At 64.0% G+C, this 41,441-nt stretch carries 33 protein-coding genes and 8 pseudogenes; 22 read left to right on the forward strand and 19 right to left on the reverse strand.

The features are described from left to right. The coding region (locus AC629_RS47720) for a hypothetical protein (RefSeq protein WP_210419053.1) at nucleotides 1-200 on the forward strand (200 nt) is incomplete at its 5' end. Between the two features lie 23 nt (nucleotides 201-223). Here AC629_RS47720 and AC629_RS15610 read toward each other — a convergent pair. Then, nucleotides 224-2,708: pseudogene (locus AC629_RS15610) on the reverse strand (arylsulfatase). A gap of 81 nt (nucleotides 2,709-2,789) precedes the next feature. Continuing rightward, complete coding sequence (locus AC629_RS49860; RefSeq protein ID WP_283846721.1) at nucleotides 2,790-2,924, reverse strand: hypothetical protein; 135 nt, start codon at nucleotides 2,922-2,924, stop codon at nucleotides 2,790-2,792. Nucleotides 2,925-3,492: 568 nt separating this feature from the next. On the opposite strand from AC629_RS49860, the gene AC629_RS46835 reads away from it, so the two are divergent. Then, nucleotides 3,493-3,762 carry a hypothetical protein gene (locus AC629_RS46835; RefSeq protein WP_084805639.1) on the forward strand — a complete coding sequence of 90 codons (270 nt, stop codon included), beginning with the start codon at nucleotides 3,493-3,495 and terminating at the stop codon, nucleotides 3,760-3,762. Between the two features lie 111 nt (nucleotides 3,763-3,873). On the opposite strand, the gene AC629_RS15625 is transcribed toward AC629_RS46835, so the two are convergent. Beyond that, the gene (locus AC629_RS15625) at nucleotides 3,874-4,113 is read right to left on the reverse strand and encodes a hypothetical protein (RefSeq protein ID WP_074120584.1); all 240 of its coding nucleotides are present in this window, start codon (nucleotides 4,111-4,113) and stop codon (nucleotides 3,874-3,876) included. Nucleotides 4,114-4,631: 518 nt separating this feature from the next. Here AC629_RS15625 and AC629_RS15630 point away from each other — a divergent pair. Continuing rightward, the gene (locus AC629_RS15630) at nucleotides 4,632-5,603 is read left to right on the forward strand and encodes an SDR family NAD(P)-dependent oxidoreductase (RefSeq protein WP_084805683.1); all 972 of its coding nucleotides are present in this window, start codon (nucleotides 4,632-4,634) and stop codon (nucleotides 5,601-5,603) included. A 251-nt stretch (nucleotides 5,604-5,854) separates the two neighbouring features. Further along, nucleotides 5,855-6,969 (forward strand): annotated as a pseudogene (locus AC629_RS15635) (alpha/beta hydrolase family protein). A 15-nt stretch (nucleotides 6,970-6,984) separates the two neighbouring features. Here the strand turns inward: AC629_RS15635 and AC629_RS15640 are convergent. After that, nucleotides 6,985-7,491 carry a MarR family winged helix-turn-helix transcriptional regulator gene (locus tag AC629_RS15640; RefSeq protein WP_084805641.1) on the reverse strand — a complete coding sequence of 169 codons (507 nt, stop codon included), beginning with the start codon at nucleotides 7,489-7,491 and terminating at the stop codon, nucleotides 6,985-6,987. 409 nt (nucleotides 7,492-7,900) lie between these two features. Here AC629_RS15640 and AC629_RS15645 point away from each other — a divergent pair. Then, nucleotides 7,901-9,431: pseudogene (locus AC629_RS15645) on the forward strand (porin). 270 nt (nucleotides 9,432-9,701) lie between these two features. Here the strand turns inward: AC629_RS15645 and AC629_RS15650 are convergent. The 3 genes from AC629_RS15650 to AC629_RS15660 form a co-directional block, all read right to left on the reverse strand. Next, entirely contained in the window at nucleotides 9,702-10,178 is a 477-nt protein-coding gene (locus tag AC629_RS15650; protein WP_084805643.1) for a GcrA family cell cycle regulator, read from the reverse strand. Nucleotides 10,179-10,249: 71 nt separating this feature from the next. Beyond that, nucleotides 10,250-10,447 (reverse strand): hypothetical protein, encoded by a 198-nt coding sequence (locus AC629_RS15655; RefSeq protein WP_084805644.1) that lies wholly within the window; start codon nucleotides 10,445-10,447, stop codon nucleotides 10,250-10,252. A gap of 201 nt (nucleotides 10,448-10,648) precedes the next feature. Next, nucleotides 10,649-11,590, reverse strand: coding sequence for an acetamidase/formamidase family protein (locus AC629_RS15660; protein ID WP_084805645.1), 942 nt, complete (start codon nucleotides 11,588-11,590; stop codon nucleotides 10,649-10,651). 198 nt (nucleotides 11,591-11,788) lie between these two features. Between AC629_RS15660 and AC629_RS15665 the strand changes: the two genes are divergently transcribed. From AC629_RS15665 to AC629_RS15680, 4 genes and pseudogenes are all read left to right on the forward strand, one after another. Beyond that, complete coding sequence (locus tag AC629_RS15665; RefSeq protein ID WP_084805647.1) at nucleotides 11,789-12,556, forward strand: YdcF family protein; 768 nt, start codon at nucleotides 11,789-11,791, stop codon at nucleotides 12,554-12,556. A 60-nt stretch (nucleotides 12,557-12,616) separates the two neighbouring features. Beyond that, nucleotides 12,617-13,399: a DUF169 domain-containing protein gene (locus tag AC629_RS15670; protein WP_084805649.1), complete on the forward strand. Its 783-nt coding sequence runs from the start codon at nucleotides 12,617-12,619 to the stop codon at nucleotides 13,397-13,399. Between the two features lie 9 nt (nucleotides 13,400-13,408). Then, the gene (locus AC629_RS15675) at nucleotides 13,409-14,587 is read left to right on the forward strand and encodes a saccharopine dehydrogenase family protein (RefSeq protein ID WP_084805651.1); all 1,179 of its coding nucleotides are present in this window, start codon (nucleotides 13,409-13,411) and stop codon (nucleotides 14,585-14,587) included. A gap of 29 nt (nucleotides 14,588-14,616) precedes the next feature. Then, nucleotides 14,617-15,785, forward strand: a pseudogene (locus AC629_RS15680) (saccharopine dehydrogenase family protein). A 114-nt stretch (nucleotides 15,786-15,899) separates the two neighbouring features. Here AC629_RS15680 and AC629_RS15685 read toward each other — a convergent pair. Continuing rightward, complete coding sequence (locus tag AC629_RS15685; RefSeq protein ID WP_084805653.1) at nucleotides 15,900-17,096, reverse strand: FAD-dependent monooxygenase; 1,197 nt, start codon at nucleotides 17,094-17,096, stop codon at nucleotides 15,900-15,902. 147 nt (nucleotides 17,097-17,243) lie between these two features. Between AC629_RS15685 and AC629_RS15690 the strand changes: the two genes are divergently transcribed. Continuing rightward, nucleotides 17,244-17,717: a MarR family transcriptional regulator gene (locus tag AC629_RS15690; protein WP_084805655.1), complete on the forward strand. Its 474-nt coding sequence runs from the start codon at nucleotides 17,244-17,246 to the stop codon at nucleotides 17,715-17,717. Here AC629_RS15690 and AC629_RS15695 read toward each other — a convergent pair. The 3 genes and pseudogenes from AC629_RS15695 to AC629_RS15705 all read right to left on the reverse strand — a co-directional run bounded on the left by AC629_RS15695 (nucleotide 17,689) and on the right by AC629_RS15705 (nucleotide 21,903). Continuing rightward, entirely contained in the window at nucleotides 17,689-18,942 is a 1,254-nt protein-coding gene (locus AC629_RS15695; protein ID WP_084805657.1) for an O-antigen ligase family protein, read from the reverse strand. The genes AC629_RS15690 and AC629_RS15695 overlap by 29 nt on opposite strands. A 162-nt stretch (nucleotides 18,943-19,104) precedes the next feature. After that, entirely contained in the window at nucleotides 19,105-20,652 is a 1,548-nt protein-coding gene (locus AC629_RS15700; protein ID WP_084805659.1) for an undecaprenyl-phosphate glucose phosphotransferase, read from the reverse strand. 116 nt (nucleotides 20,653-20,768) lie between these two features. Further along, nucleotides 20,769-21,903, reverse strand: a pseudogene (locus AC629_RS15705) (glycosyltransferase family 4 protein). 203 nt (nucleotides 21,904-22,106) lie between these two features. Between AC629_RS15705 and AC629_RS15710 the strand changes: the two are divergent. Further along, nucleotides 22,107-24,380 (forward strand): GumC family protein, encoded by a 2,274-nt coding sequence (locus tag AC629_RS15710; RefSeq protein WP_084805661.1) that lies wholly within the window; start codon nucleotides 22,107-22,109, stop codon nucleotides 24,378-24,380. A 76-nt stretch (nucleotides 24,381-24,456) separates the two neighbouring features. On the opposite strand, the pseudogene AC629_RS15715 reads toward AC629_RS15710, so the two are convergent. Then, nucleotides 24,457-25,639: pseudogene (locus AC629_RS15715) on the reverse strand (GNAT family N-acetyltransferase). 126 nt (nucleotides 25,640-25,765) lie between these two features. Between AC629_RS15715 and AC629_RS15720 the strand changes: the two are divergent. Further along, nucleotides 25,766-26,809, forward strand: a complete 1,044-nt coding sequence (locus AC629_RS15720) for a polysaccharide deacetylase family protein (protein ID WP_084805685.1) — start codon at nucleotides 25,766-25,768, stop codon at nucleotides 26,807-26,809. Here AC629_RS15720 and AC629_RS15725 read toward each other — a convergent pair. Continuing rightward, nucleotides 26,799-27,020, reverse strand: a complete 222-nt coding sequence (locus tag AC629_RS15725) for a DUF2842 domain-containing protein (RefSeq protein WP_027529931.1) — start codon at nucleotides 27,018-27,020, stop codon at nucleotides 26,799-26,801. The two genes, AC629_RS15720 and AC629_RS15725, sit on opposite strands and share 11 nt — an antisense overlap. A 124-nt stretch (nucleotides 27,021-27,144) precedes the next feature. On the opposite strand from AC629_RS15725, the gene AC629_RS15730 reads away from it, so the two are divergent. Beyond that, nucleotides 27,145-28,227, forward strand: coding sequence for a COX15/CtaA family protein (locus AC629_RS15730; RefSeq protein WP_084805663.1), 1,083 nt, complete (start codon nucleotides 27,145-27,147; stop codon nucleotides 28,225-28,227). Nucleotides 28,228-28,573: 346 nt separating this feature from the next. Here AC629_RS15730 and AC629_RS46840 read toward each other — a convergent pair whose 3' ends face one another. Then, complete coding sequence (locus AC629_RS46840) at nucleotides 28,574-28,807, reverse strand: hypothetical protein (RefSeq protein ID WP_168195497.1); 234 nt, start codon at nucleotides 28,805-28,807, stop codon at nucleotides 28,574-28,576. On the opposite strand from AC629_RS46840, the gene AC629_RS15735 reads away from it, so the two are divergent. After that, complete coding sequence (locus AC629_RS15735) at nucleotides 28,722-30,866, forward strand: DUF7933 domain-containing protein (protein WP_502693016.1); 2,145 nt, start codon at nucleotides 28,722-28,724, stop codon at nucleotides 30,864-30,866. The two genes, AC629_RS46840 and AC629_RS15735, sit on opposite strands and share 86 nt — an antisense overlap. Continuing rightward, nucleotides 30,863-31,060, forward strand: a pseudogene (locus AC629_RS50580) (IS5/IS1182 family transposase); the annotation flags it as partial. The gene AC629_RS15735 and the pseudogene AC629_RS50580, both read left to right, overlap by 4 nt. A 28-nt stretch (nucleotides 31,061-31,088) precedes the next feature. Here the strand turns inward: AC629_RS50580 and AC629_RS48705 are convergent. From AC629_RS48705 to AC629_RS15760, 4 genes and pseudogenes are all read right to left on the reverse strand, one after another. Then, nucleotides 31,089-31,429, reverse strand: a pseudogene (locus tag AC629_RS48705) (hypothetical protein). Between the two features lie 124 nt (nucleotides 31,430-31,553). Then, nucleotides 31,554-32,834: an O-acetylhomoserine aminocarboxypropyltransferase gene (locus AC629_RS15750; RefSeq protein ID WP_074120602.1), complete on the reverse strand. Its 1,281-nt coding sequence runs from the start codon at nucleotides 32,832-32,834 to the stop codon at nucleotides 31,554-31,556. Between the two features lie 137 nt (nucleotides 32,835-32,971). Then, nucleotides 32,972-33,556: a CoA-binding protein gene (locus AC629_RS15755; protein WP_084805667.1), complete on the reverse strand. Its 585-nt coding sequence runs from the start codon at nucleotides 33,554-33,556 to the stop codon at nucleotides 32,972-32,974. 126 nt (nucleotides 33,557-33,682) lie between these two features. Next, nucleotides 33,683-34,507 (reverse strand): enoyl-CoA hydratase, encoded by an 825-nt coding sequence (locus AC629_RS15760; RefSeq protein ID WP_084805669.1) that lies wholly within the window; start codon nucleotides 34,505-34,507, stop codon nucleotides 33,683-33,685. An 86-nt stretch (nucleotides 34,508-34,593) separates the two neighbouring features. On the opposite strand from AC629_RS15760, the gene AC629_RS15765 reads away from it, so the two are divergent. The 6 genes from AC629_RS15765 to AC629_RS15790 all read left to right on the forward strand — a co-directional run bounded on the left by AC629_RS15765 (nucleotide 34,594) and on the right by AC629_RS15790 (nucleotide 38,268). Further along, nucleotides 34,594-35,022: a PaaI family thioesterase gene (locus tag AC629_RS15765; RefSeq protein ID WP_074120605.1), complete on the forward strand. Its 429-nt coding sequence runs from the start codon at nucleotides 34,594-34,596 to the stop codon at nucleotides 35,020-35,022. A 156-nt stretch (nucleotides 35,023-35,178) separates the two neighbouring features. Further along, nucleotides 35,179-35,643, forward strand: a complete 465-nt coding sequence (gene rplM / locus AC629_RS15770; protein WP_057756282.1) for a 50S ribosomal protein L13 — start codon at nucleotides 35,179-35,181, stop codon at nucleotides 35,641-35,643. A 1-nt stretch (nucleotide 35,644) separates the two neighbouring features. Further along, nucleotides 35,645-36,124 (forward strand): 30S ribosomal protein S9, encoded by a 480-nt coding sequence (gene rpsI, locus AC629_RS15775; RefSeq protein ID WP_018320095.1) that lies wholly within the window; start codon nucleotides 35,645-35,647, stop codon nucleotides 36,122-36,124. A gap of 229 nt (nucleotides 36,125-36,353) precedes the next feature. Then, nucleotides 36,354-37,574 carry a GGDEF domain-containing protein gene (locus AC629_RS15780; RefSeq protein ID WP_084805671.1) on the forward strand — a complete coding sequence of 407 codons (1,221 nt, stop codon included), beginning with the start codon at nucleotides 36,354-36,356 and terminating at the stop codon, nucleotides 37,572-37,574. A gap of 59 nt (nucleotides 37,575-37,633) precedes the next feature. Next, on the forward strand, nucleotides 37,634-37,870 hold the full coding sequence (locus AC629_RS15785) for a hypothetical protein (RefSeq protein ID WP_084805673.1): 237 nt from the start codon (nucleotides 37,634-37,636) through the stop codon (nucleotides 37,868-37,870). A 101-nt stretch (nucleotides 37,871-37,971) separates the two neighbouring features. Continuing rightward, nucleotides 37,972-38,268 (forward strand): antibiotic biosynthesis monooxygenase family protein, encoded by a 297-nt coding sequence (locus AC629_RS15790; protein WP_035673823.1) that lies wholly within the window; start codon nucleotides 37,972-37,974, stop codon nucleotides 38,266-38,268. A gap of 5 nt (nucleotides 38,269-38,273) precedes the next feature. Here AC629_RS15790 and AC629_RS15795 read toward each other — a convergent pair whose 3' ends face one another. Then, nucleotides 38,274-39,419, reverse strand: coding sequence for an AI-2E family transporter (locus AC629_RS15795; protein WP_084805675.1), 1,146 nt, complete (start codon nucleotides 39,417-39,419; stop codon nucleotides 38,274-38,276). Between the two features lie 259 nt (nucleotides 39,420-39,678). Between AC629_RS15795 and AC629_RS15800 the strand changes: the two genes are divergently transcribed. Beyond that, on the forward strand, nucleotides 39,679-40,452 hold the full coding sequence (locus tag AC629_RS15800; protein ID WP_084805677.1) for a gamma-glutamyl-gamma-aminobutyrate hydrolase family protein: 774 nt from the start codon (nucleotides 39,679-39,681) through the stop codon (nucleotides 40,450-40,452). Nucleotides 40,453-41,441: the final 989 nt, after the last annotated feature.

Raw genomic sequence — 41,441 nt, forward strand, 5'->3', positions numbered from 1 at the left:
CTTTCCACGGCATCCACACCTCCCGCAGAACAAAAGCGGAAAGTGTAACCCATGTGTCCGGTACGTTCTGTCACCTATGTCTCGGGCCGCTCACAATACGATCCAATCTATTTTTGGGCGGTCAGTTGCCACGGACCGCCCAGCATCGCCGGGTGCATCCGGTTCTCGACCTTGATCCAGCCTTTCGACTGGCCGGCTGACCCGCATGTTTGGCGCCACGAAATCAATCCGCCTTCGCCTTCTCTCGCATGGCCGCCTGTAGGGTCTTGATGTCTGCGGGAGAGAGTTGCGGGCGGTCGACCTTGATCGTCAGCTTGTTGAGCTTGGCCGTCAGCGGGAAGGGCGGCCTATAGTCGGCATCGTTCACGCCGGTGAGAGTGTCAGAGCCGACATCGAAGCTCTCGTCCCATTGGAGAATCATCGGAAGTGTCTTCTCCATCCGCTTTGTGGCGACCTCCTTGCCATCTACCTTCAGCGTGCCGGTGCCAGGCTGTGCCAGACCGCTGAAGTTGTTGTAGGCGAGCGTGCCGGCGCCGATGCCGTCGTACTTGAAATCAAACTCGACCGTATGCCGGCCCGGCGACAGTGCATCCGCGCCTTCCCACTTGATGCGCTCGAGGTCGACCATGTTCCGCAGGAACACCGGTTTGCCCTGCAGCAGATAGAAGCCGTAGCCGGCAAAGCGCCCGCCCGAGGTCAGGATCATGCCCTCGGCGCCGCCCTGCGGCACGTCGATGTCGGCGGTGATGGTGTAGGACGTATTGAGCAGATGCGGTGAGTCTCCCTGCGGCAATCCCGTCATGGGCCGCGTATAGACGAACTCCGTGCGGCCGGCAGTGATGTTTGGGCGAGGCGCGACGACGCGCGCGGCGACCGACGCGTCGAGCGGGAAGACCTGGTACTTCCTGGCCTCTGCGATGAACATCTCCTTCATCTCGCCGACCTTCTGCGGGTTCGTGGCCGCGACGTCTTCGGATTGGCTGAAGTCCGTGCTCAGGTTGTAGAGCTGCAGGGTCTGGTTGTTCAGCGGATCAGGGTTGGCTGGGCCGAACGCCTCCCACGGCGCGCGATTGACCTTTGTGCTTAACATCCAGCCGTCGTTGTAGAGTGCCCACTGGCCCATCATCTCGAAATACTGCGTCTGATGCCGTGACGGTACCTTGGCGTTGGCTGCATCGAACGTGTAGGCGAAGCTCGTCCCCTCGATCGGCGCCTGCTTGATGCCGTCAACGTAATCCGGGGCTGGAAGGCCGGCGGCCTCGAGAATCGTCGGCAGGACGTCGATCACGTGGACGAACTGTTCGCGCAAGGCGCCCTTGTCCTTGATGCGGGCCGGCCACGACACGGCCATGTTCTGGTTGATGCCGCCGAGCCGCGAGGCGTTCTGCTTGAACCAGTCGAACGGTGTGTCGAACGCCCACGACCAGCCCGCCGACATATGGTTGTACGTCTGCTCGGTGCCCCAGACATCGTAGAATTTCATCTGCACGTCGACGGGCAGCGCGTTCAAGCCGTTGAAGAACGCGACTTCGTTCGGCGTGCCCAGCGGCCCACCTTCGGCGCTGGTGCCGTTGTCGCCATTGATGTAGATGACGAGCGTGTTGTCCAGCCTTCCGAGGTCTTCGAACTGCTTGATCACGCGACCGATCTCATGGTCGTTGTAGGCGGCGTAGGCCGCGAACACCTCGACCTGACGGATGAAGAGTTTCTTCTCATCGGCCGTGAGTTGGTCCCACGGCTTCAGCATATCGTTGGGCCAAGGCGCGAGCTTTGTGGAGTTCGGGATCACGCCAAGCCGTTTCTGGTTCTCGAATATGCGCTGGCGAATCTTTTCATAGCCATCGTCGAACAGGTGCATTGCGCTGATCCTGTCCACCCACTCCTTGCTAGGATGGTGCGGTGCGTACGTGGCCCCGGGCGCATACTTGATGAAGAGCGGCTTGGACGGGTCTGTCTGATGCATACGCGTCATCCAGTCGATGGCGTCGTCGGCCATAGCGGTGACGAGATTCCAGGTGCCTGGCTGCTTGCCCAGAAACGGGTAAATCTGCGTCGTGTTGCGGAAGAGGTTCGGCTCCCACTGGTTCGCGTCGCCGCCGACGAAGCCGTAGAAATACTCGAATCCCATGCCCATCGGCCACTGGTTGAAGGGGCCGGCCTGGCTCGCGGCGAAGGCGGGCGTGTTGTGATCCTTGCCGAACCAGGAGGTCGCGTAGCCGTTGTCGAGCAGAATCCGCCCGATCGTCGCTTTGTCCTTGCCGATGATGCTGTTGTAGCCCGGGAAGCCGGTCGACTGTTCGGAGATCACACCGAAGCCCGCCGAATGGTGATTGCGCCCGGTGATCAGCGCCGCGCGGGTCGGCGAGCATAGTGCGGTGGAGAAGACGCGGTTGTAACGCAGGCCCCCGTTGGCGATGCGGTCCATCGTCGGCGTCGGAATAACGCCGCCGAAGGTGCTCGGCACACCGAAGCCAGCGTCGTCCGTGATGATCAGCAGAACGTTCGGCGCCCCGTCCGGCGGGACGATGCGCGGCGCAGGCATCGTTCTTGATTATGCCGCCGAATGCCGGATCCGGAGACGGTAGCTGCTTGCCGTCGATCGTGGTCGTGGCGCCGGGCGAACCCGCCTCGCCAGTGGTTTGCTGCGCCATCACGGGCATGATCGTGAGCACGGTCAACGTAGCAGCGGCGAACAAGAGTGCAGACATTTTCATGACCAATCCTCCCTACTGGGTTGGCATGGGCCAAATAGCGGCACGCTACGTGCAAAGTACGTGCATAGAAAGAAATTAGCCGCTGTGCTTGGTGTTGACGTAGATGTAGATCAAGGGTGCCGCGAGCCTCGCTTTCTCGATCTCGTGCGCGTCGAGCTTGGCGAAGGCGGTGTCCGCGTTCTTGCCGGGCCGCGCGATGTAGGTGTCCACGATCTCTTGGCCGCCGCTGAGATGGCGCTCTCGGTCCTGGCCTACAATCTGACACAGGTCATGAACATCGCGGGGATCAAGCCGTTCATCGCCGCGATCGCGGCCTGAGAGCCTCCCCGCTTTTGGCTCTCAGAACCGAGCTCCTCGCGTATCGGTAAGCGATCTCCTGTTTTCGGAAATGAGTCGGCGCCAGCGGCGGGCGGTCAGCACGTGCTCTGTGAGCACTGCTGCACCGGAAGATTCTTGCCACGGGCCCAGGCCCGAACGGCGAAGGCAAGTTGATGGTGCCCCATCGCGTGCGCGATGGAGACCTCCGCGCGCTCCAGGCGTTTGGTGAACCCGCTCGCGCTTAGGTCCACGGCCGCGTCGACCGCCAAGAGGGATATTGAGAGGAACGCAACCGCCGCAGCGACGGTTATTCCTTTCCATTCGGGTGAAAGCATCGACTAACTTTCTCAGGCATTCCGCTGCTGCCCGGATAAATGGGGCTCTTGCGTCTGGTTCAATCCCTCCAACAGGCTCACGCACGCGTTCTTGATGTGCGACAAATCTGTAACGAGAAAGCTCCGTGGATGGCCGCAAATTCCCGACCACCATCCGCGTCGTTTCAGCCGTCAGCATCCTCACCATCTTCTCCGGCAGCATCTCGGCCCGGTTCAGCACCGTGTTGTGCGCGACGGCCTCGATCGCGCTGACGCAGATGAAGGTCGCTATATCAAGATCGATTGCGCATGTCCTTGCGGCGGCTTTCGAGATAGGCGCGCACGAGAACGTGAACGTTGAAGGCGTCGAGTCGGAAGGGCGCAAGGCGCGTGCGATGATCTTGCGGAAGGCGTGATTGCTGCCACAGAACGCGCCACCTCGATGGGGTCTGGCGCTGGTTGGGCCCACACGGAGGGAAAAGGCGGCCTCCGGGGCGTTTCCTCGGGTAACGTAGTTTTGTGGGGCCTTAGGCGCGGCCCTTGATCTCGTAGTGACCCGGCACGCATTTGTAGCGCTCGAGGCGCCAGTTGGCGTGATAGATCGGGTGCTCGCCCATCCATTTCGCAAGCGGTGCCTGTGCGCCGACCGCGCACTGCATCATCGAAATTTCGGGCGTCATGTTGCTGTCGGTCACGATTTCCTCGACGCAGCTGCCCGAAGCAGCGGCACCGAGCCGGCAGAGCACGGCTACGACGGTTACGAACATTCCTGTCACCTCATCGGTAGTTTCTGGCCACGAGCAGGATGCAAGCGGAGTGCCACAGCCTGTGTCGGAAACGACACGCCGGCCGCGGCGACCCGACCCACGGTCCAGCTCCACTTGGCGATTCGGCTTGTAAAAAAATTCTCCCTAAACCGAAGCCGGACAAATACGGGGAATCCTGCCGAATTGATCGCGGGAATGATCGATTGTGAGGGCAGCGCCGCGTCGCCAGCACTTCACAAGCTGCGGGCCGGTAGGCTTGCTAACGCGGATACTCGCCAAATGAGCGGGATCGCCACAAGGCTTATGGTCCGCGACCCGCAAGGCGCTGGAGGCGTTCGGTGCGTTGAACGGGCAACAGGAAGCGGCCGTATAGTCCGCCCTCCGAAATAACTGATGTCGTAGATGGCCGCGCCGATCGGCTTTTACCTGCTGGTGCGGCGCTGCTACATTTTGCATGCGCCACCGTGAGCGGCGCTGCGACGAAGAAACATACCGACAAGGGAGGGGCCGAAAGTCCCATGAAAGATTTTGCAGGAAAGATCGCCGTCATCACCGGCGGCGGCACCGGGATGGGGCGCGAGCTCGCGCGGCAGCTCGTTGCCGAGGGCTGTAATGTGGCGATGTGCGACGTCTCGGAAGCCGCGATGGCCGAGACCAAGCGGCTTTGCGAGGTCGAGAAGCTGCCGCAGGGCCTGCGCGTCACGACGCATGTCGCCGATGTCTCGATCGAGGATCATCTGAAGCGTTTTCGCGACGAGCTCGCCGAGCAGCAGAAGACCGACAGGATCCATCTTCTGTTCAACAATGCCGGCATCGGCGGCGGCGGTAGCCTGTTCACTAACACGCGCGAGCAGTGGGAGCGCACCTTCAACATCTGCTGGGGCGGCGTCTATCTCGGCGTGCGCACCTTCCTGCCGATGCTGGTGGCGGCGGACGAGGCCCACATCGTCAACACCGCGAGCGTCAACGGCTTCTGGGCCTCGATCGGCATGAACCAGGCGCACACCGCCTACAGCTCGGCCAAGTTCGCGGTGAAGGGATTTACCGAAGCGCTGATCAACGACCTCCGCCTGCACGCGCCGCATGTCAAATGCTCGGTGGTGATGCCCGGCCACATCGGCACCTCGATCGTCTCCAACTCGCGCAAGGTGCAGAGCAGTGACGGATCAGACCGACTCAACGCCGACGAGGTGGCGCTGACCCGCAAGCGCATGGTTGGGGCCGGCGTGCCAGATGCTGACAAGATGTCGGACGAGGACATCCAGGCGGTGTTCGCCGAGCGCGCCCGCAGCTTCCTCGAGGATGCGCCGACGACGGCTGCGCAAGCCGCGAAGATCATCCTCGACGGGGTGAAAGCAGAGCGCTGGCGCATTCTTGTGGGCGAGGACGCAAAACGTCTTGACGAGCGCGTACGCGCTGCACCCGAGCAGGCCTATGACAGGGCCTTCTACGAAAGCTTCGCCCAGGAGGTTGGCTGGCGGCTCGGCTGACACTGTCAACGAACGCGCGCGGATATAGGTATGATGATTGTCATGACAAGAGTTGCGTTGGTGATATTCACGTACCTCTTTCGCGCGCGGTCGACCTCTCATGACAAAACGGAATGTCACGCATGCGACATGATCCATGCGTTCAAGCGATGGTGATCTCGAACGGGTCTCATTCAGTGCGCGGCAGCTTGGTCAGGGAACTGAAATAGTTTATTCAGTGACGGGTAAGTCGATCTAGAACGTAGTTTCCGATGATACCCGCATGCCTCTCCGACCACTGGACCCTTTGCCCGGAGAGAGAGGATATCTCCGCTGAATTCACGCGGTTGCTTGCCGCGGCCCAGGAGGGCGGCGCCACGATCGCGGAATGCCTGATGATCGCGCGGCGGCTCGAGCGGGATGACGAGCAATCCTGGCATCGCGAATGGAAGAAGCTCGCGCAAGCCAACCGGCAGCGTGCAGAGGCTGCATTCGCGGAGAGCCATCTGGCCACCGCGCAGCGCAACTGGCTGCGTGCGATGAATTACTACGGCGCGGCTGCGATGCCGCTCGATCAGGCCGACGAGCGCCGCTGGGTTGCGGTGCTCGCGATGCAGGAATGCGCCCGCCGCTTCGTTGCGGCGCGTAGGCCGGCGGGCGAGGTCGTGACCATACCGTGGGTCGAAGGCCATTCGTTGCAGGGTTACTTCCTGCCTGCGTCGTCGGCGAACGGACGGGCGCCGACTGTGATCTGCATCGGCGAGCCGGGCATCGCAAGGAAGAGTTCTTGTTCAAGCTCGCGCCGCATGCGCGCGAACGCGGTTTCTCAATGCTTGCGCTGGACCTACTTGGCGACCAGCGCGATGATTACACCGACATGCTCTTGCAGCGCCGTGACCTCGAGAGCTCGATTGCAAGTGTCATGGACTATCTGGAGGCGCGCAGCGACGTCGATTTCGATCGCGTCGCGATCGTGGCGGACGGGTGGGGCTCCTCTTTCGTGGCGCGCGCGGTGTTGCAGGAGCCGCGGCTCGCTGCAGCCGTCTGCGACGGCGGCTTGTGGGATCTGCACGAACGGTCCTTCTTCGCCAGCCGGTTTGCGATGAGCGACCTCAGCATCGTCCCGGTGCCGCATTCGCCGCTGATGGCCAGCAGCGTCGACTGTCCGGTATTGATCACGCTCGGCGAGGACGGCTGGCTCAAGGCCGACCGGGCGCGCCAGATCGTGCAGAAGTCCCGGCTCGGCGGCTCGGACATCGTGCTGAAGGTGTTCGCCGCGGCGGAGACCGGCGCGGCGCAGGCCCATGCGGACAATCCGAGCCTTGCCAACGAGTTCATTTTCGACTGGCTTGAATCGCGGCTCGGCGCTGCAGGCCGGCGGATCTGAGCGCGGGCTCTCGCCTCAGAAGTCGAGGGATATCCTGACGCAGGCCTTTTCGAGCCGGGTCTTCAGCGTCGCGAGCTTGGCGGTGAATTCGGTGAGCTCGTTCTCGTCGAACTCCTGGAAGACGAATTCGCGGATCGTCTTGTACTGCTCGTTGAGGCTCGCGATGTGCTTCTGGGTCTTTTCGACCAGCGAAAGCCGGACCACCCGGGCATCGGTCGGCGAGGGGCGCCGGCGGAGCAGGCCCTTCTTCTCAAGAAGCTTGGACTGGGTGGTGACGAACGAGGGATCGACGTGGAGCAGCTTGGAGACCACGTTGATGGGGACGCCGTCCTCCTTGTCGAGGTCGGAGATCGCCATCAGGATCAGCCATTGCGGGCCGCTGATGCCCAGCGTCCTCGCCCAGAACTGACGCAGCTCCTCCAGATACATGTTGATCGACGATATCTCCCAGGTAAAACGCCTGATGATATCCAGATTGCCGACGGAGCGGAGGCGCGCTCCTTCTTTCCTCGTCGCGGTCACAGCGTCACTCCCCGTGATCTGATTATTCTAGGCCGGTACCGTGGAAGGCCATAGTCCATGCAAGTCTGCTCTGATGCAAGTGCAGAGCAGGGTAATTGTGTCACTAAAACTACAAATATGATCAAGTCAGCCGACTGACTCAGGTGAAGTGTTGCGCTCCGGGCACAGGTTTAGCGAAACCAGTAAGCTGAGCCAATAAACTATTTTGATTAACAGAACGGCGCAGGCATATTGATCCGTGACGGTGGGGGGTACTCGATCGTCCCGCTGCAGGTGGTTCGCTCACGTCCCTCGCGTCTCAGGCGGGTGTGTCCGAAAGCGCGAAGCGGCTGAGCGGAATTTGAAGAGACGGGGATCTGGGGGGCCTCACGGTCCGTTCTCCGTAAAATGAGCAACTTGGAGGTTTTAAATGAAAGTGGTGAAGAGCCTTTTGCTCGGCACTGCGGCGGGTCTGATCGCCGTGGGTGGAGCCCAGGCGGCCGATCTTCCGGTCAAGGCCAAGGCGGTCGAGTACGTGAAGATCTGCACGCTCTACGGTGCGGGTTTCTACTACATCCCGGGCACTGACACCTGCATCAAGCTGGGCGGCTATCTGCGTGCTGAAGTCGCGCTCAATGCCGGCGGCAACTACAGCGGCGCGTACAACGGTGTTGCCGGTGCGAACAACCGCCTGGCGAACTACTATTCGACGCGGGCTCGCGAGGACCTCAACATCGATACCCGTACCGCGACCGAGTACGGCGTGGTTCGTACTTACTTTGACGCCGTGTTCACCTGGACGACCGATTTCTATACGGGAACCGGCTCGGGGACCGGCGCGACCGTTTACTCCCAACTCGGAAGCACGGGGGGTGTCTGCGCCGAACAACGCAAACGCGGGTTCGATCTCGGGCGGTACGCTCGGCGTCTACTACGCCTTCATCCAGTTCGCTGGCTTCACCATGGGTAAGGCCGTGTCGCAGTTCGACGCGCCCTGGATCAACTATCCCGGCAACAACTTCGACCAGCTGGTCGGCGGTAGCGGCACCACCAACGGCGTCAACCAGTTCACCTACACGGCCGATTTCGGTCAGGGCGTGTCGGCGACCATCTCGGCGCAGGACCAGTCGCTGGCCTTCCAGACCAACATCTGGAACACCGCTGGCATGTCCACCACCGGCGTCCTCGGCGGTGCCTATGGCTCGAACAGTTTCGGCGGCACCCGGGCGCCCGACATCGTCGGCGCGGTCCGCGTCGACCAGGCCTGGGGCCTGTTCCAGGCATCGGTCGCGGCGCACGACAACCAGGTTGCCTACTACGGGGCGACCGAGGCGACGGGGCATCCGGAAAACAAGTGGGGCTGGGCCGTTCAGCTCGCTCTGCAGATCAAGAACATCCCGACCGGTGCCGGCGACGTGATCAACGTGTCGGGCGTCTACACCGAGGGCGCTAGCCGCTATAACTTCCAGGAGCTGGCCGCGACCAGCTACTCGATGTTTGGCAGCTCGAACGCCGCCTATCAGAGCATCGGCTTTGCCGGCGTGTCTGATGCGGTGTTTGGCCCCGGCGGCCAGCTCGAGCTGACCAAGACCTACGGCTTCCGTGGTGCCTACACCCACAACTGGAACCCGTACTGGAACACGGCGCTGTACGGCGCGTGGGCTGCGGTCAACTACAGCGGCACTGCGAAGAGCCTGATCTGCAGCAGCGCCGCATTCGCTACCCTGACCGGCACCTGCAACCCGGACTTCAACATCGGCCAGGTGGGTGTCATCACCCGCTGGACGCCGGTGAAGAACCTGACCTTCTCGGCTGACTTCACCTACAGCCACCTCGACCAGAAGTATTCGGGCGTGATCTCGTCCGGAGCGCTGAACAGCGTCGCCAAGCCGGCGGCCACCTACGAGCTGAAGGACCAGGACACCTACAGCCTCCTGCTGCGCGCCCAGCGCAACTGGTAAGCTCACGGTCTTCGGATCTGATGAAGCCCCGGCGGAACACCGCCGGGGTTTTTTTCAACAGCGGCTTTCGGAAAATCCGGCGACCTTCCACGCGGGCGACGAAGACGAGCTATGCGATTCGACCGCCCTCAAACTTATTTACTTACCTGAGTTACTAAGCTATACAGATCTCAGCCGATTACGAAAGTCACGGCTCTTAGCTTCATGCTAAGCCTCCAGAAACCTCCGGTGATGCCCCGCCGGAGGTTTTTCATTTTGGGGGGCGCTGTTTCAGCCGCGCATCACACGGGCGCGCGAGTTCGGCCGGTAGGCGAGGCGGCTGTGGCCGGCGCAATAGGAATGGCCCTCGGGCGCGGTGTTGCCGCAAAAGCAGAAATCCTCCGCACCCGGCGTCGAGATCGGCCAGCGGCAGCGGTTTTCGCCAAGCTCCAGCAGCGAGCAGCGGTTGGCATCGTCGATCGGCGCCGTGACCGCAGGCCCTTCGGTCTCGCCATAGATCGTGGCAAGCATCTCATATTGCAGCCGCGGCACGGCTCTCCGCGCGCGCGCCGGCGCGAAGCTCCGCTCCAGCTTGCGCTCGTCGCTCGACCCGCCGCGTGTGAGATTCAGTCGGGACAGCTTGCCGATCACGGCGTTGCGGCTCACGCCGATGTCGGCGGCAATCTCGCGGCAGGAGAGGCCGGCCTCGAAGTGCCGCTTCAGTAGTTCAATTCGATCGTTGGTCCAGGTCGGTGAGAGAACAGGCATTGTAGCGGTCCCAGGTTGCAGATGTCGGCCATCCGCCTGCGAGATCCGTCCGCTTCACGTTCGGCACGCGCTCACGTCCTGCCATTGTCGCGAATCGACAAAAGCCCGTCCTTGATGGCGAGACGGATGCCTTCCTCGATCAATGTCCGCGCGACGCCGGGAACGCTCGTGCCGTGGGTGCCCTGTCTCACCAGTTTTTCCATATAGGTGATGGTCGAGAGCGCCAAGGTTACGGGAATGCGGTCAGTCTCGGCTTTTTCGGTGGCCATGGCCCGAACGCTAGCCTCTTACTCGGGTACATAAAAGTAACGATTAAGACTCTATTTAGGTTTGGTGCCGGGAGTCAAATCCCGCCTGAAGCCGCGGTTCAGCCTATTGGAATCGCTTGGAAAATTGGGCGCGAGGCAGCGCGCCGCGCGGGATACCGGGCGGCGGCGTCACGTTGACAGGTCAGGGGAGGCCGGGTCGGCTCAGCCGTGAACGATCGCCTTTTCGATCATGCAATGGATGCCCTTGGAGCCGTTGACGGTCTGCGTCACCCGCAAATCGGCCGCCAGGCTGCACAGCGTGTAGGCGTCTTCGCGCGACAAGTTTCGCGTCTCGCCGAGCAGCACGATCATGTCGCGCAGTGCGCGCACCGCGCACTGGTCGAGGTCGGGGTCCATCGCCATGGTCATGTAGTGCGTCGCCGTCTCGGCGCGGGGATAGTCGAACCGCAGGTCCTTGCGCAGCGTCAGGCGGAAGCGGCCCCGGAGCGCTGTCTCGATCGCGGTGACGCAGACCTCGCCGTCGCCCTGCACGCCGTGGCCGTCGCCGCAGGAGAACAGCGCGCCCGGAACGAACACCGGCAGATACAGTGTCGCACCTGCACCGAGCTCCTTGTTGTCGAGATTGCCGCCCATGGCGCGCGGGATCAGCGAGGAGATGCGGCCCCAGGCCGGCGGCGGCGACACGCCCATGACGCCGAAGAACGGCTTGAGGGGCAGGTCGAGGCCCCATGGCATGCGGCCGACCATCCGCGTCTGGTCCAGCGGGATGTTGAGCATTCGCGTCTCGTGGAAATCGTCGGGCAGGGTGCCGGACAGCGGCTTGATCATGTTCCAGCCCCAGTCCTGGCGGAGCTGGACATCGAGGATCTCGACCGCGAGCACGTCGCCGGGTTCGGCACCCTCGACCGCGATCGGTCCGGTGAGGATGTGACCCGGCAGCATGCGCTCATTTTTGGCATGAACCTCGAATATCTCCGGCGGAATGTGAAACTTGTTGCGGTCGGGCAGCATGTCCGGTCCGCCGCTGATGGTGTCGACCGTCACCTCATCGCCGCTCGCGATGGTGAGGACCGGCTTGAGCGCGGCTTCGAAGAAGCCCCAATGGCAGGTTTCGGGACTTGAATGCAGGTGGTGATGGGTCATTTGCCGCGTCCAATCGGTTTCATCAGAACTCGTCATGAGATCTTGTCTTGCCCGGGCTTGACCGGGCGATCGATCCTCTTTCAAGAAGATTTCTGAAGATGGACGGGCCGGTCAAGCCCGTGCGTGCCAAGATGATTTAAAGATCATTCCAGCGAGGCTCCCCTGTATTTCGTTCTTTCCAAGACCCTTGGCGCCGCGCTGCTCCCGATCAATCTCCTGGTCGAGGTCGGAATCCTGTCAGTGGTGCTGATGGCGACGCGCTTTGCCGCGTTCGGCCGCAAACTTGCCGTGACCACGCTGGTCCTGCTGGCGCTCGCCGCGTTCTCGCCGCTCGGCAATCTTCTGCTTTATCCCTTGGAATCGCGCTTTCCGCCGTGGGATCCGTCGCGCGGGGCGCCCGACGGCATCATTGTGCTCGGCGGCTCCGTCGACACCGATCTGTCGGCGGCGCATCGCACGCCGGTGGTTGCGCACGCGGCCGATCGCCTGCTGGCGCCAGCCGAGCTCGCGCGCCGCTATCCCAATGCGCGCATCGTCTTCACCGGCGGCACTGCGAACCTGGTCTCGACCGAGGCCAGGGAAGCGGACTACTCCGCACCGATCCTGGAGAGCCTCAGCATACCAAAGGAGCGCCTGATCCTCGAGCGCGACTCCCGCAACACCTGGGAGAATGCGATCTTCACGAAGCAGCTGGTCGCGCCGAAACCGGGCGAACGGTGGCTCCTGGTCACGTCGGCCTTCCACATGCCGCGCTCGATGGGGATATTTCGCAAGGTCGGCTTCGACGTCGAGGCCTATCCCGTAGACTGGCGGATGGGCGGGCGTGACGATCTTCTCTCCTTCACCAACAATGGTGCAGACGGGCTCGGCAGGACCGACGTGGCCGTGCGCGAATGGATCGGTCTTTTGACCTACCGTGTCATGGGACGGATCGGCGAGTTGCTTCCGGGACCGGCCAAGGACTAGAACGAGAGCCGCAAAACAAGAACGCAGCACCGGCGCACGATCGCCGGTCCGGAGGACGCCATGCGACAGCAGACTGCCGAGAGGATCGATCTTGCCGGCCTCGTTGCCGATCTCAACAGCCTGTTGCGGCTGAAGACGACGGTGATCGGCATGAAGCTGTTCGCGCGCGCTGCGGACATGGAGGCGATCCCGAAGATCCGGCGGCCGAATGCGATCCACACCACCGACCAGATCGTCAGCATGGCCTCGCGGCTCGGCTGGACCGTCGGCATCACCGGCGAGGATCTCGTGGGCGCGCAGTGCCGCGCGGTGATCGGCCTCGCGCCGCAGGATGAAAAGTGGCTCGCCGGCGAAAACTATGTCGGGGTCTGGCATGGCACCGCGGAGGACGCGCGCAAGCGTCAGGAGGCGCTCGACGTGGTTCCGTTCGGGCAGTATCAGGCGCTCGCGGTCAGCCCGCTTGCGAGCGGCCGGCTCGATCCGCCCGACATCTGCCTCGTCTACGCCACGCCGGGACAGATGATCATCCTGATCAACGGGCTGCAATATACCGGCTACAAGAAGTTCGAATGGGGCGTGGTCGGCGAGACTGCCTGCGCGGATTCCTGGGGGCGGGCGCTCAAGACCGGCGAGCCGAGCCTGTCCTTGCCATGCTATGCCGAACGGCGCTATGGCGGCGTGCCGGACGAGGAGATGCTGATGGCGCTGAAGCCGGAACATCTCGCCAAGGCGATTGAGGGCATGAAGGCGCTGGCAAAGAACGGCCTGCGCTATCCGATCCCGCCCTATGGTATTCAAAGCGATGTCCGCGCCGGCATGGGCGTGAGTTACGCAAAGAAATAAAGGCCGACCATGAGCTCTGCGAAATTCGACATCGTCGTCTACGGTGCGACCGGTTTCACCGGCCAGCTCGTCGCCGAATATCTGGCGGCGCACTACAAAGGCGACAAGACGCTGAAATGGGCGATGGCGGGTCGCAGCCTCGACAAGCTGAAGTCCGTGCGCGATGCGATCGGCGCGCCGGCGGACACGCCGCTGATCGCGGCCGACGCGTCCGATGCGGCCTCGCTGAAGGAAATGGTTGCTCAGACGAAGTCGTTGATCACGACGGTCGGTCCGTATCAGCTTTACGGCGAGCAATTGCTCGCGGCCTGCGTCGCCACCGGCACGGATTATTTCGACCTCTGCGGCGAGCCGATCTGGATGCGGCAGATGATCGACAAGTACGAGGCGGCGGCCAAGGAGAGCGGCGCGCGCATCGTGTTCTCCTGCGGCTTCGATTCCGTGCCATTCGAGCTCGGTGCGTTTTTCGTACAGGAAGAAGCCAAGCGTGTGTTCGGCGCGCCGGCTGCGCGCGTGAAGGGCCGCGTGCGCGACATGCGCGGCACGCTCTCGGGCGGCACCGCGGCGAGCGCGAAGGCGACCTTCGATGCGGTCGCCAAGGACATCAGCCTCATTGCGATCCTGAACGATCCGTTCGCGCTGACGCCTGGGTTCACCGGTCCGAAGCAGCCGAAGGGCAACAGGTCGCTGCTCGAGGAGGATCTGCAATCCTGGGCCGCGCCGTTCATGATGGCGCTCATCAACACGCGCAACGTCCATCGCTCCAACATGCTGATGGGCTTTCCCTATGGCCGCGAGTTCGTCTACGACGAGATGGTCCTGACCGGTCCTGGCGAGAAGGGCGAGGCCAACGCGAAGCGCGTGATGGCCGCCAATTCCGAAAAGACCGGCCCGAACGCGCCAAAGCCGGGCGAGGGGCCGTCGAAGGAGGAGCGGGAGAACGGCCGCTTCGACCTGCTCTATGTCGCGATCGCGCCCGACGGCCGCATGGTCCGCGCCGGTGTCACCGGCGACCGCGATCCCGGCTACGGCTCGACCTCGAAGATGATCTCCGAATGCGCGATCTGTATGCTGCGCGATGCGACGGACGTCGCCGCCGGCTTCTGGACGCCGGGCGCAGCGATGCAGCACAAGCTGATCAAGCGGCTGCAGGACCACGCGGGGCTAACGTTCGGGGTGGAGTCGTAAAGTCCACGGTCGTGCAGGAAGTGTGATCCGTGTCCGCGAAGTTCGACATCGTTGTCTATGGCGCGACCGGATACACCGGCCAGCTCGTCGCCGAGTATCTCGCCGCGCATTACGTCGGTGACGGCGCGCCGACATGGGCGATGGCCGGGCGCAGCAAAGACAAGCTCGCCTCCGTTCGCGATGCGATTGGCGTCCCCGCGGACACGCCGCTTATCGTTGCGGACGCCGCCGATCCTGTGTCGTTGCGCGCAATGGTCGATCAGGCGAATCTGATCATCACCACTGTCGGTCCGTACCAGCTTTATGGGGCTGATCTGCTTGCCGCCTGCGTCGCGTCGGGCACCGATTATATGGATCTCTGCGGCGAGCCGATCTGGCTGAAGCAGATGATCGACAGGCATGAGGCGGCCGCCAAGGCGAGCGGCGCGCGCATCATGTTCTCCTGCGGCTTCGATTCAATCCCGTTCGAGCTCGGCGCGTTCTTCGTGCAGGAAGAAGCCAGGCGCGTGTTCGGCGCGCCGGCACCGCGCGTCAAGGGGCGCGTCCGCGACATTAGCTGGAAGTTTTCCGGCGGCACCTCGGCGAGTGCAAGGATCACCTTCGAAGCGGTTGCGCAGGATCTCAACCTGGTGTCGATCCTCAAGGACCCATTTGCGTTCACACCCGGCTTTGAAGGGCCCAAACAGCCGCGCGGCAATAAACCGGTTTTCGAGGAGGACCTGCAATCCTGGTCGGCCCCGTTCGCGATGGCGACGCTGAACACGCGAAATGTCCACCGCTCCAATATGCTGATGGGATTCCCGTATGGCAGGGATTTCGTCTACGACGAGATGGTGCTGACAGGGGCAGGGGAGGAAGGGCAGGCCAACGCGAAGCGCGTCATGGCCGCCAATAGCGAAAAGACCGGCCCTGATGCGCTCAAGCCTGGCGAGGGGCCGTCGGAGGAGGAGCGCGACAACGGTCATTACGACCTGCTTTATGTTGCGATCGCGCCCGATGGCCGCCAGGTGCGCGCGGCGGTGAAGGGCGATCTCGATCCCGGCCAACGGCCAAGATGGTCTCTGAATGCGCGATCTGCCTGTTGCGCGATACGCCTGATGTCGCGGCCGGTATCTGGACGCCGGGCGCAGCGATGCAGCACAAACTGATCAAGCGGCTGGTCGATCACGCCGGGTTGACGTTCGGGGTGGAAGGCTAGCTCGGTATCGTAGGGTGGGCAAAGCGAAGCGTGCCCACCACTTACGAAGCGAAAATGCAGAGAGATGGTGGGCACGGCGCATTGCGCCTTTGCCCACCCTACGGCGGCGTGCGCCTACGCTGCCCGCGCGTCATACGCGTACATGAACTCCATGCTCTTCGAGCCGAGCGGCAGCATCCACTTCAGCATCTGATTGCGCATCCAGGCGCCGGTGGCGCTGAATTCGCGCTTGCTGTTGCCGTTGCGGCGCGCCATCGCCACGATCTTCTCCGTGCGCGGACGTCGCTCGGCCTCAAATGCCTGGAAAGTCGCGCTGAGCTCCTGGCCCTGCTGCATCAGGCGGGCGAGCCGCATCGCGTCTTCCAGCGCGAGCGAGGCGCCCTGGCCGGCATGGGGGCTGGTCGCATGCGCGGCATCGCCAATCAGCAGCGAGCGCTTGCGCGACCAGGTCGGCAAGGTCGCGACGTCGAGTGTGTCGGTGACCACGATGTTCTCGGCTGCCTCGATGATGTCAGGGATCGGATCGTGCCAGCCGCGGTGGAAGCCGCGCAGATGCTGCTTCAGCGTCGTCTGATCGAGCGTGCGGAACATCGCCGCGTCCATGCCGTGTGCGGGCTGCGTGCTCCACCACATCGCGCCGTCGTTCGGATCGGGGCTGCAATAGCCGTAGCCGAAGAAGCCGCTCTGGCCGAATGTGGTCTCGACGTGCCGGCCGATCGGCCTGCCGTTGAGCACGGCGTGCGGCACGAAGCCGCCGAAGCCGATCAGGCCGGTGTTGAACGGTTGCGGTCCGTCCGGCACCACCTGGCGGCGCACCACCGAGTGCACACCGTCCGCGCCGATCAGGAAGTCGCCCTCAGCCGTGGTGCCGTCGGCGAAATAGGCGATGATCGGCTGGTCGCCGCGGTCCTCGATCTTGATCAGGCGCTTCTCGAAATAGAGCGAGACGCAAGCGCACCAGGCCTTGTCGATGAGGATTTCGTTCAGCGTGGCGCGGCAGACATTGACTGCGGGCTGGCCGAACCGCCGTTCCATGTCGCGGTTGATAGAGCCGAGCCGCTGTCCGCTCTGCGAATAGAAATCGAAGGACTCCGCGACCGAGCCGCGATTGATCAACTCGCCGGCAAGCCCTATCTCGTCCATGACATGCATGCCGTTCGGCGCGATCTGGAGGCCGCCGCCGATGCCTTTCGAGTAGGGCCAGGCCTCGTATATCTCGGATTCGATGCCGGCGCGGCGCAGCAGGATCGCGGTGACGGGCCCGGCGATGCCGGCGCCGATGATCAAGGCCTTGCGGGGACGGTTAGACATGGCTTGCTCCCGACGTTTCCGTGGTGCTAGGAGAAATTACGGTCACTAATTCTCTTAGTGTCTAAGATATATATCGACTAAGATATGAGGTGGGCCTTGTCAAGGACGAAGGCGCGCGCGGCGTTGTTGAGGGAACTGGAAGAGGCGATGCGGCGATCGTCCGCGCAGGGCGTTCTCTACGGCCAAACCGTTGCGAACGTGGCGGGAATTGCCAATTCCGACCTCGAATGCATGGACCTTCTGTATCTCGAAGGCCGCGTCACCGCGGGCCGGCTCGCCGAGGTTACGGGGCTGACGACCGGCGCAATCACAGGTGTGGTCGACCGGCTCGAGAAGGCCGGGCTGGTGCGCCGCGAGCGGGATGAGAAAGACCGCCGCAAGGTCTTCATCGCTGTCGTGCCGGAGGCGGCCATGAAGATCGGCCGGCTCTACGTGCCGATGCAGCAAGCGATGGAGAAGGTTTTTGGCGGCTATTCCGACGAGGAACTGCGTCTGCTGCTGCGCTTCGCGACCGAGGGCTACAAGGGCGTGCTTGCGGCGACTGAAGCGCTGAAGGGCCTGCTCGACACGCCGCCGGAAAAGCGCCCCGACCTCAAGCTGAAGCTTCGTCGCCGGTCTTGATCTTGTAGACCTGCGCGGCCGCGATCATGCCCCACATCGCGCCTAGCATCATCCAGAAGTGCCGCCAGTGGTCGGTGTCGATCACAAAACTCTCGCCGACCGTGCCGACGAAGGCGGAGAAAATCGCGAGATAAGCGCGCTGCCAGGGCACACGGACGAAGATGTGCCTGAAACCCATGATCACCGTGGTGAAGACCAGAGCCGGATAGCAGACACCGGAGAGCCAGCCGCCGGACATGAACGCGTTCAGATAGGAGTTGTGGGTGTCCTCGGGAAAGTAGCGGTGGAATTGCAGGGGGCCGATGCCGAAGGGCAGGTCGAGCGCCATCTCCGCACCCAGGATGTGCCGGCCGAACCGACCGAAGCGGCCCTCGTCGTAGCTCTGGTCGAAGCTGGCGCGCTGCTTGAACATCTCGGCGACGGAATCGAACGACAGCAGCACCGCGATCAGCGCCAGCCCCAGCACCGCGGCGACGATCGCCATGACGATGATGCGCGAGCGCTGCGCGTTGGTGCGGCTGGTCAGCACCATCAGCGCCAGCATGAAGGCGGAGGTCAGCACCAGTCCGCCCCAGGCCGCGCGGGAGAAGGCGAGCAGGATTGCGAGTGACATGATACCGAAGGCGATGACGTTGCGAAACGCCTTGGCGAGCTTGTCCGAGACCACGCTCTGGAGTGCGAACAGCGCTGGCAGGATCAGGAAGGCGCCGAGCACGTTCGGGTCCTTGAAGGTGCCGCGCGCGCGTCCGTAGAGCGTGAGGAGGTCGTCTCCTCCGGGAACCAGGTGAAAGTAGCCGGCGACCGCCAACAGCGAGGCGATCATCGCGCCGACCACGAGCCCGCGGTGCAGCATGTCGAGCCGGGCCGCGGTGTCCTCCGACGTGACCATGGCGAAGAACACCACGGTCACCGCCATGTACCAGGAAGTCGCGATCCAGCTCACCACCTCGGACTGCTCGAACAGCGGGATCGCGCTGATCGTATAGCCGACATTGAGCAGGACCAGCATCAGCACCAGCGGCATCAGCACAAGCCGCAAGCGCAGGCCGGTGGCGAAGAAGGCGACGGTGGCCAGCAGCGTTACGATCTCGTAGGGGCTCGGCTCGATGAAGACGATCGCGCCCGAGGCGCCGACCAGCCACACCAGCGCACGCTGGAGCGCCAGCACGCCGGGCGCAGCGCGAACCGCTGCATTCAATTCCCCGGCTGTCGCCGCATACGCCATCACACGCTCACGCTACTCGTACGCCACAAACACCGCTGTCATCGCCCGGCTTGACCGGGCGATCCAGTACTCCGCGACAGCGAGATTCAGCCTCTGCGCTGCGGCGTACCGGATGCCCCACCCCAGTGCGCTCGTGCGCACGAGGCGGGGCGTGACGGAAACTCAATACGCGTTCTCGTTCTTGGTCAGTAGCGAGACCGGTGTCTTCAGGAGAATGACGAGATCGAACAGCACCGACCAGTTCTCGATGTAGTAGAGGTCGAACTCGACGCGCTTCTGGATCTTTTCTTCATTGTCGATCTCGCCGCGCCAACCGTTGATCTGGGCCCAACCGGTGATGCCGGGCTTGACGCGGTGGCGGGCGAAATAGCCGTCGACGGCTTCGTCGAACAGGCGGCTCTGCAGCTTGCCCTGCACCGCATGCGGACGCGGACCGACAAGGGAGAGGTTACCGGAGACGACCACGTTGAAGAGCTGCGGCAGCTCGTCGAGGCTGGTCTTGCGGATGAAGCGGCCGACGCGGGTGACGCGCGGATCGTTCTTGGTCACGACCTTCGAGGCCGTCGGATCGGCCTGGTGGTGGTACATCGAGCGAAACTTGTAGACGTCGATACGCTCATTGTTGAAGCCGAAGCGCTTCTGGCGGAACAGCACGGGGCCGGGGCTGTCGAGCTTCACCGCCAGCGCCACCAGTCCCATCACCGGCAGGGCTGCGAGCAGCGCGAGGCTGCCGACGACGCGATCGAACAACCATTTCATCACCAGATCCCAGTCGGTGATCGGCGCCTCGAACACGTCCAGCGTCGGCACTTCGCCTATATAGGAATAGGAGCGGGGACGGAAGCGTAGCTTGTTGGTGTGGGCGGAGAGACGGATGTCGACCGGCAGCACCCAGAGCTTCTTCAGCATCCCCAGGATGCGCGTCTCGGCCGAGATCGGCAGCGCGAACAGCACGAGGTCGACACGGGTGCGACGGGCGAACTCGACGATGTCGTCGACCTTGCCGAGCTTGCGTGCGCCGGCGCAGGTGTCGAGCGCGCGGCTGTCGTTGCGGTCGTCGAACACGCCGAGCACGTGGATGTCGGAATCCTCCTGCTCCTTCAGCGCCTCGACCAGTTGCTCGCCGTTGCTGTCGGAGCCGACGATGACGGTGCGGCGGTCGAGCCGGCCCTGGCGCGCCCAGGCGCGCACCAGCGAGCGCAGAACCAGACGCCCGGAGATGAGCGCGGCGAGTCCGAGGAAGTAGAAGGCGGCAAGCCACAGCCGCGACAATTCGGTGCCAAACTTGGCGAAGAAGGTGGCGCCGATGAACAGCAGGAAGACGAACGACCAGGACGAGATCATCCGCGTCATCTGCCGCAGCTGCCCGCGGAACAGTTGCACCTGATAGATGTCGGCGGCCTGGAAGCAGACCACGGCGGCGACCGCGACGGCGATGATCTGCGCAGGATAGACCCAGCTGAAGCCGGAAAGCGGCATGACATAACCGGCAAAGAGCGCGATGCCGACGAAGCTCAGCAGCACGAAATCGGCTGCGCGCACGATACCGGCGATCACGATCGGGGAATAAGCGCGGGCGACCTTCTGGTTGACGACTTCGAGCGCAGCGGGCGAGAGTCGGCGGCGGCGTTCCACAAAGGGTTGGTCAGCCGGCCCGGCCGCGGCGCTGGTCGCGACATCGAGCATCGAGCGTGCGTTGAGCGGTTCCACGGGCGTCCACGTCCATTCCAAAAACCCGCGGCGCGGCCTTGCGCCCGGGCGAGCATCCCCTGGCACTTCGACTATCGAACAAATCGGAAGATTTTCTAAAGCGGCCTTAAGGGCGGTTAATGATTGGTGAATGCATCGCGGTATCCCGCGAGCACGCCGTCGACCATCGCCTGCTGCGAGAAATGCGCGGAGATGCGCTCGCGTAAGGAAGCCACGCGCTGCGCGGTCGCTTGCGGATCGTCGAGCGCGGTCGCAATCGCCTCGGCCATCGCTTCGGCGTTGCTGGCCGCGAACAGGGCCGGGCTCTCCGCGCCAAAAATTTCGGGGATGCCGCCGACGCGGGCCGCGATCATGGGAATACCGGCCGCCCCCCGCCTCGATCACGACATAGGGCATGGAATCGCCGCGCGAGGGCACGACCAGGAGCCGCCCCTTGGAGAAGCCGTAGCGCGCCTTGATGTGACCGATGAAGCGGATCGCGCTGGAAAGGCCGAGCTTCTCGACTTGCGCCTTCAGCGCCGCCGTTTCCTCGCCGTCGCCACCGAGCGTGAGCGTGACCTTCTTGCCGCCCTCGTGCAGTCGCGCCACCGCGTCGACCAGGAGATCAGCGCCCTTGATGCGCCTGAACTCGCCGACATAGGCGAGGTCGGTGGCGTCATCGGCGATGACGACCGGCTCGAACTCTTGCGGCGTCACGCCGTTGAAGACGCAATGCACCACGCCCTTGGGCGTGCCGACGATGCGCTGATAGGTGTTACGGGCAAACGCGCTCTCGAACAGGAACAGGTCCGTCGAATCCATCAGCGTGCGTTCGAGCCGCGCGTAAAACTCGCCCTTGAGGGTGTTGAGGGGATAGTGCAGCGAGCCGCCATGCGGCGTGTAGATGCGGATGGTGTCGCCGGACCGCCGCCGCATGCGAACGAAGGCGCCGGCCTTGGCCCCGTGGCCGTGCATCACATCGGGCTTGAGCGTGGCGATCAGGCGCCGCATGCGCAGCCACACCAGGAAATCATCAGGCGACGGTTCGCGGCGGATCGCGAGCCGGTGCACGCCGAGCGTCAGTCGCGGCGCGAGCTCGGCCAGTGCCTTTTCCGCGCGCTCGCCGCCGGTGAGGCTGTCGGCGAGGATGCCGACGTGATGGCCGCGATCGACCTGGCCGTTGGCGAGGTCGAGGATGTGGCGGAAGATGCCGCCCACGGGAGCGCGCACGGCGTGCAGGATGCGGAGCGGCCGGTCGGGAGAGGGGGGCATGATCAGAACCAGCGCTCGACGGCGAATGCTCGAACAATTCTTGGGAAATATCGAGATGGATTAGGGGCCTTCGTGGTTAACAAACGGTGTCGGCGCGGTGTGCACCGGTCGCGGCATGGCGCGATTAACCCAGCGGCAACCTTAATGGAGTGTAATCGCGGCGGTTGCGGTGGAGTCGCGGCGGCGGCCTGCGGGAGTGTGAGATGCGTTTGGCGTTCTGGCGGGCCGGCAAGGACAAGGCGGTGGTCGAGCGGGCAGTTTCAAAGCCCAAGACTGAAGCCAGCGTGGCCGAAGCCAAGGCGACTGAGGGCGCGCCCAGGATTGAAGCCAAGCCCGCGCCAGTCGAATCCGGTGACATCGATCTTCATGCGCTCGGCGCGGCACTGGCGCGAAAGCGCAGCTGGATCATCATGCCGACGGTGCTGGCGCTGGTTGCGTCCGTCGCCGCCGTCAATTTGGTGACGCCGCGCTACAAGTCGGAATCCCGTATCCTGATCGACGGCCGCGAGAACGTGTTCCTGCGCCCGAACAGCGACCGTACCGAGGAGCGACAGGCCCTCGACGCCGAGGCCGTCACCAGCCAGGTCCAACTCGTGCTGTCGCGCGATCTCGCGCGCGAGATCATCAAAAAGAACAAGCTCGCGGAGCGGCCGGAATTCGATCCGGTGCTGAAAGGGATTTCGCCCTTGAAGTCGCTCGCGGCACTGGTCGGCATCGGTCGCGATCCGTTCTCGATGACGCCGGAAGAGCGCGTGCTGGACGCCTATTACGAGCGCCTCCAGGCCTACGCCGTCGACAAGTCGCGCGTCATCGTGGTCGAATTCCAGTCCGCCGACCCGGATCTCGCCGCGCGCGTCGCCAATTCGATCGCCGACGGCTATCTCGTGCTGCAACAGAATGCGCGCCAGGAGCAGGCGCGCAATGCCAGCCAGTGGCTTGCCGGCGAGATCGAGAATTTGCGCAAGAAGGTCTCCGACGCCGAGGCGAGGGTCGAGGACTTCCGCTCCAAGTCGAGCCTGTTTGTCGGCACCAACAATACGACGCTGTCGAACCAGCAAATGGGCGAGGTGAATACCCAGCTCAACAATGCACGTGCGTTGAAAGCCGATGCCGAGGCCAAGGCGCGGTTTATCCGCGAGATGCTCCAGAGCGGCAAGCCGATCGAGGCCTCCGAGGTTCTGAACTCGGAGCTGATGCGGCGGCTTTCCGAGCAGCGCGTGACGCTGCGGGCCCAGCTCGCCGAGCAATCCTCGACGCTGCTCGGCAACCATCCGCGCATCAAGGAGCTGAAGGCCCAGCTCGGCGATCTCGAAACCCAGATCCGCGACGAGGCGGGCAAGATCTCGCGCTCGCTGGAAAATGATGCCCGAATCGCGAGCGGCCGGGTCGACAGCCTGACCGTGAGCCTCGAGCAGCTCAAGAAGCAGGCGACGTCGACCAACGGTCAGGACGTCCAGCTCCGTGCGCTCGAGCGCGAGGCCAAGGCCCAGCGCGACCTGCTCGAGACCTATCTCGCCAAGTACCGCGAGGCCAATACCCGAGAGAGCATTGACGCCGCGCCGACGGATGGCCGTATCATCTCGCGCGCCATCGTCTCGAACACGCCCGCCTATCCGAAGAAGCTGCCGATCGTGCTCATCGCCACGATCGCGACGCTGCTGCTCTCGTCCGGCGTCGTTGTCACCGGTGAGCTGCTGCGCCAGACCGCGCCGCGCGCGGTGGCTGCGCTCACTCCGTCACAAACGCAGGCGCCGGTTCGCCAAGAGCCTGTTGTCGAGCCGTTGAATCAGCCGGTGGTCGAACCAATCGTCGATCCGGTCATGAGACAGCCCGCGCCGCTGCAGCCGGAGATGACGGCCGATGCCGATGTCACCGAATTCGCCGAGATCGAACGTCTGGCCGACAGCCTCCGCACCGCAGGTACGGCGGCGAAGAAGGTTACGGTGCTTGGCACTGCGGCGGGCGAAGCCATCACGCTGTCGATGCTGACGCTGGCCCGGCATCTGGCGCGCGATGCACGCGTCGTCGTGGTCGATCTCGCCGCGTCCTCGCTGACGCTTGCCGCGGTATCCGTCGACCCGATAGCGCCCGGCCTTGCCGAGCTGATGCAGGGCGAGGCGTCATTTGCGCAAGTCATCAACCGGGACAAGTTCTCGCAGTTGCATCTGGTCATGGCCGGCCGTCCCGGCTTCGACCGCAGCCTGCTGCAATCGCCGCGGGTGGCGCTCGCGATCGACGCGCTGCTCAGGGCCTACGACCACGTGCTGCTCGACGCCGGCAGCGCCTCCGATCTTCCGGCGGAACTGCTGACGGCGAATGCCCGCGCCGTCGTGGTGCCCGATGCGTCGATGGCGCCTGATGCGCGCGCGCTGATGTGCGAGCAGCTCAAGGCCGTCGGCTTCAGTGCGGTGACGATGCTGGGCAAGCCGGTGCAGCCGTCGGATGCGGTGGAAGCGCCGCGCGTGGTGGCGGCTTGATCTTTTCACCTTCTCCCACAAGGGGGGAAGGGAAAGGGGAGCCGCACGCGGTGAGAGACTGAGAGTCTTCGGCCGGCTACCCGAACGCCTGCCGCAGCCTTCGCGCCAGGTCGAACAGCATCTGGTTCTGCTTCACCAGCCGCTTGCCGCGGTTCAGCGAGGACATTGCCATCGCTGCGAGCTTTCCGCGCGAGGTCAGGGGGGACGAAGCTGTCAAAAACGTCTTCGTCGTCCTTGCAGAACATCCGCTTGTAGTCGTCCGAGCCGACACCGAGGTCGAGCGCGCGATAGCCGCGCTCGGCGTAGCGGTCGATGATGTAGCGCATCAGGATCAGGCCGGGGCTGTAGCGGGCATGCTCGGACATCGTGTAGGTGTTGAACATCATCGAGAAGCGCTGGCCGTCGGCGGCGCCGGCAAAGATGGCTATCACCTCGTCGTCGCATTCGAGCGCGTGGATGTCGATGACGCGGCCCTCGCCGCGTGGCGACAGGCAGGCGCTGCGGATGAACTGTTCGACGCCCGGCTCGGCGAAGACATTCGGCAGTTTCTGTTCCGCCATCCGCGCCGGCTTGATGCGGAAGAACCAGTCGAGCAGGCGGGTGACGTCGGCGTCCGTGCTGGCATGGTGATAGCGATAGCCGGCAAGCGCCTGGAACTTCTTCTCCTTGCTCTTCAGGCGGCGGCGCAACGAGTTGCTGATCCGCGACGCGGGCGGGCCGCCGGGCTCCATCACCAGCAGCGGGCAGCCGTTGATCGCGCTCTGCCGCGGCAGCAGCGCAAACGGGTTCTGTTGGTCGTGCCAGCGCAGCGGCTGCTGCGTCAGCGAGAGCACGTCGACATGCCCGCGCAGCGGCGCAAGCAGCGCGTCGAGGTCGGCGGCAGTGGTCTGCGCGGCGAACTCGGCGTTCCACAGGCCCATATTGAAGGTCGTATGCTTGCCGCCCATGAAGCAGGCCGTACGTACGCCGTGGTTTTGGCGCAGCGAGAGCGGCAGCAGCAGGAGCGGCCTGTGCTCGGCATCGCGGGCGATGAGGATGAAAGGCCAGGCGCCTTCGCGAGCCCCGACCAGTCGCTGCCAGGGGCTGAGCAGGTCGAAGCGCTGGTAGGGCGTGAAGAGGTGGCCGCTTTCCTCGAAGGCGCGCCAGACCGGCTCCACCGTGGCGAGATCGGTGACGATATCGACATGCGCGATGCGGCTCGCTTTCGACCGCGCTGGGGCTTCTGCCGTCCGGCTTTGCATCGCCGCAGCCATGGTCATTCGCGAAACCTGTCGAGAATCAGAATATGCGCAATTCGGCCTGTAGCCGACCTTTGCAAAGAAACGTCAACAAAGGGTAATGACAATAGGACGGTGCAGGCCGCCGACGAACGCGAAGGTGGGATATTGGCATCCGACGACAGATGGCTGGAGCGACTGCGCCGTGAACTGGCCTGGTTCACCGGCCAGCCGCTGTTACACAGCCGCGGTGCTGGCGCCATCCTGCGCTTTGAGTATGTGCGGCCTCGGCGGCGCGGCGCCTTCCAGCCGCTGCGCGAGAACGAGATCACGCCGCAATTCCTCGACCGTGCCATCCGCGCGCTGAAGCGGTGGAACTATGACTTCCTCGGCATGGACGATGTTTGCCGGCGCGCGGTGACACTGCCGGATAAGCGGCGCTTCGTGGCTCTCACCTTCGACGGCGCCAGCAAGGACTTCATCAGCTTCGCCTATCCAGTGCTGGCACGCCATTCCGTTCCTTTCACCATTTACGTTCCCACCGCCTTTCCCGATGGCGTGGGCGAAGCCTGGTGGCTCGGGCTCGAGCAGGTGATTGCACGCGGGAGCCGCATCAGTCTGATGATGGGCGAGAAGGAGCAGCGCTTCACCGTCACAGGCAATGCCGAGAAGCAGGCGCTGTTCTCATTGCTCGAGAGCTGGCTGCGTTCGCTTCCGCCGGTGGATTTGTCGGCCGCCATCGCCGATCTCTGCACGCGCTACCGGATCGATCTCGCCGCGCTTTCGCGCGAGGCATCGATGGATTGGGAGGATCTGGCCAAGCTGGCTGCCGATCCGCTGGTGACGATCGGCAGCGCGACCGTAAACTACCCCGTTCTCGCCAACATGAAGGACGCCGCCGCGCTGCGCGAGATGACAATGGGCAAGGCGGTCGCGGAGGCGGCGTTCCACCGCGATATCAGGCATCTCGCCTTTCCGTTCGGCGATCGCGCCTCGTTCCGGCGCAGCCACGTCGTGATGGCAGAGGAGGCGGGCTTTGCCAGCGCGGTGTCGACTATCCCGGGCATCGTCGATGCGGAGGGGCGCACCAATTTGCACGTGCTGCCACGAATTTCCTGGGACGGCCGAGTACGCTCGCTGCGCATGTTGCGCGTGCTGGCGTCGGGTGTTGCCTTTGCGCCGGTGAAGCCGACGGGCAGCGTCACGAGCTAGATTTGGCCCGATCCGGCCGCTGCATCCAGCTCACGATCGGCATTGCCGGCAGCACCCAGCCCATGCCGACCACGACGTAGTAGATCGCCTGCCGCCAGCCGGACTCGGCGATCCATGGCATCTGTGCCAGTGCCATTCCGAGCAGGGCCCAGACAGTGGCCAGCACCAGGAGCAGGATGGCGCCGAGGAACTTGCGGGTGCGGATCGTCATGGCGGAATGTCGTGGTCTCTTGCGTAACTTGCGCTGCGGGAGCGGGGGACTATAAGGGGCACGCAGTCCGGTTCAAGCCTCATTGGTTCAAGTCTCCTAGGACAAGGCCTGGTTTCGCCCTGAAATGACGACGATTTCCGCCCCGTCCGAGCCCTACCGCGCCGTGCGCTGGTGGCTGATCTCCGTGGCCGCGCTGATCGCGCTGATGGTGCTGGTCGGCGGCGCCACGCGGCTGACGGAATCCGGTCTCTCGATCGTCGAATGGAAGCCGGTCACGGGCAGCGTTCCTCCGCTTTCGGAGACGCAGTGGACCGACGCGTTCGAGGCCTACAAGAAGATCCCGCAATACCGCGAACTCAACGTCGGAATGAGCTTGTCCGAGTTCAAGGAGATCTTCTGGTGGGAATGGAGCCACCGGCTGCTCGGCCGTTTCATCGGCGTCGCCTATCTTCTGCCGTTCCTGTTCTTCCTGTGGCGCGGCGGCCTGTCCGGCGAGTTGAAGCGCAGGCTGTGGTTGCTGTTTGCACTCGGCGCGCTCCAGGGCGCGGTCGGCTGGTGGATGGTCGCATCGGGCCTCACGGAACGGGTCGAGGTCTCGCAGTATCGGCTGGCGACGCATCTGATACTCGCGCTGCTGATCTTCGCCGGCATCGTCTGGACGGTGCGACGGCTCGCCGAGCGGGCGCAGATCGCTGCATCTGCGCGGTTGCGCTTCACGAGCGCGCTGCTCCTCGTCGTGACTTTCGTGCAGATCTATTTCGGTGCGTTGGTCGCGGGCCTGCGCGCCGGGCGCGCCTATAACACCTGGCCGCAGATCGACGGCGCGTTCATTCCGTCTGCGGATCGGCTGTGGTTCGAGACGCCGTGGTGGCGGAATATGTTCGACAACGTGCTGACGGTGCAGTTCGAGCACCGGATGACCGCCTATGCGCTGTTCGTGCTGGCGGCGCTGCACGCGTTCGACGCGGTGCGCTCTCGCGCGGGCGCTGCGGTGGGCGGCGCGCTGTGGCTGCTTGCGGCGGTGAGCCTGCAGGCAGTGCTCGGCATCCTGACGCTGCTCAACCAGGTGCCGATCGGGCCCGCGCTCGCGCACCAGGCCGTCGCGATCGCGGTGCTCACGCTCGCGGTGATGCAGGTGGAGCGGCTGGCCTCGCGGCAATCCGCGGAGGCGCAGCCACGCGTTGTTCCGGTCGGTCAGGCCGGGTGATCCGCTAGACCGTGAATCCATAAATCTCCGGGCGGCCGGCTTGCCGGAGTCCGCTATCAGCCGATAGCAATTAAATTCCTCAGCGCAGCCAAATGACGCGATGGGCCAGAAGGCGATTCGCGAATGGCGATGGCGCCAAGCCAATCGGTCCCTTCGTACCTGCCGTCAAGACGGGAGCAAAATGTGGCGCCGACGCTACAGCTCCACAGAAACCAGGGCCAGACTGGTGCATTTGGCAAGCTTCACCGGTGCGCCGCCTTATAAGTTCCATCCGGGACTATGGGATGGAAAATGCAGTGGTGCGAAGTTACTGGGCCAAGCCGCGCGCGGTTGGCTCAAGCGGCCGTCAGGTCTCCGCCCGCAGCACGCTGATAGCAGCGATCGCCACCACGCTCTCTGCGGGCGCATTCGCCGAGCCAGCGTTCGCGCAATCGCCCCCGTCAATCAGTAAGGCCTTCTCCCCGAACCTGATCCCGGTCAACGGCACGTCGCAGCTGACGTTGACAATCACCAATCCGAACCCATCGACGACGTTGAACGGGATCAGCGCCACGGACGTTTTTCCGGGCGGAATGGTCATTGCCGCGACGCCTAATCTCGCCAACTCGTGCGGAGGCACCACCGCCGGCGGGACCGCCGCCGCCAACAATCTCGGTCTCACGAATGGAACGCTCGCGGCCAACAGCAGCTGCACGATCTCGGTCAACGTCACCGCGTTTGTGGCCGCAACGAACAGTACCGGTATCGTCACTTCGACCAACGGCGGCAACGGCAACACGGCGTCGGCCTTGCTCACGGTCACTACGCTGTCGGCCCCTACAGTGGCCCTGGCGTTTGGCGCGGCCACCGTCCCGGTCGGCGGAACGACCTCGCTCACTGTCACGATCACCAACTCCAACGCATTGCCGATCTCCGGCCTCACGTTCACGGACATTCTGCCGGCTGGACTCGTGGTCGCGACCCCGAGCGGCCTCAGCAATACCTGCGGCGGGTCCATCATCGCGGCCGCCGGCAGCGGGAGCCTTTCGCTCTCGGGCGGAACGGTCGCCGCCAACACAGCCTGCGTCGTTTCAATCAATGTGACCGCAACGACGTTGGGCGTGAAGTCGAACGTCATCAGCAGCGCCAGCTCCGGCAACGCCCCGGCAAGCGGGTCGGTATCTGCGAGCATCACTGTCAACGCCGCCGGCACGAGCACAACGCTGACCTCGTCCCTTAATCCAAGCGGTTTCGGCCAGGCTGTGACCTTCACCGCAACCGTCGCAAGCTCCGGTGCTACGCCGACTGGCACGGTCACATTCCTCGACGGAGGCGGCGCCATTGGCACTGGGGTCCTGGCGGGTGGGGTTGCAACCTTCGTCACGAGCGCGCTCTCGATTGGAACGCATGCGATCACCGCAAGCTTCGCCGGAAACGGCAACTTCACGACCAGCGCCTCGGCGGCGCTGACACAAATGGTCGGCACACCGGCGGACAGCGTCCGGCTGCGAGCGCTACAGCTCGCCGTGACAAAGATCGAGGCACAGGCCTCGGGTGCGGCGTTCCAAGGCGCGGTAGATGGCGCGATCTCGGACGGGTTCTCCGACAGCGGCGGTCCATCGCTCTCGTCGACCGGCAGTGGGGTGCACCTCAACTTCGGGGCGGAGCCGGGAACGCTGCAGGGGAGCTTGAGCGGGCCCGACACGCCCCCGAGCGCGCGGGAGAGCGTGCTGCGCGAAAGCGGCCTGTGGCCTGGACAGAGCTATTCGGGGCAACAATCCAGCAACACGGATTTCGGTAATTCGCGTGTCAACGACGCGTTCGGAGCGCTCGCCTACGCACCCACCTCCGCGCCTGCCAAGGCGCCACCGCTGCTCGCGCGTCAAGCTCGGGAATGGCAGTTCTGGGCCGACATCCGCGGCACCGGCTGGAACACGGACGTCTCCGCGGGCGACATCGCCGGCGGTCAGGTGAACGCGCTGCTCGGCGTCACCCGGCGCCTGACGCCAGACTTCCTGATCGGCATGGTGGGTGGCTATGAAACCTTCAACTATAGCTCGACGACCCTCAACGGGCGCTTGAAGGGCTACGGCTGGACCATGGGCGGCTATCTGGGCTGGCGGATTTCCTCGGTCATTCGTTTCGACGCGGCGCTGGCGCGATCGGGCGTGAGCTATGACGGCGTGTCGGGGGCGGCCTCAGCGACTTTCCCCGGCAGCCGCTGGATCGGCTCAGCAGGGTTGACCGGGACCTACAAGGTCGCACGCCTGGAGATTGAGCCCTCGGCCAAGATCTATGCGCTGTGGGAGCATGACAAGCAGTATGTCGACAGCCTCGGCACGGTGCAAAGCGCCTACGATTTCTCGAGCGGTCGGGCGAGTGGGGGAGCCAAGGTCGCTTATCCATGGGTGTTTGGCGCAGCCACGGGAGTGACCCCCTACGTGGGGGCGTACGCCGACTACTACTTCAACAACAGTGGCACTTCACCGCTGCTGCCGACGCAATTCGTGCAGGGGTGGTCCGCGCGGCTGACGAGCGGTCTCAACTTCAATATCGTGAACGGTGTTCGAGGGAGCATCGGTGCCGAGCTTGGCGGCCTCGGCAACGATTTTATCACCTGGTCGGTCGGCGGTCGCGCCAACGTGCCGTTTTCTTTCTGAGTACAGCGGATGGAGCATCGGCGAACATTCCGGCGGCGCGAAATCGCAAGGACCCGATCTGCTTCGCCCCGTATCTTTATCGTGTGCGAAAGCTCGTCGAACGGTTCTTCAACAAGGCCAGGCAATGTCGCGGTGTCGCGACCCGATATGACATGCTCGCAGCCAATGATCTGGCGTTCGTCAAACACGCCTGAATCCGAATTTGGTCCGCGCCCTAGCTGATCAGCAGTAGCCGTAAACGCCGCAGCGTAGGGCAGTCGCCAGAAATAATCGACCTGCGGTCCGCCGTAGTAGGCGCCCTGATAGTCGTAATCCCAGGGGCGCCCGTAATAGCCCGGCAGCGTGTTGGAGCCTGGCAGGAGCGGCGTCCCCGGCAGGTTGCGGACGTAGCTCCCGACGCCGTAGGCCGGCGAGATCAGCGCATCCGGATCGGTCTCGACATAAACTCGCCGCTCCGGCGGTGGAGCGGCAACCCGGCGGTTGGGCGTGGCCGGCAGGTCGGCCGCCATGGCGCCGGAGATGGTCAGCGTCGCGGCAAGGGCAGGCACCATCCAGCGCAGCATCGTCGGCTCCGAATCAAAGGGGCGATCCAGTGACGATGTATGCGGCAGATTTCGTTAATGACTGTTAACTGGAGCCGTCATTCCGGGGACGCGCGTCTGCGCGCCCCGGAAATGGCCGGAACAATTACGCGCCCAGCGCCTGTTCCAGATCGGCGATCAGGTCTTCCTTGTCCTCGATGCCGATCGAGAGCCGGACCACGTCGGGGCCGGCGCCGGATTTGATCTTGGCGGCGTCGTCGAGCTGGCTGTGCGTGGTCGAGGCCGGGTGGATGACGAGCGAGCGGGTGTCGCCGACATTCGCCAGGTGCGAGAACAGCTGCAATTTCGACACCAGGCTGACACCGGCGTCATAGCCGCCCTTCAGGCTGAAAGTGAACACGGCGCCCGCGCCCTTCGGTGCGTATTTGCGCGCGAGCTGGTTGTACTTGTCGTTCGCAAGGCCCGCATAGCTGACCGAGGCCACCGCTGGGTGGCCGGCGAGGAATTCGGCGATCGCCTTCGCATTGTCGCAGTGCTTTTGCATGCGCAGCGGCAGCGTCTCAATGCCGGTCAGGATCATGAAGGCGTTGAAGGGCGACAGCGCCGGCCCGAGGTCGCGCAGGCCGAGCACGCGGCAGGCGATCGCGAAGGCGAAATTGCCAAATGTCTCCTGCAGGCGGATGCCGTGATATTCGGGCCGCGGCTCCGACAGCATCGGATATTTGCCGCCGGTCGACCAGTCGAACGTGCCGGCATCGACGATGATGCCGCCGAGCGAGTTGCCGTGGCCGCCGAGGAACTTCGTCAGCGAGTGCACCACGATGTCGGCGCCGTGGTCGATCGGGCGGATCAGATAGGGCGAGGCCAGCGTGTTGTCGACGATCAACGGCACGCCCGCCTTGCGCGCCACCGTCGAGATCGCCTCGATGTCGGTGATGCTGCCGGCGGGATTGGCGATGGACTCGATGAAGATCGCTTTCGTGCGCGGCGTCACCGCGCGCTCGAAGCTTGCGATGTCATCGGGGTCGGCCCATACCACGTTCCAGCCAAAGCTCTTGAACGCGTGCGTGAACTGATTGATCGAGCCGCCATAAAGCTTTCGCGCCGCGATGAACTCATCGCCGGGCTGGAGCAGCTGCTGCAACACCACGACCTGCGCGGCATGGCCGGAGGCCACCGCAAGCGCGGCCGTGCCGCCCTCGAGCGCGGCGACGCGCTCTTCCAGCACTGCGTTGGTCGGATTGCCGATGCGGGTATAGATGTTGCCGAATGCCTGCAGGCCGAACAGCGAGGCGGCGTGATCGGCATCGTTGAAGACGAAAGAAGTCGTTTGATAAATCGGAGTCGCGCGCGCGCCGGTGGTGGGGTCGGGCTGTGCACCGGCATGCACGGCGAGGGTTGAAAATCCCGGAAGGCGATCGCTCATTGAGACGTCCTGTTCTAGTGGTCTGAAATCGCGCGGCATGCTGATGGCCGCCGCGGCTGTCGTCAAGGCGCCGCGTCACATCGGAATGATCTTGCTACCCATTGTCGCGTTCGCGAAATGAATCCTTCGCGATTGCGTCAACCTTGCTCGGACTTGTTTTTGGCCGCGCGATCAGAGGCCGCGGTGTCGCCGCCGCCGACACTCATCCGATTGAGGGATAACCGCATGCCTTGTGTCGGCGCCGGCGGTCGCTTGGAGCTGAGGGTGCGCGAATTGACGCCCATCCATGATATTTCCGACGACAGCCGGCCATATTCGATCTTGGGGCAGCGATTCATCACGACCTTGATACCGGCCGCTTCCGCCTTTTCCGCCGCCGCATCGTCGCGCGCACCGAGCTGCATCCAGATGACCTTCGGCAGCGGATCGAGCGCCAGGGCTTCCTCGACCACGGGCATGATGTGGCTGGAGTTGCGGAAGATGTCGATCATGTCGATGGGACGGCCGATGTCGCGCAGCGAGGCGACGAATGGCTTTCCGAGCAGCTCCTTGCCGACATGGCCGGGATTGACCGGGATCATGTCGTAGCCGCGCTGCGCCAGATATTTGAACGCAAAATAGCTCGGCCGCACGTTGACCGGCGAGGCGCCGACCATCGCGATCGACTTCACGCTGTTGAGGATGCCGCGGATGTAATTGTCGGGGTAGGCGTCGTGGTTCATCTGTTCTTTCTCTGACCCTCGTGGTGAGGAGCGCGGAACGCCCGTCTCGAACCATGAGGCCACTGTCGGGTCTTCATCCTTCGAGACGCCGCGTTCCGCGGCTCCTCAGGATGAGGAGTTGGTTAGCTATTCATCCCGCCATGTCGGCGTGCGCTTCTCGATGAACGCACCTATGCCTTCTTCGGCGTCGCGTGCCATCATGTTCTCGGTCATCACCTCTGCCGCATAGCGGTAGGCGTCCGCAAGGCTCATCTCGGCCTGACGGTAGAACGCTTCCTTGCCGAGCTTGACGGTGTAGGCGGATTTCAGCGCGACCTTTTCCGCGAGCGCGATTGCGGCGTCGCGCTCGGTTCCGGCCGCGACCACGCGATTGATGAGCCCGATCTCTCTCGCTCGCGCGGCCGGGATCGGCTCGCCCGTGAGCAGCATCTCCATCGCCTGCTTGCGCGGCACGTTGCGCGACAGCGCAACCATCGGCGTCGAGCAGAACAGGCCGATGTCAACACCCGGCGTGGCGAAGCTTGCCGCTTCCGAGGCGATCGCGAGATCGCAGCTTGCCACGAGCTGGCAGCCGGCCGCGGTCGCGATGCCCTGGACGGCAGCGACCACAGGCTTTGGCAGATGCACGATGGCCTGCATCATCGCGCTGCAGGCGTTCATCATCTCGGCGAAGAAGGCGCGGCCACGATCCGGATCGGTGCGGCGCGCGGTCAGCTCCTTCAGGTCGTGGCCGGCGGAGAAGGCGGGACCGTTGGCGGCAATGACGGCAGCGCGGATGCGCCTGTCCTCGGCGATCGCGTTGAAGCTTGCATGTAACTGCCCGATCATCGCTGCCGACAGGCTGTTGCGTGCGGCGGGGCGGTTCAGCGTGAGCACGGCGACACTGCCGACGATCTCCCGCAGGAGGATCGGCGGGGGCGGGGAGGAGGCGCGGGTGGCCTGGACGGGCATTGACGCGATTTCCGTTGGATGATTGCAATTGGATGACGCAGATAACTTAGTGTAACAGGCCAAGTGAAGCGAGAGTGGGGAATAGCATGGCGTTAGCGAAAATGAGCGTGGCGGAGGTCGAACAATTTCTCCGCGACGAGTTTCCCCAGGCCTTCAGTGGCGACGACATCACGATCGAGAGCGCGGACGGCCAGACCTGCCTTTTGCGCCAGCGTTTCAGCGAGAGGATGCTGCGGCCGGGTGGAACCGTGTCAGGGCCGACGCTGATGGCGCTCGCCGATTTCGCGATGTACGTGGTGCTCCTGTCCGCTATCGGGCCGATCGGGCTCGCCGTGACCACCAATCTCAACATCAACTTCCTGCGTAAGGGCCAGCCCGGCCAGGACGTGTTGGCCGAGGCCCGGCTGCTCAAGCTAGGCAAGCGGCTCGCGGTCGGCGAGGTGAACCTGCTGTCCGGTACCTCACCCGATCCGATCGCCCATGTCACCTCGACCTATTCCATTCCAAATGTTTGAGCTTTTGGCAGGTAATATAGCACCATATTTTTAAGCTATTGATTCTACGAATGTAATTTCCGTCATTGGGCGTTGACCGTTGCGCGTCTCTTCTCTAGAAACCCGCGCAGTCCGGTGCGGTGTTCGCGCCGATGTCTCCCTCACGGAAATTCTGACATGAAAACCTTTTCGGCAAAGCCGGCCGAGGTGACGAAGAAGTGGGTGCTGATCGACGCCAAGGGTCTGGTCGTCGGCCGTCTCGCCACCATCGTCGCCATGCGCCTGCGCGGCAAGCACCTCCCGACCTACACGCCGCACGTTGATTGCGGCGACAACGTCATCATCATCAACGCCCAGCATGCGGTCCTCACCGGTCGCAAGCGCGAGCAGAAGACCTACTACAAGCACACCGGCTACGTCGGCCACGTCAAGGAGCGCACCGCGCGCCAGATCCTCGAGGGCCGTCATCCCGAGCGCGTGCTCGAGAAGGCCGTCGAGCGCATGATCCCGCGTGGTCCGCTTGGCCGTGTCCAGATGGGTAACCTCCGCGTCTATGGCGGCGCCGATCATCCGCACGAGGCCCAGACGCCCGAGAAGCTCGACATCGCCAAGTTGAACCGCAAGAACACGAGGGCCGCATAACATGGCCGAATCCATTCAGTCGCTCGACCAGCTCTCGCAGCTCAAGACGGCGGCCGCGCCCGACGCGCCCAAGCATGAGAAGAAGGTCGATAAGTTCAACCGCGCCTACGCCACCGGCAAGCGCAAGGACGCGGTCGCCCGCGTCTGGATCAAGCCGGGTGCCGGCAAGGTCACGGTCAACTCGCGCGAGGTCGAGGTCTATTTCGCCCGTCCCGTGTTGCGCATGATGATCGAGCAGCCGTTCTCCGTGGCCCAGCGTTCCGGCCAGTACGACGTGATCTGCACCGTCGCCGGCGGCGGTCTGTCCGGCCAGGCCGGCGCCGTCCGTCACGGCATCTCCAAGGCGCTCACCTATTTCGAGCCGGAGCTGCGCAGCGTGCTCAAGAAGGGCGGCTTCCTCACCCGCGACTCCCGCGTGGTCGAGCGCAAGAAGTACGGCAAGGCCAAGGCCCGCCGGTCCTTCCAGTTCTCGAAGCGTTAATCGCTTCGGTCGCATTCGCCGCGAAAGCGGCTTCAATGAGATGCAAAAGGGCGCTGAATTCAGCGCCCTTTTTGTTGTTCGTTTGTACGCAAATTGATGGCTTGTTTCCCGAAAACTTGGCCTCCCGTGAAAACCTGAATGTCACTCGCGGGACATAGCGTCGCATCTGGAAGGGCGCGCAAATCGGATGTGCCGATCGCGTAACTGCTATGTTCAAGAAGGGGCCGACATGATGTCGCTCGATAGCATCACGCTCTATTTGGTCGCCACGATGGTCGCCGCCTTGCTCGGCGCCATGATGGTGTTTTTTGGCAGGCAGGAGAACAGCCCTGCGCTGAAATGGTGGGGCACCGCGTATCTCCTCGGCGCCGCCTCCGTCGCGCTATGGACGGCGGCCGGCGACAAGCTGGGCCCGCATGTTTGTCTCGCGCTGAATGCGGTCGGCTTCGTTGCCTGCGGCATGGTGTGGAATGCGGCGCGTGTCTTCCGCGGCCGCAAGCCGAACTGGGGCGGCCTCGTGCTCGGTGCGCTCGCCTGGATTGCCGCCGTCACGCTGCTCGATCACGCGGCGTCACTGTTGCGCATGATCATCGGCGCCGGCATCGTCTCGGTCTATGCGGCGCTGACCGCAAGCGAGCTCTGGGTCGAACGGCGCAAGAGCCTGCAGCGGCGCTGGCCCGCCTTCGTGGTGCCGGTGATGCACGGCTGCGTGTTGATGCTGCCGATCCTGATCGGCAGCTTCCTGCGTCCCAACGATGCCGGCTTCTCCGCCAGTATCTGGGTGACCGTGTTCGCGGTCGAGCTCGTGCTCTATGCCGTCGGTACCGTGTTCGTGATCTTCATGCTGGTGTCCGAGCGCACCGTCACCGCGCACCGGACCGCCGCGTCCACCGATCCGCTGACCGGCATGTTCAACCGCCGCGGCTTCTCGGAGGCCTGCGGACGCATGATCGAGCGCGAGGCCAAGGCGGGGCGGCCCGTGACCGTGATGATCTTCGACATCGATCACTTCAAGTCGATCAACGACCGCTTCGGCCATCCCGCCGGCGACGAGATGCTGAAACTGTTCTCGACCGTCGTCGTCAGCAATCTGCGCATCTCCGACCTCTCGGGGCGCATCGGCGGCGAGGAATTCGCGGCCTTGCTGCCGTGTCCGCTTGAGGAGGGCGTGGTGGTCGCCGAGCGCGTACGCGAAGCGTTCGAAACCTCCGGCGTCGTGGTCGATGAAGGCCCGGTCGACACCACCGTCAGCATCGGTGTCGCCGGCGGTCCGGCCGGCACCGAACTCGAGGTTCTGCTGGCCTCGGCCGACACCGCGCTCTACCAGGCCAAGCGCGGCGGCCGTAACCGCGTTGAGGCGGCGGAGGAGCTGCCACTGTCGCTGGAGAACTGGCGCCGCCAGAGCGCCGCGCGGGTCGGCGCGCCGCAGGGGCGTACGGCAACCGCCTGAGACGCAGGCAGCCTTCGTGGTAATCCGCTGTTTACCATTCGATCCCTACCATCGCGGTTATGGAATCGATCCGTCGACAGAACCCGCAGGCTGCCCTGATGTCGCTCGAAGCCGCTGCAGCCTCGGCACGCGGCGGCTTTGCCTGCCTGTTCTCCACCGCGGATGAATACGAGACTGCGCTGATCACCGTGCGCCGCGCCCAGGGGCGCTATGCGCAAGGCCGCAGCTATTGGCCATTCGCACTGTTTGCCGGTTGCGCGCTGGTGGTGGCAGGTATCGTTCTGCTGTTCGCCTGAGCGACCCGTACATCCCGGCCGGGCAGGGCGCCGTTTCGGCGCCTTTTTCTTTTGGACGGGGTGCGGTAGACACGCCCATCGACCAAGAAGGGTGGAAACCGATGATCACCGAGATCGCGCAAATCGACGTCAAGCCGGGCAGCGAGAAGGACTTTGAGGCGGCCGTTGCCAAGGCCAAGGCCGCTTTCGGCCGCTCCAAGGGCTTTCATGGCTTCGAGCTGCACAAGTCGATCGAGAAGCCGCAGCGCTACCGGCTCATGGTGAAGTGGGCCACGCTGGAGAACCACACCGTCGATTTCCGTGGCTCCGAGAACTTCACCGAATGGCGCGGCCTCGTCGGCCAGTATTTTGCGTCTCCTCCGGAGGTCGAGCACACCGAGACCGTGCTGACGACCTGAGTGCGTCAGGCCGCCTCTGCCAGGGGCGGCGCCTCATACGTCTTGAAATGGTCGATCATGACCTTGGCGATGGCGACCAGCGGCAGCGCCAGCGCCAGGCCCCAGATTCCGAACACGACGCCAAGCAGGATCTGGAACGCGAACAGCGTGGCCGGCGGAATGTCCAGCGCCTGCCGCTGGAGCACCGGAGTCAGCACATAGCTCTCCATCGCATGCACCCCGAGGAACAGCAGCAGGGCGGATAGCGCGGGAATCCAGCCCGAAGCCAGACTTGCCAGCACCACGACGACGCCGGCGATGATGGCGCCGACGGTCGGGATGAAGGCGAGCAATCCGGCCTGAATTCCCAGGATGAACGAGCTGGGGATACCGATGATGGCAAGCCCGATCCAGGTCACGACGCCGACCGCGATCATGACGATGATCTGCGCGATCAGCCAGCGCTCCAGCGTCTCGCCGATTTGGTCGATGATGAGAGCGGCGCGGGTGCGGTGCCTGGCCGGCATGAGGAACAACAGGCCGTCGTGATAAACGCTCGGCTGGGTGGCGAAGGCGAGCCCGAGAAACAGCACGATGAAGATGTTGCCGACGGCGCTGATCGTGCCGAGCAGCAGCTTGAAGGTCTGGCTCACGATCGCTCCGCCGCTCGAGGCGAGCGCGCCCGCGCTCGGCAATCCACCGCGCGAGGCCGAACTCGGCGCTGGCGCCGACGCAGCGTCGGTGGAGGCGGCGGGCGCGGCATTGCCGAGATCGAAGACGCTGGTGTCGATGCCGTGGCTCTCGAGGAAGGACCGGACATTGGTGAGCTGCGACTTGATGGTCTTGCTGAGCACGGAAGCCTGCTCGGCGATGGTGGCGCCGCCGAGATAGGCGACGCCCGCGAGCATCAGGGCCAGCGTGACGCAAACGATCGCGAGCCGCACCGCGTGCGGCAGGTGCACGCGGCGGCCGAGCGCATTCGTCAGCGCGTTGAGGGCGACGCCGAGCAGCATGCCGGTGAAGATCAGAAGCAGGGTGGCCGCGAAATACCAGGCGAAGGCCAGGAGAGCCGTGAACAACACGACGCCGATGCCCCCGACCGCGATCGCCCAGGCGTGATCTTGAGCCTGATCGTTGCGGGTCCGGGGCCGTTCATCTCTGGAAATGGTCACATCGGGTCCTTTTGGCTGTGGGCGGGGCAGTCTTTCGCGAAATTTCACCAGGGATCAAGCCGCGCCCAAGTACCGACTTGACGCGTTTTGGCGCCTCGAGGGCCAACGCTAAAGGGGCGAAAGGGGGACCGGGCCCGCCCCGGCGGCCCGGGATTTGCGCGAAAATAGCATTGCCGTCCCGCGATCCCCTATGTTGAATTTGTTCCAAGCCAAGGGCATGTTTGGGGAATCTTCTTTGGCGGGGAGGTCGGAACGGGAGATGAGAAAGCCGGTCGTCGGCGTGATCGGGAATTCCCATCGCGTCGAAAATCGATTTCAGGTCCAGATGGTCGGCGAGCGAAACTTGCGCGCCGTGGCCGAGGTCTCCGGCGGCTTGCCGGTGATGTTTGCTGGCTCGCCCGACATCACTGACATCAGTGCGCTGCTCGACACTGTCGACGGCATCGTCCTTACCGGCGCCCGGGCCAACGTGCACCCGACCCGTTTCAACGTCGACCCCTGCGAGAAGCACGAGCCCTATGACGTCCACCGCGACGAGGTCGCGCTGGCGCTGTCACTCGCCTGCGTCTCTCGGGGCATCCCGCTGTTCGGCATCTGCCGCGGCCTCCAGGAGATGAACGTCGCCTTCGGCGGCTCGCTGCATCCCGAGATCCGCGAAATACCGGGCCGCATGAACCACCGCATGCCCAGGCTCGAGAACGGCGAGATCCATCCCGATCCGACCGTGGTGTTCGCCGACCGCCACGATGTCCTCCTCACGCCGGGCGGTGCGTTTGCACAATTGCTCGGCTGCGAGACGATCCGGGTCAATTCGCTGCATGGCCAGGGCATTCTCGATCCTGGCAAGCGCATCCTGATCGAGGGCGTCGCCGAGGATGGCACCATCGAGGCGATCCGCATCGCGGAAGCCCCGACCTTTGCGCTCGGCGTGCAATGGCACGCCGAGTACGACCCGCAGCACAATCCCGTCAACCGAAAGCTGTTCGAGGCTTTTGGCGAGGCGATGGTCGCACGGCAGCGCGCGGCGGCGTAGGCGGCGAGAGAGCGTCGGGCACGCTCTCGACACATTGTCATCGCGAGTCCGGGCAATGGCATCGCTCTCTCAATTTGCCTTTCCAAATAATTGACACGCCTTCGCATTCTCGCGGCGCGTGTCGCCCGAGCTTTACGGTTTCGTTCGCGCGCCTTGAGACCAAAGGGCGCCGGGAGGGTCGGGCGCCAGCGGCACCCGCAGGTCCGTGCGCTAGAGAAATGCACACGGGTTGGACCACAGGTTGGCCGAACGCCCGGCCTTCCCTGCGCGGATGGTTTTAACGGTGTCCTTCGTGCTCTCCCCGGGGAGCGATGCACTATTGCCCCCGTCGCCCTGCGGATCGCTGATGCGCGTGCCCGGTCGGGCCGTACCCATCACGGCAAGACTTGACGCACAGGCTCCGGGCGTCAGGACCACACGACTTCTCCGTCCGCGGACGGTCCCGCCTGGGTGCCGGGGGCTCGCGTGTGCTCGCCCCTGGCAACCGACGAACCCGCTGTGACGGCGCCGGGTCGTACCGCGTCGCGTGGATTACTCACGGTTGCCCGCCCTGTGATCATGCCATCCGCGCCGGCGCTGCCGCGTCCACCGCCATCCGGCCCGCATCTCGTGACGGTCGCGAACGCCCCTTTGGCAGGGCCGAGGCGAAACGCTTATGCTACAAATCCGAAATTCGGAAAAGTAAAATACTTTTACGGCGAGGGCTTGACGCGATGTTTTGCCCGACGGGTCGCGCAAGGTCTTGCCTGTCGTTCCGGGGTACGTGAGTTGTCCGCCGGAAACAGGTACCTGAGCGGGCTGCCGCGTTCGCTCGGGCCAAATCGCTCATGTCTGCTCTTGGGCCCATAGGCGGGCACGGCGAGTACTGCAGCTTAGGTCGCCTTCTGACCCTGGCTGTGTAAAAACGCGAATGATCGAGACACGGCTAGAATTACATTCTTCAGTTCGTCGTCTAAGTTGAAGCCACGTGCTAGCCTAAGCGCTAGAAC

It is taken from the genome of Bradyrhizobium sp. NAS80.1 (genome assembly GCF_001908205.1).
Taxonomy (GTDB): domain Bacteria; phylum Pseudomonadota; class Alphaproteobacteria; order Rhizobiales; family Xanthobacteraceae; genus Bradyrhizobium.

What these genes read in the sequence shown, in the direction of transcription:
- AC629_RS15625 (WP_074120584.1), bottom strand. Translation starts at nt 4,113, where the DNA reads ATGTTCGTAACCGTCGTAGCCGTGCTCTGCCGGCTCGGTGCCGCTGCT.
- AC629_RS15630 (WP_084805683.1), top strand. Translation starts at nt 4,632, where the DNA reads ATGAAAGATTTTGCAGGAAAGATCGCCGTCATCACCGGCGGCGGCACC.
- AC629_RS15650 (WP_084805643.1), bottom strand. Translation starts at nt 10,178, where the DNA reads ATGCCTGTTCTCTCACCGACCTGGACCAACGATCGAATTGAACTACTG.
- AC629_RS15655 (WP_084805644.1), bottom strand. Translation starts at nt 10,447, where the DNA reads ATGGCCACCGAAAAAGCCGAGACTGACCGCATTCCCGTAACCTTGGCG.
- AC629_RS15660 (WP_084805645.1), bottom strand. Translation starts at nt 11,590, where the DNA reads ATGACCCATCACCACCTGCATTCAAGTCCCGAAACCTGCCATTGGGGC.
- AC629_RS15670 (WP_084805649.1), top strand. Translation starts at nt 12,617, where the DNA reads ATGCGACAGCAGACTGCCGAGAGGATCGATCTTGCCGGCCTCGTTGCC.
- AC629_RS15675 (WP_084805651.1), top strand. Translation starts at nt 13,409, where the DNA reads ATGAGCTCTGCGAAATTCGACATCGTCGTCTACGGTGCGACCGGTTTC.
- AC629_RS15685 (WP_084805653.1), bottom strand. Translation starts at nt 17,096, where the DNA reads ATGTCTAACCGTCCCCGCAAGGCCTTGATCATCGGCGCCGGCATCGCC.
- AC629_RS15690 (WP_084805655.1), top strand. Translation starts at nt 17,244, where the DNA reads ATGCGGCGATCGTCCGCGCAGGGCGTTCTCTACGGCCAAACCGTTGCG.
- AC629_RS15695 (WP_084805657.1), bottom strand. Translation starts at nt 18,942, where the DNA reads ATGGCGTATGCGGCGACAGCCGGGGAATTGAATGCAGCGGTTCGCGCT.
- AC629_RS15710 (WP_084805661.1), top strand. Translation starts at nt 22,107, where the DNA reads ATGCGTTTGGCGTTCTGGCGGGCCGGCAAGGACAAGGCGGTGGTCGAG.
- AC629_RS15725 (WP_027529931.1), bottom strand. Translation starts at nt 27,020, where the DNA reads ATGACGATCCGCACCCGCAAGTTCCTCGGCGCCATCCTGCTCCTGGTG.
- AC629_RS15730 (WP_084805663.1), top strand. Translation starts at nt 27,145, where the DNA reads ATGACGACGATTTCCGCCCCGTCCGAGCCCTACCGCGCCGTGCGCTGG.
- AC629_RS46840 (WP_168195497.1), bottom strand. Translation starts at nt 28,807, where the DNA reads ATGACCATTCCGCCCGGAAAAACGTCCGTGGCGCTGATCCCGTTCAAC.
- AC629_RS15750 (WP_074120602.1), bottom strand. Translation starts at nt 32,834, where the DNA reads ATGAGCGATCGCCTTCCGGGATTTTCAACCCTCGCCGTGCATGCCGGT.
- AC629_RS15755 (WP_084805667.1), bottom strand. Translation starts at nt 33,556, where the DNA reads ATGAACCACGACGCCTACCCCGACAATTACATCCGCGGCATCCTCAAC.
- AC629_RS15760 (WP_084805669.1), bottom strand. Translation starts at nt 34,507, where the DNA reads ATGCCCGTCCAGGCCACCCGCGCCTCCTCCCCGCCCCCGCCGATCCTC.
- AC629_RS15765 (WP_074120605.1), top strand. Translation starts at nt 34,594, where the DNA reads ATGGCGTTAGCGAAAATGAGCGTGGCGGAGGTCGAACAATTTCTCCGC.
- rplM (WP_057756282.1), top strand. Translation starts at nt 35,179, where the DNA reads ATGAAAACCTTTTCGGCAAAGCCGGCCGAGGTGACGAAGAAGTGGGTG.
- rpsI (WP_018320095.1), top strand. Translation starts at nt 35,645, where the DNA reads ATGGCCGAATCCATTCAGTCGCTCGACCAGCTCTCGCAGCTCAAGACG.
- AC629_RS15780 (WP_084805671.1), top strand. Translation starts at nt 36,354, where the DNA reads ATGATGTCGCTCGATAGCATCACGCTCTATTTGGTCGCCACGATGGTC.
- AC629_RS15785 (WP_084805673.1), top strand. Translation starts at nt 37,634, where the DNA reads ATGGAATCGATCCGTCGACAGAACCCGCAGGCTGCCCTGATGTCGCTC.
- AC629_RS15790 (WP_035673823.1), top strand. Translation starts at nt 37,972, where the DNA reads ATGATCACCGAGATCGCGCAAATCGACGTCAAGCCGGGCAGCGAGAAG.
- AC629_RS15800 (WP_084805677.1), top strand. Translation starts at nt 39,679, where the DNA reads ATGAGAAAGCCGGTCGTCGGCGTGATCGGGAATTCCCATCGCGTCGAA.